The 56285-nt window shown below is 64.0% G+C and carries 55 protein-coding genes, 2 tRNA genes and 1 riboswitch (2 of these 58 only partly in view); of the genes, 26 read left to right on the top strand and 31 right to left on the bottom strand.

The window, feature by feature from the left end; translation table 11 throughout:
- The 5 genes from NKI35_RS21170 to sucD all read left to right on the top strand — a co-directional run.
- Window positions 1–106: the 3' portion of a LuxR C-terminal-related transcriptional regulator gene (locus NKI35_RS21170; RefSeq protein ID WP_352741392.1), read on the top strand. It extends 560 nt beyond the left edge of the window; 106 of the gene's 666 nt are visible here — the last part of the coding sequence; its start codon lies beyond the left edge, outside the window; it ends in the stop codon at window positions 104–106.
- 145 nt (window positions 107–251) lie between these two features.
- A complete protein-coding gene (locus NKI35_RS21165; protein WP_352741391.1) occupies window positions 252–1442 on the top strand; it encodes an aminotransferase class V-fold PLP-dependent enzyme in 1191 nt (396 codons plus the stop codon).
- A gap of 11 nt (window positions 1443–1453) precedes the next feature.
- Window positions 1454–2428 (top strand): HpcH/HpaI aldolase/citrate lyase family protein, encoded by a 975-nt coding sequence (locus tag NKI35_RS21160; protein WP_352741390.1) that lies wholly within the window; start codon window positions 1454–1456, stop codon window positions 2426–2428.
- Window positions 2429–2446: 18 nt separating this feature from the next.
- Entirely contained in the window at window positions 2447–3631 is a 1185-nt protein-coding gene (locus NKI35_RS21155; RefSeq protein WP_352741389.1) for a malate--CoA ligase subunit beta, read from the top strand.
- A 14-nt stretch (window positions 3632–3645) separates the two neighbouring features.
- Window positions 3646–4545 carry a succinate--CoA ligase subunit alpha gene (sucD, locus tag NKI35_RS21150; RefSeq protein WP_352741388.1) on the top strand — a complete coding sequence of 300 codons (900 nt, stop codon included), beginning with the start codon at window positions 3646–3648 and terminating at the stop codon, window positions 4543–4545.
- 27 nt (window positions 4546–4572) lie between these two features.
- Here sucD and NKI35_RS21145 read toward each other — a convergent pair whose 3' ends face one another.
- A complete protein-coding gene (locus NKI35_RS21145; RefSeq protein WP_023827343.1) occupies window positions 4573–5505 on the bottom strand; it encodes a TauD/TfdA dioxygenase family protein in 933 nt (310 codons plus the stop codon).
- 401 nt (window positions 5506–5906) lie between these two features.
- Here NKI35_RS21145 and NKI35_RS21140 point away from each other — a divergent pair, with 401 nt between their 5' ends.
- Window positions 5907–6986, top strand: a complete 1080-nt coding sequence (locus NKI35_RS21140; protein ID WP_352741387.1) for a sensor histidine kinase — start codon at window positions 5907–5909, stop codon at window positions 6984–6986.
- A 234-nt stretch (window positions 6987–7220) separates the two neighbouring features.
- Window positions 7221–7454 carry a GcrA family cell cycle regulator gene (locus NKI35_RS21135; RefSeq protein WP_081727347.1) on the top strand — a complete coding sequence of 78 codons (234 nt, stop codon included), beginning with the start codon at window positions 7221–7223 and terminating at the stop codon, window positions 7452–7454.
- A 200-nt stretch (window positions 7455–7654) separates the two neighbouring features.
- Here NKI35_RS21135 and NKI35_RS21130 read toward each other — a convergent pair.
- Window positions 7655–7739, bottom strand: a tRNA-Leu gene (locus tag NKI35_RS21130).
- A 333-nt stretch (window positions 7740–8072) separates the two neighbouring features.
- Here NKI35_RS21130 and lipB point away from each other — a divergent pair.
- Window positions 8073–8816 (top strand): lipoyl(octanoyl) transferase LipB, encoded by a 744-nt coding sequence (lipB, locus tag NKI35_RS21125; protein ID WP_352741386.1) that lies wholly within the window; start codon window positions 8073–8075, stop codon window positions 8814–8816.
- 19 nt (window positions 8817–8835) lie between these two features.
- On the opposite strand, the gene NKI35_RS21120 is transcribed toward lipB, so the two are convergent.
- The 26 genes from NKI35_RS21120 to NKI35_RS20995 form a co-directional block, all read right to left on the bottom strand.
- Entirely contained in the window at window positions 8836–10086 is a 1251-nt protein-coding gene (locus NKI35_RS21120) for a site-2 protease family protein (protein ID WP_352741385.1), read from the bottom strand.
- A gap of 449 nt (window positions 10087–10535) precedes the next feature.
- On the bottom strand, window positions 10536–11219 hold the full coding sequence (locus tag NKI35_RS21115) for an ABC transporter ATP-binding protein (protein ID WP_023685211.1): 684 nt from the start codon (window positions 11217–11219) through the stop codon (window positions 10536–10538).
- A complete protein-coding gene (locus NKI35_RS21110; RefSeq protein ID WP_031197678.1) occupies window positions 11216–12454 on the bottom strand; it encodes a lipoprotein-releasing ABC transporter permease subunit in 1239 nt (412 codons plus the stop codon). The genes NKI35_RS21115 and NKI35_RS21110 overlap by 4 nt, the downstream gene beginning before the upstream one ends.
- Before the next feature lie 104 nt (window positions 12455–12558).
- Window positions 12559–13887: a proline--tRNA ligase gene (proS, locus tag NKI35_RS21105; protein WP_023714314.1), complete on the bottom strand. Its 1329-nt coding sequence runs from the start codon at window positions 13885–13887 to the stop codon at window positions 12559–12561.
- Between the two features lie 730 nt (window positions 13888–14617).
- On the bottom strand, window positions 14618–14902 hold the full coding sequence (locus NKI35_RS21100; RefSeq protein WP_023823104.1) for a DUF1467 family protein: 285 nt from the start codon (window positions 14900–14902) through the stop codon (window positions 14618–14620).
- The gene (gene mce, locus NKI35_RS21095; protein ID WP_023685207.1) at window positions 14899–15303 is read right to left on the bottom strand and encodes a methylmalonyl-CoA epimerase; all 405 of its coding nucleotides are present in this window, start codon (window positions 15301–15303) and stop codon (window positions 14899–14901) included. Before mce ends, NKI35_RS21100 begins: the two co-directional genes overlap by 4 nt.
- A gap of 89 nt (window positions 15304–15392) precedes the next feature.
- Entirely contained in the window at window positions 15393–17066 is a 1674-nt protein-coding gene (locus NKI35_RS21090) for a ribonuclease J (protein WP_352741384.1), read from the bottom strand.
- 32 nt (window positions 17067–17098) lie between these two features.
- Window positions 17099–17920: a biotin--[acetyl-CoA-carboxylase] ligase gene (locus NKI35_RS21085; RefSeq protein WP_023709242.1), complete on the bottom strand. Its 822-nt coding sequence runs from the start codon at window positions 17918–17920 to the stop codon at window positions 17099–17101.
- A gap of 4 nt (window positions 17921–17924) precedes the next feature.
- Window positions 17925–19361 carry an NADH-quinone oxidoreductase subunit NuoN gene (gene nuoN / locus NKI35_RS21080; RefSeq protein ID WP_352741383.1) on the bottom strand — a complete coding sequence of 479 codons (1437 nt, stop codon included), beginning with the start codon at window positions 19359–19361 and terminating at the stop codon, window positions 17925–17927.
- Between the two features lie 18 nt (window positions 19362–19379).
- Window positions 19380–20885 (bottom strand): NADH-quinone oxidoreductase subunit M, encoded by a 1506-nt coding sequence (locus NKI35_RS21075; protein ID WP_023670808.1) that lies wholly within the window; start codon window positions 20883–20885, stop codon window positions 19380–19382.
- On the bottom strand, window positions 20885–22858 hold the full coding sequence (gene nuoL / locus NKI35_RS21070; protein WP_352741382.1) for an NADH-quinone oxidoreductase subunit L: 1974 nt from the start codon (window positions 22856–22858) through the stop codon (window positions 20885–20887). The genes NKI35_RS21075 and nuoL overlap by 1 nt, the downstream gene beginning before the upstream one ends.
- Before the next feature lie 10 nt (window positions 22859–22868).
- Entirely contained in the window at window positions 22869–23177 is a 309-nt protein-coding gene (nuoK, locus tag NKI35_RS21065) for an NADH-quinone oxidoreductase subunit NuoK (protein ID WP_023670810.1), read from the bottom strand.
- Between the two features lie 7 nt (window positions 23178–23184).
- Complete coding sequence (locus NKI35_RS21060) at window positions 23185–23445, bottom strand: hypothetical protein (protein WP_023670811.1); 261 nt, start codon at window positions 23443–23445, stop codon at window positions 23185–23187.
- A gap of 2 nt (window positions 23446–23447) precedes the next feature.
- Entirely contained in the window at window positions 23448–24068 is a 621-nt protein-coding gene (locus NKI35_RS21055) for an NADH-quinone oxidoreductase subunit J (RefSeq protein ID WP_023690957.1), read from the bottom strand.
- 123 nt (window positions 24069–24191) lie between these two features.
- Window positions 24192–24683: an NADH-quinone oxidoreductase subunit NuoI gene (nuoI, locus tag NKI35_RS21050; RefSeq protein WP_023685203.1), complete on the bottom strand. Its 492-nt coding sequence runs from the start codon at window positions 24681–24683 to the stop codon at window positions 24192–24194.
- Entirely contained in the window at window positions 24683–25726 is a 1044-nt protein-coding gene (gene nuoH, locus NKI35_RS21045) for an NADH-quinone oxidoreductase subunit NuoH (protein WP_023685202.1), read from the bottom strand. Before nuoH ends, nuoI begins: the two co-directional genes overlap by 1 nt.
- 2 nt (window positions 25727–25728) lie before the next feature.
- Entirely contained in the window at window positions 25729–27810 is a 2082-nt protein-coding gene (nuoG, locus tag NKI35_RS21040) for an NADH-quinone oxidoreductase subunit NuoG (RefSeq protein WP_352741381.1), read from the bottom strand.
- The gene (locus NKI35_RS21035) at window positions 27810–28091 is read right to left on the bottom strand and encodes a pentapeptide repeat-containing protein (RefSeq protein ID WP_352741380.1); all 282 of its coding nucleotides are present in this window, start codon (window positions 28089–28091) and stop codon (window positions 27810–27812) included. The genes nuoG and NKI35_RS21035 overlap by 1 nt, the downstream gene beginning before the upstream one ends.
- A gap of 11 nt (window positions 28092–28102) precedes the next feature.
- Window positions 28103–28795 (bottom strand): helix-hairpin-helix domain-containing protein, encoded by a 693-nt coding sequence (locus NKI35_RS21030; protein ID WP_023830502.1) that lies wholly within the window; start codon window positions 28793–28795, stop codon window positions 28103–28105.
- Between the two features lie 72 nt (window positions 28796–28867).
- The gene (gene nuoF, locus NKI35_RS21025; protein WP_023670819.1) at window positions 28868–30172 is read right to left on the bottom strand and encodes an NADH-quinone oxidoreductase subunit NuoF; all 1305 of its coding nucleotides are present in this window, start codon (window positions 30170–30172) and stop codon (window positions 28868–28870) included.
- A gap of 3 nt (window positions 30173–30175) precedes the next feature.
- Window positions 30176–30379: a hypothetical protein gene (locus NKI35_RS21020; RefSeq protein ID WP_023690953.1), complete on the bottom strand. Its 204-nt coding sequence runs from the start codon at window positions 30377–30379 to the stop codon at window positions 30176–30178.
- On the bottom strand, window positions 30379–31710 hold the full coding sequence (locus NKI35_RS21015; RefSeq protein WP_352741379.1) for an NADH-quinone oxidoreductase subunit E: 1332 nt from the start codon (window positions 31708–31710) through the stop codon (window positions 30379–30381). Before NKI35_RS21015 ends, NKI35_RS21020 begins: the two co-directional genes overlap by 1 nt.
- Window positions 31711–32901, bottom strand: coding sequence for an NADH-quinone oxidoreductase subunit D (locus NKI35_RS21010; protein ID WP_023670822.1), 1191 nt, complete (start codon window positions 32899–32901; stop codon window positions 31711–31713). It abuts the gene before it with no gap.
- Between the two features lie 9 nt (window positions 32902–32910).
- Window positions 32911–33516 carry an NADH-quinone oxidoreductase subunit C gene (locus tag NKI35_RS21005; RefSeq protein ID WP_352741378.1) on the bottom strand — a complete coding sequence of 202 codons (606 nt, stop codon included), beginning with the start codon at window positions 33514–33516 and terminating at the stop codon, window positions 32911–32913.
- Window positions 33517–33520: 4 nt separating this feature from the next.
- Entirely contained in the window at window positions 33521–34102 is a 582-nt protein-coding gene (locus NKI35_RS21000) for a NuoB/complex I 20 kDa subunit family protein (protein ID WP_023670824.1), read from the bottom strand.
- Window positions 34093–34458, bottom strand: a complete 366-nt coding sequence (locus tag NKI35_RS20995) for an NADH-quinone oxidoreductase subunit A (RefSeq protein WP_023670825.1) — start codon at window positions 34456–34458, stop codon at window positions 34093–34095. The genes NKI35_RS21000 and NKI35_RS20995 overlap by 10 nt, the downstream gene beginning before the upstream one ends.
- A gap of 327 nt (window positions 34459–34785) precedes the next feature.
- On the opposite strand from NKI35_RS20995, the gene NKI35_RS20990 reads away from it, so the two are divergent.
- The 9 genes from NKI35_RS20990 (at window position 34786) to NKI35_RS20950 (ending at window position 45936) form a co-directional block, all read left to right on the top strand.
- On the top strand, window positions 34786–36009 hold the full coding sequence (locus NKI35_RS20990) for a winged helix-turn-helix domain-containing protein (protein WP_352741377.1): 1224 nt from the start codon (window positions 34786–34788) through the stop codon (window positions 36007–36009).
- A gap of 29 nt (window positions 36010–36038) precedes the next feature.
- The gene (locus NKI35_RS20985) at window positions 36039–36731 is read left to right on the top strand and encodes a DUF6348 family protein (RefSeq protein WP_023690307.1); all 693 of its coding nucleotides are present in this window, start codon (window positions 36039–36041) and stop codon (window positions 36729–36731) included.
- Window positions 36732–36789: 58 nt separating this feature from the next.
- Window positions 36790–36996, top strand: a riboswitch (cobalamin riboswitch).
- Window positions 36997–37034: 38 nt separating this feature from the next.
- Entirely contained in the window at window positions 37035–37463 is a 429-nt protein-coding gene (locus tag NKI35_RS20980) for a DUF1636 family protein (protein ID WP_352741376.1), read from the top strand.
- A gap of 2 nt (window positions 37464–37465) precedes the next feature.
- Window positions 37466–38518 (top strand): cobalamin biosynthesis protein CobW, encoded by a 1053-nt coding sequence (cobW, locus tag NKI35_RS20975; RefSeq protein ID WP_352741375.1) that lies wholly within the window; start codon window positions 37466–37468, stop codon window positions 38516–38518.
- Between the two features lie 114 nt (window positions 38519–38632).
- A complete protein-coding gene (cobN, locus tag NKI35_RS20970; protein ID WP_352741374.1) occupies window positions 38633–42307 on the top strand; it encodes a cobaltochelatase subunit CobN in 3675 nt (1224 codons plus the stop codon).
- The gene (cobG, locus tag NKI35_RS20965) at window positions 42304–43770 is read left to right on the top strand and encodes a precorrin-3B synthase (RefSeq protein WP_352741373.1); all 1467 of its coding nucleotides are present in this window, start codon (window positions 42304–42306) and stop codon (window positions 43768–43770) included. Before cobN ends, cobG begins: the two co-directional genes overlap by 4 nt.
- Window positions 43771–43772: 2 nt before the next feature.
- Complete coding sequence (locus NKI35_RS20960) at window positions 43773–44405, top strand: precorrin-8X methylmutase (protein ID WP_352741372.1); 633 nt, start codon at window positions 43773–43775, stop codon at window positions 44403–44405.
- Entirely contained in the window at window positions 44402–45175 is a 774-nt protein-coding gene (locus tag NKI35_RS20955; protein WP_031196364.1) for a precorrin-2 C(20)-methyltransferase, read from the top strand. The genes NKI35_RS20960 and NKI35_RS20955 overlap by 4 nt, the downstream gene beginning before the upstream one ends.
- The gene (locus NKI35_RS20950; protein WP_023706141.1) at window positions 45172–45936 is read left to right on the top strand and encodes a precorrin-3B C(17)-methyltransferase; all 765 of its coding nucleotides are present in this window, start codon (window positions 45172–45174) and stop codon (window positions 45934–45936) included. The genes NKI35_RS20955 and NKI35_RS20950 overlap by 4 nt, the downstream gene beginning before the upstream one ends.
- Here the strand turns inward: NKI35_RS20950 and NKI35_RS20945 are convergent.
- Window positions 45900–46673 carry a cobalt-precorrin-6A reductase gene (locus NKI35_RS20945; RefSeq protein ID WP_032891406.1) on the bottom strand — a complete coding sequence of 258 codons (774 nt, stop codon included), beginning with the start codon at window positions 46671–46673 and terminating at the stop codon, window positions 45900–45902. The two genes, NKI35_RS20950 and NKI35_RS20945, sit on opposite strands and share 37 nt — an antisense overlap.
- 154 nt (window positions 46674–46827) lie before the next feature.
- Between NKI35_RS20945 and cbiE the strand changes: the two genes are divergently transcribed.
- The 8 genes from cbiE to NKI35_RS20905 all read left to right on the top strand — a co-directional run bounded on the left by cbiE (window position 46828) and on the right by NKI35_RS20905 (window position 53633).
- A complete protein-coding gene (gene cbiE / locus NKI35_RS20940) occupies window positions 46828–48054 on the top strand; it encodes a precorrin-6y C5,15-methyltransferase (decarboxylating) subunit CbiE (RefSeq protein ID WP_352595416.1) in 1227 nt (408 codons plus the stop codon).
- Window positions 48051–48437 (top strand): cobalamin biosynthesis protein, encoded by a 387-nt coding sequence (locus NKI35_RS20935; protein ID WP_023685183.1) that lies wholly within the window; start codon window positions 48051–48053, stop codon window positions 48435–48437. The genes cbiE and NKI35_RS20935 overlap by 4 nt, the downstream gene beginning before the upstream one ends.
- On the top strand, window positions 48434–49198 hold the full coding sequence (cobM, locus tag NKI35_RS20930; protein WP_023805498.1) for a precorrin-4 C(11)-methyltransferase: 765 nt from the start codon (window positions 48434–48436) through the stop codon (window positions 49196–49198). The genes NKI35_RS20935 and cobM overlap by 4 nt, the downstream gene beginning before the upstream one ends.
- Window positions 49195–50001, top strand: coding sequence for a uroporphyrinogen-III C-methyltransferase (gene cobA, locus NKI35_RS20925; RefSeq protein WP_023670838.1), 807 nt, complete (start codon window positions 49195–49197; stop codon window positions 49999–50001). The genes cobM and cobA overlap by 4 nt, the downstream gene beginning before the upstream one ends.
- The gene (locus NKI35_RS20920; protein WP_352741371.1) at window positions 49998–51311 is read left to right on the top strand and encodes a cobyrinic acid a,c-diamide synthase CobB; all 1314 of its coding nucleotides are present in this window, start codon (window positions 49998–50000) and stop codon (window positions 51309–51311) included. The genes cobA and NKI35_RS20920 overlap by 4 nt, the downstream gene beginning before the upstream one ends.
- Entirely contained in the window at window positions 51308–52075 is a 768-nt protein-coding gene (locus NKI35_RS20915) for an adenosylcobinamide-GDP ribazoletransferase (protein WP_352741370.1), read from the top strand. Before NKI35_RS20920 ends, NKI35_RS20915 begins: the two co-directional genes overlap by 4 nt.
- A gap of 24 nt (window positions 52076–52099) precedes the next feature.
- Window positions 52100–53110: a nicotinate-nucleotide--dimethylbenzimidazole phosphoribosyltransferase gene (gene cobT / locus NKI35_RS20910; RefSeq protein WP_023706148.1), complete on the top strand. Its 1011-nt coding sequence runs from the start codon at window positions 52100–52102 to the stop codon at window positions 53108–53110.
- A gap of 250 nt (window positions 53111–53360) precedes the next feature.
- Window positions 53361–53633: a hypothetical protein gene (locus NKI35_RS20905; protein WP_155923538.1), complete on the top strand. Its 273-nt coding sequence runs from the start codon at window positions 53361–53363 to the stop codon at window positions 53631–53633.
- 169 nt (window positions 53634–53802) lie between these two features.
- Here NKI35_RS20905 and NKI35_RS20900 read toward each other — a convergent pair.
- A tRNA-Lys gene (locus NKI35_RS20900) sits at window positions 53803–53878 on the bottom strand.
- Between the two features lie 106 nt (window positions 53879–53984).
- Window positions 53985–54893, bottom strand: a complete 909-nt coding sequence (locus NKI35_RS20895) for a PhzF family phenazine biosynthesis protein (protein ID WP_023685176.1) — start codon at window positions 54891–54893, stop codon at window positions 53985–53987.
- A 113-nt stretch (window positions 54894–55006) separates the two neighbouring features.
- On the opposite strand from NKI35_RS20895, the gene NKI35_RS20890 reads away from it, so the two are divergent.
- A protein-coding gene (locus NKI35_RS20890; protein ID WP_023744656.1) for an efflux RND transporter periplasmic adaptor subunit crosses the window boundary here: on the top strand, window positions 55007–56285 show its 5' portion. 8 nt of this gene lie beyond the right edge of the window; only the first 1279 of its 1287 coding nucleotides appear in the window; its start codon is at window positions 55007–55009; the stop codon falls past the right edge of the window.

Raw genomic sequence — 56285 nt, 5'->3', positions numbered from 1 at the left:
ATACCACCTAAAGAATCTCTACGACAAGCTCGACGTCCGCAACCGGGCGATGGCAGTCGCGCTCTACGCGCGGGAGAGGCGTACCCAGAAGCAGCCGTTGGGGTAGGCGAGCGACTGGCCGCGGGTAGGTCACCCGGGTAGGCAACCCCCACCCGCGCGCGGCAAGATGTTACCCCTTGAGGTGTTGTTGCCATTAGCCGTCGAGACGAAACTCCCCTCACCGCTTTGCTGGATCAGGAGGAGTTCGCGACATGGCCGGTTTCATCCATCTTTTCATTCCCGGACCGACCAACATTCCCGAACAGGTCCGGCAGGCGATGAACCTGCCTATGGAGGACATGCGCGCCGCGTCCTTCCCGGATCTCACGCTACCGCTGTTCGAAGACATCAAGACGGTGTTCAAGAACGAGACCGGCCGCGTCTTCATCTATCCCTCCTCCGGCACCGGCGCCTGGGAAGCGGCGATGACCAATGTGCTCAGCCCCGGTGACCGCGTGCTGATGTCGCGCTTCGGCCAGTTCTCGCATCTGTGGGTCGACATGGCCGAACGGCTCGGCTTCGAGGTCGATGTCATCGACTGCGAATGGGGAACCGGCGTGCCGCTCGAGCTCTATGCGGAGCGGCTCAGGGCCGACAAGGCGCACCGCATCAAGGCAATCTTCTGCACGCAAAACGAGACCGCGACCGGCGTTACCAGCCACGTCGCCGGCTGCCGCGCCGCGCTCGATGACGCCAACCACCCTGCTTTGCTCTTCGTCGACGGCGTCTCGTCGATCGGCTCGATCGACTTTCGCCAGGAGGAATGGGGCGTCGATTGCGCGGTCAGCGGCTCGCAGAAGGGTTTCATGCTGCCCGCCGGCCTCGGTTTCCTCTCCGTCAGCAAGAAGGCGCTGGTGGCCTCGCGGAGCGCCACCCACCGCCGCTGTTTCTTCTCCTTCGAAGATATGATCCGCGCCAACGACGCCGGCTATTTCCCCTATACGCCGGCTACGCAGCTGCTGCGCGGCCTGCGCGCCTCGCTCGACCTGATCGCCGAGGAAGGGCTGGAAAACATCTTCGCCCGCCACCATCGCCTCGCCGAAGGCGTGCGCAAGGCGGTCGACGCCTGGGGCCTGAAGCTCTGCGCCAAGGCGCCGAAATGGCACTCCGACACCGTCAGCGCCATCCTGGTGCCGGACGGCGTCGACAGCGGCGATGTGGTCAAGCGCGCCTACCAGAAATACCAGACCTCGCTCGGCGGCGGCCTCAACAAGGTGATCGGCAAGGTCTTCCGCATCGGCCATCTCGGTTGGCTGAACGAGGTGATGGTGCTGGCCTCGCTCTCGGCCGCCGAAATGGCGCTGCTCGACTGCGGCGTACGGCTGGCGCCCGGCTCCGGCGTCGGCGCCGCCATCCAGCATTTCCGCGCCTCGGCCGCCGTGCCGGTCGCCGAAGCCGCCTGAGGGAGCCAACGATGAGCCACACCATCAACCATCTGAAGAAACTCCGCCTGCAGCGCAGCGAACTGGCGGTTCCCGGCTCCAGTCCGGAAATGATCGACAAGGCGGCCAACAGCGCCGCCGACTTCATCTTCCTCGACATCGAGGACGCCGTCGCCCCGCCCGACAAGGAGCGCGCCCGCAAGAACATCATCCAGGCGCTCAACGACATCGACTGGCGCGCCAAGGGCAAGACCGTCTCGGTGCGCATCAACGGGCTCGACACCCATTACATGTACCGCGACGTGGTCGACGTCATGGAGCAGGCCGGCGACCGGCTGGACACCATTTTGGTGCCGAAGGTCGGCGTGCCCGCCGACCTCTACATGGTCGAGGCCATGGTCAACCAGATCGAGATGGCAAAGGGTTTCAGGACCCGCGTCGGCCTCGAAGCACTGATCGAGACCGCGCTCGGCATGGCCAATGTCGAGGCGATTGCCGCGACACCCGGCCGGCTCGAAGCCATGCATTTCGGCGTCGCCGACTATGCCGCAAGCTGCAAGGCGCGCACGGTCAACATTGGCGGCCTCAACCCCGACTATCCCGGTGATCAGTGGCATTTCGCTCTGTCGCGGATGACCGTCGCCTGCCGGGCCTATGGCCTGCGCGCGATTGACGGGCCTTTCGGCGACTTCTCCGATCCGGAGGGCTACGTCGCCGGCGCCAGACGCGCGGCGGCGCTGGGTATCGAAGGCAAATGGGCAATCCATCCCTCGCAGATCGCGCTAGCCAACGACGTCTTCTCGCCACCGGAAAAAGAGGTGACGCGCGCCAGGCGCATCCTCGAAGTGCTGAAGGAGGCGGAGGCGCAGGGCAAGGGAGCGGCCGCACTCGACGGCAAGATGATCGACGCAGCGTCGGAACGCATGGCGCGCAATGTTCTGGTGGTCAACGAGGCAATCGAACGGGCCAGCCAATTCTCTAGCGAGCCGCGTGTCGCCGCGCATTGACCGTTCAGGGAGGACAAAATGGACATCCACGAATATCAGGCCAAGGAACTGCTGGCACGCCACGGCGTGCATGTGCCGCGCGGCGGGCTGGCCTACAGCCCCGAGCAGGCGACCTACAGGGCGCGCGAGATCGGCGGCGCCAAATGGGTCTTGAAGGCGCAGGTGCATTCCGGCGCCCGCGGCAAGGCCGGCGGCATCAAGCTCTGCGCCAATGACGAGGAGATCTCCAACGCTGCCGAAGCCATGCTCGGCCGCAAGCTGGTGACCCAGCAGACCGGCCCGCGCGGCAAGCTGATTTCGCGCCTGTATCTCGAGGAAGCCGTCGATATCGCGCAGGAGCTCTATGTCGGCTTCGTTCTCGACCGCAAGGAAGAGCGCGTCATGATCGTGGCGTCCGCTGCCGGCGGCATGGAGATCGAGGACATCGTCGAGAAGGCGCCGAACTCCATCCTGCGCACATCGGTCGATCCCGGTGTCGGCATGCAGCGTTTCCAGGCCCGCGAGATCGCCTTCGGGCTCGGCCTCGACCACAATCTGATCGGCAAGGCGACCGAGACCATCTTCAGCTGCTACCAGGTGTTTCGCGACTACGACGCCTCGATGCTGGAGATCAATCCGCTGGTGGTGACCCGCGACGGCAATTTGATCGCGCTCGACGCCAAGATGTCGTTCGACGAGAACGCGTTGTTCCGACGGCCGGAAATCTCCGAGCTGCGCGACAAAAGCCAGGAAGATCCGCGCGAAACCTTCGCCAGCGATCGCGGCCTCTCCTATGTCGGCCTCGACGGCAACATCGGCTGCATCATCAATGGCGCAGGGCTCGCCATGGCGACCATGGACATGATCAAGATCGCCGGCGGCGAACCGGCCAACTTCCTCGACATCGGTGGCGGCGCCTCGCCCGAGCGGGTGGCGAAATCCTTCCGGGCCGTGCTCGGCGACAAGAATGTCGAGACCATCCTGGTCAACATCTTTGCCGGCATCAACCGCTGCGACTGGGTCGCCGAAGGCATCATCAAGGCAATACGCGAGGTCGGCGTGAACGTGCCGCTGGTGGTCCGTCTATCCGGCACCAAGGCCGAGGAAGGACGCCGCATCCTGGCCGATTCCGGCGAGGCGGTAATCGTTGCCGACACGCTTGCAGAAGCCGCCGAAAAAGCCGTCGCTGCCTGGCGCGCGGCCACCAAGAAAAAAGCAGCCTGAGGGAGGTCGAGAAAATGGCAATCCTGCTCAACCGCAGCACCCGCGTCATCGTCCAGGGTTTCACCGGCAAGATCGGCAGCTTCCATGCCGAAGACATGAAGCGCTACGGCACCAAGCTGGTCGGCGGCGTCACGCCCGGCAAGGGCGGCCAGAAGCATCTCGGCCTGCCCGTCTTCAACACGGTCAAGGGCGCGGTGCGCGAGACCCGCGCCGAGGCCAGCATCGTCTTCGTGCCGCCGCCCTTTGCCGCCGATTCGATCATGGAAGCGGCGGACGCCGGCATTAAACTCTGCGTCTGCATCACCGACGGCATCCCCTCGCAGGACATGATGCAGGTCAAGCGCTACATGCTGCGCTACCGCTACGAGGACCGCATGCGGCTGATCGGGCCGAACTGCGCCGGGATCATCACGCCTGGACAGGCGCTGATGGGCATCATGCCGGGCAGCATCTATCTGCCTGGCCGCGTCGGCATCGTCGGCCGCTCCGGAACGCTCGGCTACGAGGCGGCGTCGCAGATGAAGTCGCTCGGCATCGGCGTGTCGACCAGCGTCGGCATTGGCGGCGACCCGATCAACGGCTCGTCCTTCAAGGACATGCTGAAACTGTTCGAACAGGATGACGACACCGACGCCGTGGTGATGATCGGCGAGATCGGCGGACCGCAGGAAGCCGAAGCGGCCATCTGGGCGCGCGACAATATGAGAAAGCCGCTGATCGCCTACATCGCCGGCCTCTCCGCCCCCAAAGGCCGCCGCATGGGCCACGCCGGCGCCATCATCTCGGCCTTCGGCGAATCGGCGCAGGAAAAGGTCGAGATTCTAAAGGACGCCGGGGTGATCATCGTGCCGACGCCGTCGTCGTTTGGTGAGGTGGTTGCAGAGACGCTGTCACGTATGAAGAAGGCCGCCTGAACAGCGGCCTTCGCGTTCGACCGCGCCTCATGCCGCCTTGTCGGCTGCCGGCTTCGCGACCTTGGTGCGGGTGGCGCTGCGGCGGCCGTCGACGCTGACCGGAACGTCGCCGTCGACCGTGGCGCGACGCACCACCCGGTGCTGGTCGCCGTAATCGTTGACGGCGTAGTGCTGCGTCGCGCGGTTGTCCCAGATCGCCACATCGCCGGCCTTCCAGCGCCAGCGCACGGTGTTCTCCGGCGCGGTGACATAGGACTGGAAAACCTCGTAAAGCTTCGCCGAATCGCTTTTGGAAAGACCGATCAGCCGTTGCACGAAATTGCCGAGCAGCAGCGTGCGCTCGCCTGTTTCGGGATGGACGCGGACGACGGGATGCTCGGTCTCGTAGATCGTCGAGGTGAAGATTTCCTCGAAGTGCTTCTTTTCCGCGGCGCTCGCACGCGGCCGCACCGCGGCGTAATCGTAGGCGTTGCTGTGCACCGCCCAAAGATTGTCGGCGAGCAGCTTCAACGGCTCGGGCAGGTCCTGATAGGCGGCCGCGGTGTTCGACCAGATGGTGTCGCCGCCGGCCGGCGGTATGACGACGCCGCGAAGAACGGAGAATTTCGGATAGGCGTCGACGAAGGTGACATCGGTATGCCATTGGTCGGCGCGACCGCCGCCACGGCTGGAATCGAGTTCGAGAATGGACGCCGTTCCCTTGACGGGACCTTGGGTCGGATGCGGGACGAGGTCGCCGAGACGCTGGGCAAAGCGCTCCTGCCCGGCATCGTCGAGATGCGCCTGGTCGCGGAAGAACACCACCTTGTGCCGCAACAGGATCTGGTTGATCGCCGCTATTGTCTGCTGCGGCAGGTCGCCGGAGAGCCGAATGTTCCTGATCTCTGCGCCGACGCGTCCGGTAAGCGGGACAATATCGGCATCCGGGATGATCTGCTCTACGGGGGTAAGTCTGGTCATGGGAACCTCTGTTCTCTAAAGCCGCGGGGCCACTGGCAATGCTCCGCCGTCTGCCGGCCGCATAGCGATCGGCGGAGCAACTCCCTCATCGGGAGCCGACTTGCTTGGTAACGATAGCGCTGATCTCAACTCAGGAGGCGAAGGCCGCCAAGGCTTGCGAGCAGCACCGAGATCCCATTCAAAGCGTAATTCTACAAATTCCATAGACATTTCTTTTCAAAGTTCGGCGGCCCTGAGAAAAATGCCTTCTGTCCAGTTCGTTCGTGAGCAGCAGGCGGTGGAGCCCCGCGCGACGCGGCCCGCACCAGTAGTGACGCTGTCGTATCCCCTTCGATATTGGAGATAGCGGGTGAATTGCATGCCTGATATTGATGGCTTCCACGCATCACGCAGGCCCCGAGATGACAGACTCCGAAAAGGCTGACGCTGTCGAGCAATTGCTCGATACGCCTGACCTTGCCACCGCGCTGGAAAGCGACCAGTTCAAGAAATTTCTCGACCAGATGCCGATCGCGATCGCCGTCTCGGAATTGATCGCGAAGGAGCGTGTCGTCTACGCCAATCCCGAATTCGAGAAGCTCTCGGACCTCAAGGCGCCGAAGCTTGCGCGGGAAAACTGGGCGGCCCTTTCCGGCAGGGGGCTTCATCGGCAGAAGGACAGGCCGCTCGCCGAGGCTGTCGTTGAAGACACCGATTTCGTCGGCACATTTCGTCTTGAGCGCGGCGAGGACAAGCCGGCAATCGTCGACGTTTATTCCAACGTTATCGAGGACGACAACGGCAAGCTCTGCTTCCGGCTGGTGGCGCTTGTCGACGTCACGGCACACGGCGAGACCGAGGACGCGCGACCCGCGGAGGAGCTCATCCGGGAGAAGGACACCCTGTTGCGCGAACTGCAGCACCGGGTGAAAAACAATCTGCAGATGATCACCGCTTTGATCCGGATGGAAACCCGCAACGCCACCGAACCGGACCAGAAGCGTTTCGAAAGGCTTGCCGGCCGGGTAGACGCATTGGCAATCCTTTACCAGACCTTGTCGGCTGACCAGCAGAAGGATGAGGTGGATCTTGGCGTGTATCTTAGCCAGATCGCGTCCGCCGTCATGGCGTCGCACGCAGTCGAAGGTATCCGCCTCGACCTTAAGGTGGATACCTATCCGGTATCCATCAACGTTGCCATGCCGACAGGCCTGGTCGTCAATGAGTTGCTGACCAACGCTCTCAAACATGCATTCGTCGGGCGCGACGGCGGCACGATCACGCTGCACAGCGTCGTCAGCGGCGATGGTTGCCGGGTGACTGTCGCCGATGATGGAATCGGTCTGCCGACGGGTGAGACCTGGCCCAGGCCAGGCAAGCTCGGCTCCCTGATCGCGCGGTCGCTGACCGAAAATGCCAAGGCGCAATTCGACGTCAAGTCGAGTGCCGGCGAGGGAACCAAGGTCACCATCGTCTTCAAGCGATCGGCGGCGACGGACTGAGGCTATGTAACGACGCGCCGACAAATCCCGGCCGGACAGGTGCTTCTGGCGCTCGCGGGTGTGGCCTTAAGTCGCAAACGATTTGGCTGCAGAAGCGGGGCGCCGGGCTTCTTTGACGGTGCGATCAGCACCATATGTGGTCCACAGCCCTCCAAACGAGAGAAGCTAGCTCCGACGGGTCGCACCGCGGTCGTCAGCCGGCAATGGCTATGAACCAGGAAATTGAAAACCATCATGCGTGAAAATATCAGACCAGCGTCGAGAGACGTCCCCCTCATTCAGCTAGGCCTCAACCAGTGCCGCTTCCCGGTGAGCGAAGACCGGTTGGTACCCGGTGGTTACCGTTTTTGTGCCGGGCCGACGTCGCCGGATCGCGTCTACTGCGATCACCACCACACCGTCGTGACGGCCGTTGACCCTCGTCGAGCCCGTCCGGGTCTCCATTTCCCGCAACGACGCGCCGCTTAGGTCACCCACATCCCCTGCCCCGCCACCGGCAAAGCCGGGGACTCGGGTGCAGGAGGCTGGCCGGTGCGAGCCAAGCGGCGTTCGCGTGCGGCTCTGCGACCTCTTGTTGCAACTCTGCTGCGGCCGGTTCAAGCGCCAAAGGCGATGATTTGGCGTCGACGGCCTGAGAAGTCGCAATGATTTCAATGGCCGAAAAATTATGGTGCGGTCGAGAAGACTCGAACTTCCACGGGTTGCCCCACAGCGACCTCAACGCTGCGCGTCTACCAATTCCGCCACGACCGCCCGTGGTAGGAGCCGGAACGAACCGGCTCGCGGCGTGTAGCAAATCGTTTCCGGCGAAACAAGGGCGCGGCGCGCAATAATCGCCGCGAATTGGCATATCGGCCTCTACAGCGCCGCGCGTCCTGTGCGACGCGCAAAGGACGCTGCAGCACTTTGATGGCGCATGATCCTTTCCGAAGATCACCAATCTTCGGGATCATGCGCGAAGGCCCAAATGCGTGGCTCAACTGGACGTTTCAGCCGGATACCGCCATATGAAGGGCGAATGCATTCCGCCCCAGAGCGCAAGGCGGTTTTGCCAAGCGGCGTGCATTAAGCGAAAAACGAAAAGCCATGACCGAACGCAGCCAGATCGCCACGTCGTTCCTGCCCTTGCCCGGATCAGCGCCGGTCGAATGGCGCATCGAGCCTGGCCTGACCGGCTACACCGATGCGCTGGCCCTGATGGAAGCGCGCGCCGAGGCGATCCGCACGGGTGCGGCCGCCGAGATGGTCTGGCTGGTCGAGCATCCGTCGCTTTACACCGCCGGCACCAGCGCCCGCATCGAGGACTTGATCGACCCCGATCGTTTCCCGGTCTTTGCCGCCGGACGCGGCGGCGAATACACCTATCACGGGCCGGGGCAGCGGGTTGCCTATGTCATGCTTGACCTGAAGCGCCGGCGCGAGGATGTGCGCGCCTTCGTCGCCGCGCTCGAGCAGTGGATCATCGGCACGCTTGCCGCCTTCAATGTACGCGGCGAACGCCGCGAGGACCGCGTCGGCGTCTGGGTGGTGCGGCCCGAGCGCCCGTCCCTGCCCGACGGCTCGCCGGCTGAAGACAAGATCGCGGCCATCGGCATCCGGCTGCGGCGCTGGGTGAGCTTTCATGGCATTGCCGTCAATGTCGAGCCGGATCTCAGCCATTTCAGCGGCATCGTGCCATGCGGCGTGCCGGATCACGGCGTCACCAGCCTCGTCGACCTCGGCCTGCCCGTGACCATGGCCGATTTCGACCTGGCGCTGAAATCCGCCTTCGAGGATGTTTTCGGGGCAGCGGAGTCAACTTCTGCAGAACCGGCTCGCAAGGCCGGCTGAGTCTCGCCTCGACCAACGCTCAAAGCAACCGCGCCGAGGCCCACAACAGCCCGAAACCGTGAATGGCGAAGACGGCCAGCAGCGCGCCGGCCATGGCGAAACGGTCGAAGATGCGGATCGGCTTCAATTCGTGGCGCGGTTTTACCCCGCTACCCACTGTCATCAGGCTGAGGATGGCAAAGACGGCGCCCGCCACCAGCAGAAAGGTTTGGGAAAAGCCGGCCAGCCAGCCAAGCCACAGCAAGGCCGAGAGCAGGGAAAACGAGGCGAGCGCCAGGGCGACCGGCCCCGGGCAGATCTGGCGCAGTACCTGGCCGCCGTCGAATTTCCAAACCGGCACCAGATTGGCGATGTTGAACAATGCGGCAAAGCCGGCAAGCGTCGCCAGAAGGGCCGCGGCAAGCCGATGTCCCTCGCCGGACGCGAGCCCGCTGGCGACGATCAGCAGCGGAACCAGGAACGCGGAAAAGCCGGCGCCCATCAGCGCCACGAAGGCGACCTCGAAGCGGCTGTCATAAGGCCGGCCACCAATGGCGAGGCCGCCGAGCAGCGGGATAAAGATCATCCGCGCCTTGCGATGACCGGTCAGCCGAAAGGCCGCCATGTGGCCGAGCTCATGCAGGGCGACCACCGAGGTCAGGATCGCGGCCAGCGCCAGGCCGCCGAGATTGAGCCCGAAGAACGGCCACAGGATGAAAGCCGAAAGAACGGCGAAACCGACCTGGCTCAGCGGATGCTCGAACCAGCCGCCCTTGCGATATTGTCCGGTCCTCGCCCAGACCTCCAGCTTGCCGAGCTCGCGGCGCATGGCGAAGTAGCGGAACACCAGGAAGGCGACGCCGCGATAGCGATCGGTCTGGCTGAGCGTCACCCGCGTGCCGGCACCTTCCGAGGTGAGTTCAGTGGTCTCGTAAAAATCCTTCCAGAACGACGCGTCGAGCGCGGTATCCTCGATGACCCGCATCGAAAAACGACTGCCTTCGACGACGTCCTCGAAGCGCGACCTTCGCTCGATCGGCTGGCCGTCCCGGCCCTCCCAGGACAGCAGGATGCGGGCCGTGCCCTGCCCGTCCAGCGGCTGGGCCGAGAGTATCTCGCCGGACCAGCAGGCATCGCTGCCGAGCGGCCACAGCGCCTGCCAGAGGCGCCGCCGGTCCATGGCAACCACGCGGCTCAGCCGCACCGTGCGCAAACCGAGAGGCGCGGTCATCAGAAGGAAAATTAGTCCGAGATTACCGGCCACGAGAAGGGCCGTCACGATCGGCGACACCTGAGGTTTTTGCTCCCTGTCTTGGCGGGGCAGCATAGCGTCATGGCGGCAAGAAAGGCTTAACAGCACAGCGCCTTCCTGCCCGCCTAAAACAGTGCGGCGAACCGCAGTTGCATCACATGGCGCCGATCCAGACGGCCATGGAAACCAGAAACGCACTCATGCACACCAACGAAACGACGTCCTGAACAAGATCGCTCATAACTCTCTCCTGTTGTTGCTATGTTCGTATTTTGTTCTAATTTTGTTCGAATGTCAACGATCAGGAGACGGCATGCCGACGAATCCTGACAGCTGGTTTGAGCAGGGTTAAGGAAAGGTTGACGGGGTGACGACAGTGTTGACGGAGGGCGCATCGCATGGCCGACACGCCCCAATCACTTCGTCATCCTAGCGTCTTCGCGACGGAGCTCCGCTCCTGCTTCGCCCTAGGATGACGAAGTTGGGGCCTACAACGGAACGACCTTGCCGTCCGCCAGCGTCACCCGGCGGTCCATGCGCGAGGCGAGCTCGTGATTGTGGGTGGCGATCAGCGCGGCAAGGCCGGACTGCTTGACCAGCGCGCCAAGCGCCTCGAACACATAGGACGCGGTGACCGGGTCGAGATTGCCGGTCGGCTCGTCGGCCAAAAGCAGCAAGGGCGCGTTGGCGACGGCACGGGCGATGGCGACGCGCTGCTGTTCGCCGCCGGACAGCTCCGACGGCCGGTGCGACGCGCGCTTGCCGATCTGCATATAGTCGAGCAGCTGTGCTGCGCGCTCCGACGCCTCCTTGCGCGAAAGCCCTTTGATCAGCTGCGGCATCATGATGTTTTCCAGTGCCGAAAACTCCGGCAGCAGATGATGGAACTGATAGACGAAGCCGACATCGTTGCGGCGGATCGCCGTGCGTTCGTCGTCGGAGAGCCGTCCGCAGGCGCGGCCGGCCAGAATGACGTCACCGGCGTCGGGGCGCTCGAGCAGGCCCGCCGTATGGAGCAGCGTCGACTTGCCGGTGCCCGACGGCGCCACCAGCGCCACCATCTCGCCGCGCTTCAGCGAAAAGTCGGCGCCGTTCAAAATGGTGAGCTTGCGCGGCCCCTGGACATAGTGCCGCTCGACGCTCTTCAGCTCGATAATGATCTCGGACTTCATTCGTATCTCAAGGCCTCGACCGGATCGAGCCGTGCGGCGCGCCATGCCGGAAACACCGTTGCTAGGAAGGACAGGCCGAGCGCCATCAGGATGACATAGGTGGTCTCGCGCGGGTCCATCTTTGCCGGCAGCTGGCTGAGGAAATAGAGCTCCGGGTTGAACAGCACCTTGCCGGTCATCCAGGAGAAGAACTGGCGGATGGATTCGATGTTGGTGCAGATGAGCACCCCGAGCAGCACGCCGGCGAGCGTGCCGGTTACGCCGATCGCAGCGCCCGTCATCAGGAAGATGCGCAGGATGGCGCCGCGCGAGGCGCCCATTGTGCGCAGGATGGCGATATCGTGGCCCTTGTCCTTCACCAGCATGATCAGGCCGGAGATGATGTTGAGCGCCGCCACCAGCACGATCAGCGTCAGGATCATGAACATGACGTTGCGCTCGACCTGCAGTGCTGAAAAGAACGTCTCGTTGCGCTGGCGCCAGTCGACCATGTCGATCGGCCGTTGCGCCGCCGCATCGACCAGCGGTTTCAGCGCGTCGACATTATCGGGATTGTCGACATAGATCTCGATCGTCTGCGCCCTGCCGTCCATGTTGAAATAGAGCTGCGCTTCGGAAAACGGCATGTAGACGATGGAGCTGTCATACTCCGACATGCCGACCTCGAAGATCGCCGCCACCTTGTAGCCCTTCAGCCGCGGCGTCGTGCCCATGGGCGTCACATCGCCGTCCGGCGAGATCAGCGTGATGGTGTCGCCGAGCACAAGGCCGAGATTCTCCGCCATGCGCTTGCCGATAGCGACGCCCTCGCCGGAGTCGAAGCCGTCAAGCGTGCCTTGCTTGACGTTTTGGGCGACGATGGCGATCTTGCCGAGGTCTTCGGCCCTGATACCGCGCACCAGCGCGCCCATGCCGCCGCCGACATTGCCTTGCGCCAGCACCTGGCCGTCGATCAGCGGTATCGCGTATTTGACGCCGGCCACGCCGTTGATGCGGGCGGCGACCTGCGCATAGTCCTCAAGCGGCGAATCCAGCGGCTGCACGATCAGATGGCCGTTGACGCCGAGGATGCGGGTCAGAAGTTCGGCTCGAAACCCGTTCATGACAGCCATGACGACGATCAGCGTGGCGACGCCCAGCATGACGCCGAGGAAGGAGATCGAGGCGATGACCGAGATCACCGTCTCCTTGCGGCGCGACCGCAAATAACGCCAGGCGACCATGCGTTCGAACATGGAGAACGGGCCGGCGACCGGAGACTTGGTGACCGGAGACTTGGCGACCGGAGACTTGCCAACCGGAGACTGGGCTACCGAAGACTTCGCTGCCGCGGCTTCGCTCATACGGTTGCACCGAAGCGTTTCCTGGCCTCCGCGACCGGCAGCGTCTCGCGCTCGCCGGTCCGGCGGTTCTTGATCTCGATCTCGCCGGCGGCCACGCCGCGCGGCCCGACGATCACCTGCCAGGGCAGGCCGATCAGGTCTGCGGTGGCGAACTTGCCGCCCGGCCGCTGGTCGGTGTCATCGTAAAGCACATCCTTGCCGGCGCTGGTGAAGGCGGCGTAGAGCTCGCCGCAGACGCGGTCGCACTCGGCGTCGCCGGCCTTCATGTTGATCAGGCCGATGTCGAACGGCGTCACCGCTTCCGGCCAGATGATGCCGTTATCGTCATGGCTGGCCTCGATGATCGCTGCGACCAGCCGCGACGGACCGATACCGTAGGAGCCGCCGGAAACGAAATGATCCTTGCCGTCGGGCCCGGTCACCTTGGCGCCCATGGGCTTGGAATATTTGTCGCCGAAATGAAAGATGTGGCCGACCTCGATGCCGCGCGCCGAGACCCGGTCGGCCTCGCCAAGCTTGTCCCAGGCCGCCTCGTCATGCATCTCGTCGGTGGCGGCGTAAGGCATCGTCCACGTCTTGACGATGTCGGCGATCTCGCCGTCATTGCCGAAGTCGGTTTTCTCGCCGGGCACCTGCAGCGACAGATATTCGCGGTCGCAATAGACCTGGCTCTCGCCGGTGTCGGCCAGGATGATGAATTCATGGCTGAGATCGCCGCCGATCGGCCCGGTGTCGGCCCGCATCGGAATGGCCTGCAGCCCCATGCGCGTGAACGTTCGGAGATAGGATACGAACATGCGGTTATAGGCGGCCTTCGCGCCCTCGAAATCGAGGTCGAAGGAATAGGCATCCTTCATCAGGAATTCGCGCGAGCGCATGACGCCGAAGCGCGGCCGCACCTCGTCGCGGAACTTCCACTGGATGTGGTAGAGGTTTAGCGGCAAGTCCTTGTAGGACTTGACGTAGGCGCGCACGATCTCGGTGACCACTTCCTCATTGGTCGGACCGTAGAGCATGTCGCGGTCCTGCCGGTCCTTGATGCGCAACATCTCCTTGCCGTAATCGTCATAGCGGCCGCTTTCGCGCCACAGATCGGCCGACTGGATGGTCGGCATCAGGATTTCCAGAGCGCCGGCGCGGTTCTGCTCCTCGCGGATGATGCGGCAGACCTTGTCCAGCACCAGCTTGCCCAGCGGCAGCCAGGAAAAGCTGCCCTGCCCCTGCTGGCGGATCATGCCGGCACGCAGCATCAGCCGGTGCGAGACGATCTCGGCCTCGCGCGGATTTTCTTTCAGGATGGGCAGGAAAAACTGCGACAAACGCATGGACAGGTCCGTGAGAGAGGAGGCTGCGCCGGAATCGGCGCGGCTGGCTTGCTTGCCCCGGCTTCATAGCTATTTCGTGACGGAATGGAAACCCGACCGGCCGTATCGGCCCGAAATCGCAAAAATCGATTCTTCTTCCAAAGACCTTCGCACCGAAAACGATAATGCTTCTGACGCAAAGTGATCGCTTGACTGCAAAGTCCTCACACACGCTTTGCGCGCCCGGGCGACGCGGCACACCTGACCCAATTAATGCGGCAGCCCCGGTGTTGTTCGTTTCGCAAGCAAAGCCTGCCGCACTATTGTGCACTGCAGCACAGATTGCCCGATTGCGGGCAAAATTCTGCGTGACAATTTCATCAGGGTTAGGCTAGTGTGCCCCGATAACCGAGAGGGTGGAGAAAAATCTGCTCTCCTACGCGGTCAAAGTCTTGGGAGGATGCGATCTAGGCGCGGTTACCCGCTGCCGCCGGAAACCGGAAAACAGATCGGAACGCGTTTAAATTGCAAGGCCTTGTGCCTTGCATTTTTTTTGCCCGATCATCTGGTTAGATCAACCTGTTCCCAAATCACGTGAGCTTGCGTCAGCCTGACACCAAGGCGTGATTCTAATGCGGGTGGGCCATGCCTGGCCGCCGATTGCGCCTCGCAAGCTGGTGAGCCAAAACCTGAGTTTGGCGCTCCGAAAACAGGCACGAACACCCCACCCGATCTGCCGGCGGGAAAGTGGTTAGTTTGCAGGTGCCTGGCTGGCTTCGGGGATGATGTGCGGGACTTCGTCGAGGCTGTAGCCCAGCCCGTGCGTCAGGCTATAGAAAACCCCCATGACGACAGCCGTGACGATGGTGGTGCGGATCACGGCGCGCAGCATATGCGGTCCGCGCGGCGCGCTCGCAACCGTGCCAAGCGTCACGTCATGGTCGTCATCCTGCGTCTTGACGCTGAACGGCAGCACGATGAACAGCATCAGCCACCAGGTGATGAAGAACAGGGCGGCAAACGAAATCCAGCTCATGCCTGCTCCAGTTCGACCAGCGTGCCGAAGAAATCCTTGGGATGCAGGAACAGCACCGGCTTGCCGTGGGCGCCGGTTTTGGGATTGCCGTCGCCCAGCACGCGGGCGCCGCTCGCTTTGAGGTGATCGCGCGCGACAAGGATGTCGTCGACCTCGTAGCAGACATGATGCATGCCACCCGAGGGGTTCTTCGCCAGAAAGGCCGCGATCGGCGACCGTTCGCCCAGCGGCTCCAGGAGTTCGATCTTGGTGTTGCCGACATCGACGAACACCACGGTAACGCCATGCTCGGGCAGCGCTTGCGGCGCGGTGACCTTCGCGCCAAGCGTATCGCGATAGGCCGCAATCGCCGCGGCCAGGTCCGGCACGGCAAGCGCTACATGGTTCAGGCGTCCGAGCATCGATGCTCCGTGGCTAGTGGGTGAATGGTGAATACCAATCTCGATCAGCGCAGCACGTCGACCCTTCACTATTCACTATTCACCATCCACTACCTCGTCACAAACACCGTCACCAGCGGCTTCTTGCCCCAGGCTTCGTTGGCGGCGCCGCGCACGGCGCGGCGCACCGCTTCCTGCACCAGATCGAGGTCCTTGCGGCGCTGGCGAGGGATCGAGTCGACCGCGCCGACGGCCGCGTCGAGCATCAGATCTTCCATGTTTTCGCCACGGGCATCGGCCTCGGCGACGCCGATGGCGACCAAATCGGGATCGCCGGCGAGCTCATATTTGTCGTCGAGCACGACATTGACCGCGACATGGCCGGCAAAGGATAGCTTGCGCCGGTCGCGTATGCCCATCGCCTGGTCGGTGCCGATCAGCCTGCCGTCCTTGTAGATGCGGCCGAACGGCACCTGGTCGATGATCGTGGCCGGACCCGGCGCCAGCCGCAGCATGTCGCCGTCGCGCACTTGCGCCACCTGGCCGATGCCCGACGTCGACATCAGCGACCCCTGCGCCACCAGATGCGCGGCTTCGCCGTGCACGGGAACGCCGATCTGCGGCCGCACCCATTCATACATCCTGCGCAATTCGCTGCGGCGGGGATGGCCGGAGACATGCACAAGCGCGTCGCCATCCTCGATGATCTTGATGCCGAGGTCGATGAGGCGGTTCTTGATCTCGAGGATCGCCTTCTCGTTGCCGGGAATGGTGCGTGAGGAAAACACCACCGTGTCGCCGGCCGTCAGCGACACCGATTTCATCTCGTCGCGCGAAAGTTTTGCCAGTGCCGCCAGCGCCTCGCCCTGGCTGCCGGTGCAGATGATGACCAGGTTCTCGCGCGGGATGAAGCCGAAATCCTCCTCGGCGATGAACTCCGGCAGCCCGTCCATGTAGCCGAGCTCGCCGGCGACATCGATGACGCGTTTGAGCGAGCGGCCGAGTACCAGGCACTGGCGGCCGGCATCGCGCGCCGCCTTGGCGATCGAGACGATGCGTCCGACATTGGAAGAGAAGGTGGTGACGGCGACACGGCCGACAGCGCTCTGGATGACGCCCCTGAGGCCTTCGCCCACCGCCACTTCCGACGGCGATTCGCCTTCGCGCAGCGCATTGGTGGAATCGCAGACCAGCGCCAGAACGCCCTTGTCGCCATAGGCGCGAAACCGCGCCTCGTCGGTCTTGGGGCCGATCGTCGGTTCCGGATCGATCTTCCAGTCGCCGGTATGGATGACGGTGCCGGCCAGCGAGGTGATCGCCAGCGACATCGGCTCGGGGATGGAGTGCGCCACCGGAATGGCCTCGATCGAGAACGGGCCGACGGTGAATGTCTCGCCTGCCCGGTAGATCGTCACCGGAATTTTCTTCGGCGCGCCCTGCTCGCCCTGGCGCTTGGCGTCCAGCAGGCCGGCGCTGAACGGCGTCATCCACACCGGCGCCTTCAGCTTAGGCCAGATGTCGAGCAGCGCCCCGTAATGGTCTTCATGCGCGTGGGTGATGATGATGCCGCGCAGGCCGGCGAGGTTCTCCTCGATGAAGCGCGTATCGGGCAGGATCAGGTCGACGCCCGGATGCGCCGCATCGGGAAAGGTCACGCCGACATCGACGACGATCCACTCGCGCGCGCTAGGCGGCCCATAGCCGTAAAGGGCGAAGTTCATGCCGATCTCGCCGACGCCGCCGAGCGGCACGAAGACGAGTTCGGCGTTTTGCGCTTTCGCCATCAATTTTCCCTTCCCGGCCCTTGCGGCCAGCCCTAAATCTTTGCCGACGCGACGGCGCCGAAATGCACGTCGCCGGCGGCTACCGTCACGACCGACCCCTCATCATCGCGGATCACGAAACGGCAGTCCGCGTCAATGGTCTCGAAGGTACCGCGCACCACATTCCCGTCAATCCTGACAGCAACCTCGCCGCCAAGGCCCGCCGCGCGCGATAGCCAGCGACGCCGGATGGCGTCGAGCCCGCGTCCGTCATCCCACAGCCGGGCATTGTCGGTCCAGGCATCGGACAGCGCCAAGAACAGCGTTTCGGCGTCGCATGTCGCGCCCAGCGCCTGAAGCGATGTCGCCGGATACGGCAAATCCGGCGGATGCGCCACCACATTGACGCCGATGCCCACCGCCACCGCGAAACGGCCGCCATCGAGAATGGCCGATTCCAGCAGGATGCCGGCCAGCTTGGCGCCGGAGGCCAGCACATCGTTCGGCCATTTCAGCTCGAAGCGGTTCTGCCCCTGGCTGGCGCCGTCGAGGCCGATAGCGATCCTGCCCTTCGGCACCACGGCGTCGAGCGCATCGGCCAGCGACAGGCCGGCGACGAAGCCCAGCGTCGCCGCCAGACGCAACTCACCGCCGGTGATGACCAGCAATGTCGCCGCCAGATTGCCCTCGGGCGATACCCAGGCCCTGCCGCGGCGGCCACGGCCGCTTTCCTGCTTCTTGGAAACGACCCACAATTTGCCGGGGTCGCCTGCCCTTGCATGGTCCAGCGCAAGCGTGTTGGTGGAACCCACACTGTCATGGGCCTCGAGCCGGAACCCTTCCGTCTCAGAGGTCGGAGCCAGCCGAAATGCCATCCGTTCAGAAAAATGTCTTGGCGGCGGCTTCGGCGTAGGTCGCGATCGGACCGCCGATCAGCACATAGAACAGCACGAAAGCGCCGGAGATGCCAAGCACGAGGCGCAGCTCAACCGCCATCGGCACGAAGCCGCCGGCCGGTTCGTCGAACCACATGATCTTGATGATGCGCAGATAGTAGAACGCGCCCACGACGGAGGCCAGCACGCCGATGATCGCCAGCGCATAGAGGTTGGCGTTGATGGCGGCGAGGAACACGTACCATTTCCCCCAGAAGCCGGCGAGCGGCGGGATGCCGGCCAGCGAGAACATCAGGATGGTCAGGATCGTCGCCATGATCGGGTTGGTCGACGACAGACCGGCGAGATCGCTGATCTGCTCGACATTGCCTTCCTTGCGCCGCATGGCGAGGATGAAGGCGAAGGTGCCGAGCGTCATGACGAGATAGATCAGCATGTAGATGGCGACGCCGCGCACGCCGGCCTGGCTGTTGGAGGCAAGGCCGACCAGCGCATAGCCCATATGGCCGATCGAGGAGTACGCCATCAGCCGCTTGATGTTGGTCTGGCCGATGGCAGCAAAGGAGCCGAGCGCCATCGAGGCGATCGAGATGAAGACGATGATCTGCTGCCAGTCGGAAGCGATCGGCTTGAAGGCGCCCATGGTGACGCGCACGATCAGCGCCATTGCCGCCATTTTGGGAGCGGCCGCCAGGAAGGCGGTGACCGGCGTCGGTGCGCCCTCGTAGACATCCGGCGTCCACATATGGAACGGCACTGCGGAAATCTTGAAGGCAAGGCCGGCCAAAACGAAGACCAGGCCGACGACGAGACCCAACTGGCGCTCGCCGCTGCCAAGCGCGGAGGCAATTTCCTGGAAGCCTACATTGCCGGTGTAGCCGTAAATGAGGCTGATGCCGTAAAGCAGCATGCCCGACGACAGCGCGCCCAGCACGAAATACTTCAAACCGGCCTCGGTCGAACGCAGATTGTCGCGGTTGATCGCCGCCAGCACGTAAATCGCCAGCGACTGCAGTTCGAGGCCGAGATAGAGCCCGATCATGCCGTTGGCCGAGATCATCAGCATCATACCGAGCGTGCAGAGCAGGATCAGCACCGGGTATTCGAACTTATCGAAATGCTCCTGCCTGGCGAAGCGCATCGACATCACCAGCGTCACCGCCGAACCGATCAGCGACAGCACCTTCATGAAGCGGGAGAACGGATCCTGGATGAAGGCGTTGCCGTAGGCTGCGCCCTGTCCCGTGGGAAAGATCAGCCATAGGCCTGCGATCACCAGCACGGCGACGGCAAGGCCGGTCACCAGAATGGCAGTGTTGGCGCGCGAATAGGCGCCCACCATCAACAGCCCCAGCGCGCCGATGGCGAGGATCAGCTCCGGCGTCGAGAGCGAAAGGCTGGAATAAAGGTCCGGCGTCATGGTTCGCAAAACCTCTGGTCAGTTCGCCGCCGCGGTCTGCGCGGCGCCGATGGATGCGGTGACATTGGTGACGAGCGCCTTGACCGACTGAGCCGTGGCATCGAAGACGGGAGCGGGATAGACGCCGAAGAAGATGACCAGCACGACCAGCGGGTAGATGATTGCCTTCTCGCGCGTCGACAGATCGAGCAGGCCCTTCAGGCTTTCCTTGGTCAGCGCGCCGAAGATCACCCGGCGGTAGAGCCAGAGCGCGTAGGCCGCCGACAGGATGACGCCGGTGGCGGCGAAGAAAGCCACCCAGGTGTTGACCCGGAACACGCCGAGCATGGTCAGGAACTCGCCGACGAAACCTGACGTGCCCGGCAAGCCGACATTGGCCATGGTGAAGATCAGGAACACCGTGGCGTATTTCGGCATGTTGTTGACCAAGCCGCCATAGGCGTCGATCTCGCGCGTGTGCATGCGGTCGTAAATGACGCCGACGCACAGGAACAGCGCGCCCGAGACGAGGCCGTGGCTCAGCATCTGGAAGATCGCGCCCTGCACGCCTTCCTGGTTCATGGCGAAGATGCCCATGGTGACGAAGCCCATATGGGCGACGGAGGAATAGGCGATCAGCTTCTTCATGTCCTCCTGCATCAGCGCCACCAGCGAGGTGTAGATGATGGCGACGACCGACAGCGTAAACACCAGCGGCGCGAACATTTCCGACGCCAGCGGGAACATCGGCAGGGAGAAGCGCAGGAAGCCGTACCCGCCCATTTTCAGCAGTATGCCCGCCAGGATCACCGAGCCCGCCGTCGGCGCTTCGACGTGCGCATCGGGCAGCCAGGTGTGCACCGGCCACATCGGCATCTTCACCGCGAAGGAGGCGAAGAAGGCCAGAAATAGCCATGTCTGCATGTGGGCCGGGAAGTTGTGGGTCAGCAGCGTCGGGATGTCGGTGGTGCCCGCCTGGAAGAACATCGCCATGATGGCGAGCAGCATCAGCACCGAGCCGGCCAGCGTGTAGAGGAAGAACTTGAACGAGGCATAGACGCGGCGCTTGCCGCCCCAGACGCCGATGATGATGAACATCGGGATCAGGCCGGCCTCGAAGAAGACGTAGAACAGCACGATGTCGAGCGCGCAGAACACGCCGATCATCAGCGTTTCCAAGAGCAGGAAGGCAATCATGTAGGCCTTGACGCGCTTGTCGATCGCTTCCCACGACGCCAGGATGCAGAGCGGCATCAGGAACGTCGTCAGGATGACGAACAGCATCGAAATGCCGTCGACGCCCATATGGTAGGAGATGCCGGAATCCAGCCAGGCAAACTTCTCGACGAACTGGAAGCCGGCCTGCGAATTGTCGAAGCCGGTCCAGATGAACAGCGAGATGATGAAGGTGGCCGCCGTCGTCGTGAACGCGATGGCGCGGATGTTGCGACGCGCATTCGGGCTGTCATCCCTGATGAACAGGATCAGCAGCACACCTACGAGCGGCAGGAAGGTGACCAGCGAGAGGATTGGCCAGGCGGTCATCAGAGCATCATCCAGGTGACGAGTGCGGCCACGCCGATCAGCATGGCGAAGGCATAGTGATAGAGATAGCCGGTCTGCAGCTTGACGACGCGGTCGGTGACGTCGACGACGCGCGCCGAAATGCCGTCAGGACCGAGCCCGTCGATGATGGTGCCGTCGCCGGTCTTCCACAAGAACCTGCCCAGCGCCTTTGCCGGCCGCACGAACAGGACGTCGTAGAGCTCGTCAAAGTACCATTTGTTGAGCAGGAAGGCATACAGCAGCCGATGGTTGGCGGCGACACTCCGGGGCAGTTCCGGCGAGCGGATGTAGAACTTCCAGGCGACTGCAAAGCCGATGACCATGGCGACGAACGGTGCCAGCTCGACCCACAGCGGCAATTCATGGATGTCGTGCAGGATGTGGTTGTCCGGCAGCGTGAACAGCGACGCCTTCCAGAATTCGGCATAGGCTTCGCCGATGAAGGCACCATGGAAGATAACGCCGGCAAACAGCGCGCCCGCGGCCAGGATGAACAGCGGCACCAGCATCACCGGCGGCGATTCATGGACATGGTGCATGACGTCGTGGCTCGCCCGCGGCTCGCCGTGGAAGGTCATGAAGATCAGCCGCCAGGAGTAGAAGGAGGTGAAGCAGGCGGCGATGACCAGCAGCACGAAAGCGAGGCCGGCGACCGAATTGTGGCCGGCAAAGGCAGCCTCGATGATGGCATCCTTGGAGAAGAAGCCGGCGGTGCCGATGACGGTCACCGGAATGCCGACGCCGGTCAGTGCCAGCGTGCCGATCACCATCATCCAGTAGGTCTTCGGAATGAGCTTCCGCAGGCCACCCATCTTGCGCATGTCCTGCTCGTCGGACACGGCATGGATGACCGAGCCGGAGCCCAGGAACAGCAGCGCCTTGAAGAAGGCATGCGTGAACAGATGGAAGATCGCCGCGCCATAGGCGCCGACGCCGAGCGCGACGAACATGTAGCCGAGCTGCGAGCAGGTCGAATAGGCGATGACGCGCTTGATGTCGTTCTGGACCAGGCCGACGGTCGCCGCGAAGAAGGCGGTGAAGGCGCCGATGAAGGTCACCACGGTCAGCGCCGAATGCGACAGTTCGAACAGCGGCGACAGGCGGGCCAGCATGAACACGCCGGCGGTCACCATGGTGGCGGCATGGATCAGCGCGGAAACCGGCGTCGGGCCTTCCATGGCGTCCGGCAGCCAGGTGTGCAGCGGCACCTGCGCCGACTTGCCCATGGCGCCCATGAACAGCAGCAGGCAGACGATGGTCATGGCCGCCTGCTTGTCCAGCGCATAGCCGAGGAAGGTCAGCACGGCGGCGCCTTGTGGTGCGCCTTCGGCCGGAATGAACGTCGCGGCATTGGCGAAGATGGTGCCGAGATTGACCGAGCCGAACAAAACGAAGACGCCGAAAATGCCGAGCGCAAAGCCGAAATCGCCGACGCGGTTGACGACGAAGGCCTTGATCGCAGCGGCATTGGCCGACGGCTTCTTGTACCAGAAGCCGATCAGCAAATAGGAGGCGAGACCCACCCCTTCCCAGCCGAAGAACATCTGCACCAGATTGTCGGCCGTCACCAGCATCAGCATGGCGAAGGTGAACAGCGACAGATAGGCAAAGAAGCGGGGCCGGTTCGGATCGTGGTGCATGTAGCCGATCGAATAGATGTGGACCAGCGCCGACACCGTGTTGACCACCACCAGCATGACCACCGTCAGCGTGTCGATCCTGAGCGCCCAGGACGCGTCCAAGCCGCCGGATTGGATCCAGCGCAGTACCGGCACGGTGAACACCTCGCCTTCGCCGAAGCCGACGGAGAAGAAGGCGACCCAGGACAGCACGGCCGAGATCACCAGGAAGCCCGAGGTGATGTATTCCGATGCCTTGGCGCCCAGCGAATTGCCGAACAGACCGACGATCAGGAAGCCGAGCAGCGGAAGGAAGACGATCGCTTGATACATGTTAGCCCCGTCAACCCTTCATCTGGTTCACGTCTTCGACCGCGATCGAGCCGCGGTTGCGGAAGAAGACGACGAGAATGGCAAGACCGATGGCCGCTTCGGCGGCGGCGACCGTCAGCACGAACAGGGCAAACACCTGGCCGACGAGATCGCCCAATGCCGCCGAGAAGGCAACGAAATTGATGTTGACCGCCAAAAGAATCAGCTCGATCGACATCAGGATGACGATGATGTTCCTGCGGTTCAGGAAGATGCCGAACACGCCCAGCGTGAACAGGATCGCCGATACGGTCAGGTAATGTGCGATGCCGACGACCATGGCCAGATCAAACCTTTCCCGGCATTTGTTGAATCATTGAACGCGCGGATACGATGGCGTCCAAAAGGCTGTCTATGGCAGAAGGCTCGAAGATAACTGTTGCATCATTCCGGCCTGCCCCCTGAACGTATGTGAAATCTTCGCTCTTGATGTTCAGCGTAAGATTCCCGTCGCGATTCCAGACGAATACCCAGGCCTTCTCAGTCGAATCAACCCGCCAAGAGGCAACCTGCTCTCCCCAGTATTTTTTCTTCAAACGACCGAACATCGTCAGAGCCCCTCGCCTGACTTGACCTTGCGGATTTCCATGCCTGTCGCCGGCGTGCGGCCGACCTGGGCTGCGATCGACTGCCGCTTGACCCCTTCCTTGTGGCGCAGCGTCAGGACGATGGCGCCGATCATGGCGACCAGCAGGATGAGGCCCGAAATCTGGAAGTAGTAGAGGTAGTCCGTATAGAGGATGTCGCCGAGTGCTGCGGTGTTTGTCCGCGCGGCAAGATCCGGGATGGGTTTGGAGACCGTCGAGGCCAGTTGCGGCGCGAAGGTGTAGCCGCCGAGCACCACGATCAGCTCGGCCGCCAGGATCAGCCCGACCAGCGCGCCGATCGGCGCATATTGCAGGGCGCCTTCCTTCATCTCGGCGAAGTCGACATCGAGCATCATGACGACGAACAGGAACAGCACCATGACCGCGCCGACATAGACGACAAGCAGGATCATCGCCAGGAACTCGGCGCCGGTCAGCATGAACAGGCCGGCGGCGTTGAAGAAGGTCAGGATCAGGAACAGCACGGAATGCACGGGGTTGCGCGACGAAATGACCATGAAGGCCGACGCCACCGCGACAAAGGCGAAGAGGTAGAAAAAGGCCGCCTCTAGTCCACTCAGCATTGGGGATCCCCCGGGTTCCTGTCCAAACAGGACATCCGTCCTGTTTGACTTCTGCGACCGCCTCCGGCCGGCAAGTTGCGTTGTCCTTAGACGAGGCCCCTCGCCCCGTCCATGCGTCAAATGTCAGCGGTAGGGCGAGTCCAGCGAGATGTTGCGCGCCAGTTCGCGCTCCCAGCGGTCGCCATTCGCCAGCAGCCTGTCCTTGTCGTAGTAAAGCTCTTCGCGCGTCTCCGTCGCGAACTCGAAATTCGGCCCCTCGACGATGGCGTCGACCGGGCAGGCTTCCTGGCAGAAGCCGCAATAGATGCACTTCACCATATCGATGTCGTAGCGCACGGTGCGGCGCGTGCCGTCATTGCGGCGCGGGCCGGCCTCGATGGTGATCGCCTGCGCCGGACAGATCGCTTCGCACAATTTGCAGGCGATGCAGCGCTCTTCGCCATTGGGGTAACGGCGCAAAGCATGCTCGCCCCGGAAGCGCGGGCTGGTCGGCCCTTTCTCGTGCGGATAGTTGATCGTCTCCTTCGGCGCGAAGAACTGGCGCATCGACAGGAAGAAGGCGCTGACGAAATCCTGCAGCAGCAGCGATTTTGCGGCCTGGCCAAAAGCGGACATCACGCAAACCCCGTGATTTTGAGGAAGGCCGCGGTGGCAACGACCATGAACAGGGAGATCGGCAGAAAGACTTTCCAGCCCAGCCGCATCAGCTGGTCGTAGCGGTAGCGCGGCACGAAGGCCTTCACCATCGAGAACATGAAGAACATCAGGCAGATCTTGAGCACGAACCAGATCACGCCGGGCACCCAGGTGAAGGGGGCGAAGTCGAAGGGCGGCAGCCAGCCGCCGAGGAACAGGATGGTGGCCAGCGCGCACATCATCACCACGGCGACGTATTCGCCGAGGAAGAACAACAGGAACGGCGTCGAGGAGTATTCGACCATATGGCCGGCGACGAGTTCCGACTCGGCTTCCACCAGGTCGAAGGGCGGGCGGTTGGTCTCGGCCAGCGCCGAGATGAAGAAAATGACGAACATCGGGAACAGCGCCAGCCAGTGCCAGTCGAGGAAGCTGTTGGGCAGGCCAAGCTTGGTGCCCAGCCCATCCTGCTGCGACAGCACGATGTCCGACAGGTTGAGCGAGCCGACGCAGAGCAGCACGGTGACGATGACGAAGCCGATCGAGACTTCGTAGGACACCATCTGCGCCGCCGAGCGCAGCGCGCCGAGGAACGGGTATTTCGAGTTGGACGCCCAGCCGCCCATGATCACGCCGTAGACCTCGAGCGAGGAGATGGCGAAGACGTAGAGGATGCCGACATTGACGTTGGCGATCCCCCAGCCCGCATTGACGGGAATGACCGCCCAGGCTGAGATTGCCAGCACGGCCGACACCAGCGGCGCCAGCAGGAACACGCCCTTGTTGGCGCCGGACGGAATGACCGGTTCCTTGAAGACGAATTTCAGCAGATCGGCGAAAGCCTGCAGCGTGCCCCACGGGCCGACGACGTTCGGGCCGCGGCGCAATTGCACCGCCGCCCAGATCTTGCGGTCGGCGTAAAGCAGGTAGGCAACCCCGATCAGCAAAACGACGATCAGCACGACCGACTTTAAAAGGATGATCAGCGTCGGCAGCACGTAGAAGGAGAAGAAGGTGTCCATGTCTACTCTGCCGCCTGCCTGAAGCCGTTTTTCGCCAGCGCCGAGCATTCCGCCATGACGGCGGAGGCCCGCGCAATCGGGTTGGTCAGATAGAAATCCGTGACCGGCGAGGTGAAAGTGCCCTTGTTCAGCCGCCCGCCGAGCTTCGCCACCCTGGCGATGTCGTCGGGGTTGCCTGAGACAACATGGTCGATACGGGCGAGATGCGGATATTCGCCATAGAGTTTGGCGCGCAGTTGCTGCAGCGAATCGAATGGCAGTTTCTTGCCGAGCACATCGGACAATGCCCTCAGGATGGCCCAGTCTTCGCGCGCGTCGCCCGGCGCGAAGCCCGCGCGGTTGGTCTGCTGCACGCGTCCCTCGGTGTTGACATAGGTGCCGGACTTTTCGGTGTAGGCGGCTCCCGGCAGGATGACATTGGCGCGGTGCGCACCGGCGTCGCCATGCGTTCCGACATAGACGACGAAGGCGCCGCCGGTCTTGGACATGTCGATCTCGTCGGCGCCGAGCAGGAACAGAACCTCGCTCTCCCCCAGCATGCCGGCAACGTTCTTGCCGCCCTTGCCAGGCACGAAGCCGACATCGAGACCGCCGACGCGCGCGGCCGCAGTGTGCAGCACGGCAAAGCCGTTCCAGTCGGCGCGGGCAGCGTTCACGGCCGTGGCGAGTTTCGCCGCCTGGCCGAGCACCGCCGCGCCGTCGGCACGCGATAGTGCGCCCTGGCCGACGATGATCAGCGGATGCGTCGCCTTCTTCAGCACCTGGAAGAACTTGCCGTTGCCATCGGCCAGGTCTTTCAGCGACTCCGGACCGGCGCCGAGCTGTTCATAGTCGTAACGCGTGTCGCCGACCTCGCCGATGACGCCGACCGGCAGATTGCCGATCCGCCAGCGCTTGCGGATGCGGGCATTGAGCACCGAGGCCTCGAAGCGCGGATTGGCGCCGATGATCAGCACCGCGTCGGCCTGCTCGATGCCCTCGATGGTGGGGTTGAAGATGTAGCTGGCGCGGCCGAGCGCCGGATCGAGTGCGGCGCCGTCCTGGCGGCAATCGGTGTTCCTTGAGCCCAACGCAGCCATAAGCTGCTTCAGTGCGTAGATTTCCTCGACGGCGGCAAGATCGCCCGCAATCGCGCCGATTTTCTCGGGCGCAGCACTCGACACCGCATCCCTGATCGCAACGAACGCTTCGGCCCAGCTGGCCGGCGCCAACTTTCCGTCCTTGCGGACATAGGGGCGGTCGAGGCGCTGCGTGCGCAATCCGTCCCATATGAAGCGGGTCTTGTCGGAAATCCACTCCTCGTTCACCGCTTCATTGACGCGCGGCAGGATGCGCATCACCTCGCGGCCACGGCTGTCGACGCGGATTGCCGAGCCGACGGCGTCCATGACGTCGATGGATTCTGTCTTGGTCAGCTCCCACGGCCGTGCCTGAAAGGCGAAAGGCTTGGAGGTCAGCGCGCCGACCGGGCAGAGGTCGATGACATTGCCCTGCAGCTCGGAGGTCATGGCGCTTTCGAGATAGGTGGTGATCTCGGCATCCTCGCCGCGGCCGATCAGGCCAAGCTCGGAAATGCCCGCAACTTCCGTGGTGAAGCGAACGCAGCGCGTGCAGTGGATGCAGCGGTTCATCACCGTCTTGACCAGCGGGCCGATATATTTGTCTTCGACCGCGCGCTTGTTCTCGTGATAGCGCGAGGAATCGACGCCGAAGGCCATCGCCTGGTCCTGCAGGTCGCATTCGCCGCCCTGGTCGCAGATCGGGCAATCCAGCGGATGGTTGATCAAAAGGAATTCCATCACGCCTTCGCGGGCCTTCTTGACCATCGGCGTGTTGGTGAAGATTTCAGGCGCCTCGCCATTCGGACCCGGACGCAGGTCACGCACATTCATGGCGCAGGAGGCCTGCGGTTTGGGCGGCCCGCCCTTCACCTCGATCAGGCACATGCGGCAATTGCCGGCGATCGACAGCCGCTCATGGAAGCAGAAGCGCGGCACTTCCGCGCCGGCGTCCTCGGCTGCCTGCAGCAGCGTGTAGTGGTCGGGTACAGTGATCTCTTTCCCGTCGACCTTGAGCTTTGCCATCAATTGCCCCCGGCGGTCTGCGCCGTCTCATATGCCTGAAACAGATCGCTCAGCCTGATGCCATTGATCATCATGCCGGCGACTTCAGCGTTTTCTATCTTCAAATTGCTCATATTCACCTTGCTGAAAAACGCGTTCGAGAGGTTCGCGTCCTCCACAACGGCCGCCGACAGGTCGACGTTGTGAAACTGCGTGTTCGACAAGTTCACATCGTCAAATCTGGAGTTGCTGACGATGGCATTGCGCACATCGAGAACATCGCTCCTGTCGTGGATCTCCATGCCTGCCACCCCTACTTCTTCGCCTTGGCGGCCAGCGTCAGCGCCGCGGCCTGGCGGGTCCACTCGTCGCGGCCGATACGGCCGGTGAGCGACAGGTAGTCCTCGACCCAGGCGATCTCTTCTGGCGCCCAGGCGGCGATCTGGGCAAAGGTCCAGATGCCGAGGCCGTTCAGCACCTTTTCCAGCTTCGGCCCAACGCCGGTGATCGCCTTGAGATCCGACGGCTTGGCCGGACGAGCCACGGCCTTGGGCTGTCTGAAATCCTCCGGCATCAATCCGATCGTCGCGCCTTCGGCGACGGCCTCGGTCTTCTCCGGCTCGGCATCGACGGTGAGAGCGGCAATATCGGTCACATCCTGGGCAAAACTCTGCGCCTCGGCGATCAGGGTTCTGGTCGCCGCGCGCGCCTTGGTGGCGGGGGCGGTCTCGGCGAACCCTTGGCTGCGCTGTTCGAAATCGTCGATGATCGGCTGGAAAATCCGCTGCGATGCCTCGGCAGCACCCGACAAGGCGCCTAGCCACACGCCAAAGGCATGGTTGGCAAGGCCGAAGCCCAGCGCCGACATGGCGGCGGCACCAGCGACAGGATGCGCGAGAAGGTTGACGGCGCTGGCCATCTCCTTCGGCATCATCCTTGTCAAATCCTGGTTCATCTTCTCAAGCTGGTCCAAATTGGGCATCAAAGGGTTCGAATAGGGCGCCATAGACATCTCCTGGTCGTTTCTTCGTCAGCCCCGCCCCTATATTTCCGTCCGGGGCTTGCGCCCGATTTCAATCTACTCAGCAGCCACCATCACCGGTTCGGCCCGGTGCGCGTTGCGCGAAAACTCGTCGATGCGCCGCTCCACCTCGCCGCGGAAATGCCGCATCAGGCCCTGGATCGGCCATGCCGCGGCATCGCCCAGCGCGCAGATCGTATGACCCTCCACCTGTTTGGTGACGTCGAGCAGCATGTCGATCTCGCGCTTCTGCGCCTCGCCGCGCACCAGCCGCTCCATCACCCGCCACATCCAGCCGGTGCCTTCGCGGCACGGTGTGCACTGGCCGCAGCTCTCATGCTTGTAAAAATAGGACAGCCTGGCGATCGCCTTCACGATATCGGTCGACTTGTCCATGACGATGACAGCCGCCGTGCCGAGACCCGATTTCAGGTCGCGCAGCGCATCGAAATCCATCGGCGCATCGATGATCTGCTCGGCCGGCACCAGCGGCACCGAAGCGCCGCCCGGAATGACCGCCAGGAGATTGTCCCAGCCGCCGCGAATGCCGCCGCAATGGGTTTCGATCAGCTCGCGGAACGGGATCGACATCGCCTCTTCGACGGTGCACGGATTGTTGACGTGGCCCGAGATGCAAAACAGCTTGGTGCCGACATTGTTGGGCCGGCCGAAGGACGAGAACCAGGCCGCGCCGCGGCGCAAAATGGTCGGCGCGACCGCGATGGACTCGACATTGTTCACGGTTGTCGGACAACCGTACAAGCCGACATTGGCTGGGAATGGCGGCTTCAGCCGGGGCTGGCCCTTCTTGCCTTCGAGGCTTTCGAGCAGCGCTGTTTCCTCGCCGCAGATGTAGGCGCCGGCGCCGTGGTGCATGTAGATGTCGAAATCGTATCCGGACGTGTTGTTCTTGCCGATCAGCCTGGCCTCATAGGCCTCGTCGATGGCGCGCTGCAGCGCTTCGCGCTCGCGGATGAACTCGCCGCGCACATAGATGTAGGCGGCGACCGCGCCCATGGCGAAGCCGGCGATGAACGAGCCCTCGACCAGCGTGTGCGGATCGTTGCGCAGGATATCGCGGTCCTTGCACGTGCCGGGCTCGGATTCGTCGGCGTTGACAACGAGATAGCTCGGCCTTCCGTCGCTCTGCTTGGGCATGAACGACCATTTCAGCCCGGTCGGGAAACCGGCGCCGCCACGGCCGCGCAGGCCTGACGCCTTCATCTCGTTGACGATCCACTCGCGCCCCTTGGCGATGATGCCGGGCGTGTTGTCCCAGGCGCCGCGCGCCATGGCGCCGGCCAGCGACTTATCGAACAGGCCGTAGATGTTGTTGAAGATGCGGTCTTTGTCAGCCAGCATGACTTACCTCTTTCCCCGCAAGACGATCGAGAACCACACCAGCACGCCCATGCCGGTCGCGGCCATCGATTCCAGGGTATCCGAAAACGGCAATTCGACGAGGCGCCGAAGCCCCTCCAGAAGGATGTTGGCAGCAGCGATGCAGACAACGCCGATGACAATGCTGCGCAGCGTCAGCAAAGATCCGGTGCTTTGCGCTTCAGCCATCAACGTGGCTCCTTGCCGAAGACGCGGATGTATTCGGCGACGCCGCCCTTGGCGAGCGCCTTGGCCTGCTTGCCCCAGTCGTCGCGCTCGATGCGGCCCTGGAAAGCGAGATATCCATCCACCCAGTCGCGCTCGGCCTTATTCCAGGATGCGACCTGTGTGAAGGTGAAGATGCCAAGCGAATGAAGGATGCCCTCGATCTTCGGGCCGATGCCCGAGATCAGCTTGAGATCGTCGACCGCAGCCGGCCTGTCGATTCCGGCCGGACGGTTCTTGTCCTCGAGCGACGGCTTTGCGGGCCTGGCTGCCGGCGCCTTGACGGCCGGGGCCACCGCGGCCTTGACCGCTGGCGCCTTGAATTCCGGCGCAGTGAAGGCAGTTGCCGGCGTGGCGGTGGTCTTCGGGCCATTACGCTGCTTGGCGACCTTCTCGACTTCAGGCGCCGCGGCGTTGGCGTTGGCGGCCGAATGCAGGGGCGCCGGGACGCTCGCCGCTGTTTCCGCCGCCGGTGCAACCTTGGCCCTGGAGGGCGACGTCAACGCCGAGCTGGTTTCCGGCGCATCGGTTTTCGGTTTGCCGGCGTTGGATGGCGCGACCGGGGCGGGCGCTGCAGGAGCGGCAGGAGCCGGAACAGGCGCCGCAATGATTGCGTCGGGCGCCGCGTGGGCAGCCTTGCTCGCGGCCCTGGCTTCCTTGTCGCGCGTTGCTTTGAGGATCGCCTTTTCGCTCTTCAGCGTCGTCAGGCCAGGCGCCGGCTCCGAGCCGGTTCTGCCGTTTTGCGGTCCCGTGGGAACCGAGGCGCCCTTGCCCGCATCGTAAAGATCGATGATTTCGGCCAGCCGCTCGGGCGTCAGATCCTCGAACGTATCCTTGAAGACCATCACCATCGGCGCGTTGACGCAGGCGCCGAGGCATTCGACTTCCTCCCACGACAGCGTGCCCTTCTCGTTGGTGTGGAACTGGTCGTGATGGATTTTCGAGCGGCACACATCCATCAGCGCTTCCGAGCCGCGCAGCATGCAGGGCGTGGTGCCGCAGACCTGGATATGCGCGCGCGTGCCGACCGGATTGAGCTGGTACTGCGTGTAGAAGGTCGCGACTTCGAGGCCGCGAATGCGCGGCATGCCGAGCATGTCCGAAATCGTCTCGATCGCCGCCTTGGTGACCCAGCCTTCCTGCTCCTGCGCAATCATCAGCAAGGGAATGATCGCCGACTGCTCCCGGCCCTTCGGATATTTCTTGATCCATTGCTTCGCAACCGCCGCATTCGCCCGGTTGAAGGAGAAGGTGGCTGGCTGGACGCTTGCTTCTGCGAGACGGCGGACTGACATTTAGCGATCGACCTCACCAAACACGATGTCGAGGGAACCCAGGACGGCAGTGACGTCGGCCAGCATGTGGCCACGGCAGAGGAAATCCATGGCTTGCAGATGCGCGAAGCCGGGCGCGCGCAGCTTGCAGCGGTAGGGCTTGTTGGTGCCGTCGGAGACGAGATAGACGCCGAACTCGCCCTTCGGCGCCTCGACCGCGGCATAGACCTCGCCGGCCGGCACGCGGTAACCCTCAGTATAGAGCTTGAAATGATGGATCAGCGCTTCCATCGAGCGCTTCATCGCCTGGCGCTTGGGCGGCACCACCTTGCCGTCGAGGTTCGACACCGGCCCGGTGCTCTCCTTGCCGAGCAGAAGGTCGACGCACTGACGCATGATCTTGGCCGACTGGCGCATTTCTTCCATGCGCACGAGATAACGGTCGTAGCAGTCGCCGTTCTTGCCGATCGGGATGTCGAAATCCATCTCGGAATAGCATTCATAGGGCTGCGACTTGCGCAAATCCCAGGCAGCACCCGAGCCGCGCACCATGACGCCGGAAAAACCCCAGGCCCAGGCGTCGGCAAGCGACACGATACCGATATCGACATTGCGTTGCTTGAAGATGCGGTTGCCGGTAAGCAGCTTGTCGAGGTCGTCAAGCGACTTCAGGAACGGGTCGATCCACTTGCCGATGTCCTCGACCAGCTTCGCCGGCAGATCCTGGTGCACACCGCCCGGACGGAAATAGGCCGCGTGCATGCGCGAACCGGAAGCGCGCTCATAAAACACCATCAGCTTTTCGCGTTCGACAAAACCCCACAGCGGCGGCGTCAGCGCGCCGATATCCAGCGCCTGCGTCGTCACATTGAGGATGTGCGACATGATGCGGCTGAGCTCGGAATAGAGCACGCGGATCAACTGGCCGCGCTTCGGCACTTCGATGCCGAGCAACCGCTCGGTGGCGAGCGCGAAGGCATGCTCCTGGTTCATCGGAGCGCAATAATCGAGCCGGTCGAGATAGGGCACCGCCTGCAGATAGGTCTTGTGCTCGATCAGCTTTTCGGTGCCGCGATGGAGTAGGCCGATATGCGGATCGACGCGATCCACGACCTCGCCGTCCAGCTCCAGCACAAGACGCAAAACACCGTGCGCCGCAGGGTGCTGCGGTCCGAAGTTGATGTTAAAGTTGCGGACGGAGGTTTCAGCCATTCTGGCGCCTCAATTCGTCTTGGCTTTTTCGTCCCCAGGTAGGACGTAATCCGTCCCTTCCCATGGCGAAAGAAAATCGAAATTGCGGAATTCCTGCTTCAATTCCACCGGCTCGTAGATCACGCGCTTGGCTTCGTCGTCGTAGCGCACCTCGACGAAACCTGTCAGCGGGAAGTCCTTGCGCAGGGGATGGCCCTCGAAGCCGTAATCCGTGAGGATGCGGCGCAGGTCCGGATGGCCGGAGAACAGCACGCCATAGAGATCGTAGGCTTCGCGCTCATACCAGTCGGCGCCGGGATAGACAGCGGTGAGCGACGGCACCAGCGTCTCTTCGTCGGCCTGCACCTTGATGCGGATGCGCAAATTCTGCTTCGGCGACAGCAGATGATAGACGACATCGAAACGCTTGACGCGCGACGGGTAGTCGGCGCCGCAGATATCGATGATCGAAATGAACTGGCAGCCCGAATCGTCACGCAGGAAGCTTGTCACCTCGATCAGATTGTCTGTAGCAACCGAGATCGTCAGTTCGCCATAGGCAAGCACTGCATCGGTGACGCGGCCCGGCAGCTTTTCGCCGAGATAGGTCGACAGTTCGCTCAGGGGTGCGGCCATGGGTCTACCGTTCGATCGTGCCGGTGCGGCGGATCTTCTTCTGCAGGAGAAGAATGCCGTAGAGCAGCGCTTCGGCGCTTGGCGGGCAGCCGGGCACATAGATGTCGACCGGCACGATGCGGTCGCAGCCGCGCACCACCGAATAGGAATAGTGATAATAGCCGCCGCCATTGGCGCAGGAGCCCATCGAGATGACGTAGCGCGGCTCCGGCATCTGGTCGTAGACCTTGCGCAAAGCCGGGGCCATCTTGTTGGTCAGCGTTCCCGCCACGATCATGATGTCGGACTGGCGCGGCGACGCGCGAGGAGCCACGCCAAACCTTTCAGAATCATAGCGCGGCATCGAGGTGTGGATCATCTCGACGGCACAGCAGGCTAGACCGAAGGTCATGAACATCAGCGAGCCGCTGCGTGCCCAGGTGATCAGCGCCTCGGTCGAGGTGACCAGAAAACCCTTGTCGGCCAGTTCATTGTTGATCTCGAGGAAGAACGGATCGTCGGAACCGACCGGACGTCCGGTATTGGGGTCGATCAGGCCTTTGGGCTTCGGCGCGACGAGCGTTCCGGAACTGTCGTTCAATCCCATTCCAGCGCTCCTTTTTTCCATTCATAGGCAAAGCCGATGGTCAGCACCGCCAAAAACACCATCATCGACCAGAAACCGAGCATGCCGATCTTCGAGAACGACACCGCCCACGGAAACAGGAAGGCCACTTCCAGATCGAAGATGATGAACAGGATTGACACCAGGTAGAAGCGGATGTCGAATTTCATCCGGGCATCGTCGAACGAGTTGAACCCGCACTCGTAGGCGGAAAGCTTCTCCGGATCGGGATTGCGATAAGCCACCAGGAACGGCGCGATGATAAGCGCCAGGCCTACAACCGCGGCCACGGCGATGAAGAGGACGATGGGCAGGTATGAACTGAGGAGTACGTTCATGCTCGGCTTTCCGTTGGCGGCCAATCCACTTTGATTACAGCAACCAACCCTAATGCGGAAGCGCGACAGTTTAACCGCTGAACCGTTTTAGGTGCCTTTGCTGCAACGCGGCGAGGGTTAGCGCACGGCTTTCAGCGAAGCAAGTCAAACCTTGTTCAAAAGACAGTGCTGGACGGCAGGCCGGGAAAAACTGGTCCGATCTCCTCCTGTTTGATTTCCTTCATCTTTCACTCCACTTTTGTCTCCTGACACATCTCCCGCCATTTGCCTGCTAGCATCACCGGAATCGCCGGCTAAAGTCGGGAAAATGGTTCGAGGCAAGACACTTTGACGAAGGACAAAATCTCACTCCCGACGGCCAGGCGCATCGCGCTCGCCGCGCAAGGATTTCTCGATCCGCGCCCGGGCGGCACGCCCGATCGCCGCCACCTCGCCCGCGTGCTGTCGCGCACCGGCTTGCTGCAGATCGATTCCGTCAGCGCCGTGGTGCGCGCCCACTATATGCCGCTCTATTCGCGCCTCGGCCCCTACCCGCTGGCTTTGCTCGACAACGCCGCAGTCACCCGCAAGCGCACCGTATTCGAGTACTGGGCGCATGAGGCCTCTTTCCTGCCGGTCGAGACATACCCGTTGATGCGCTGGCGCATGCAGCGCGCTGAAAGCGGCGACGAAATGTATCTGGGCCTCGCCAAATGGGGCCGCGAGCACGCCGCCTATATCGAAGAGATCTACCGCGCGGTCGCCGAGCGCGGCCCGATTGCCGCTTCGGCACTGGAGGGCCAGAAAGGTTCGGGCGGCTGGTGGGGCTGGAGCCACGCCAAGCACGCCTTCGAATGGCTCTTCTGGGCCGGACGCATCACCACGGCGCACCGCCGTGGCTTCGAGCGCTTCTACGACCTGCCCGAGCGCGTGCTGCCGCAGGCGATCCTCGACCTGCCGGTGCCGGCGGCCGAGGACGCGCACCGCGAATTGCTGCGCATTTCCGCCCGCGCCCACGGCATCGCGACGTCGGGTGACCTGCGCGATTATTTCCGCTTGTCGCCGGCCGACATGAAGGGCCGGTTGGAGGAACTGGTCGAGATGGGCGAGTTGCTGCCGGTAAACGTCGAAGGTTGGGACAAGCCGGCTTACCTCTATAGGGACGCCCGCCTGCCGCGAAAGATCGAGGCCCGCGCCTTGCTGGCCCCCTTCGATCCGGTGGTCTTCGAGCGCGCGCGCACCGAGCGTCTCTTCGATTTCCGCTACCGCATCGAGATCTACACCCCGGCCGACAAGCGGCAATATGGCTATTACGTGCTGCCTTTCTTGCTCGGCGACAAGATCGTCGCCCGCGTCGACCTCAAGGCCGACCGGCCTGCGAGTGTCTTACGCGTCCACGCCGCCTATGCCGAAGCAGGCGCACCGCCTGAGACCACCGCACAGCTTTTCGAGGAACTAAAGGAGATGCAGGGCTGGCTTGGCCTTGAGCGCATCGAAGTGACGCCGGCCGGCAATCTGGGGCCGGCATTGGCTAGCGAGAGAGATGGCCAACCCTTGCAGCGTCTGTCATAGACGCCTCAATAAGCCTCGTAGGTTGTGCAATGGCATCGGACAAAGTGCTCGACATGATCCATGGCGCCCTCATTGCGCATGGAATAGATGCAGTCCGCAGAGATAGGGACGTCATGCTCCAATCGAAGCAGCTTCGGTTTGAGGCTGAGGTGTTCGAGACGAGTTCTGACCGGCTGGTCCTGGAAATCTACATTTTTTCTCCGCTGCTTGATGTTCAGCCGGTCATTGAATCCTTTGCTGGCTTCGGCGACACGCGCGAACAGGAACTGAACCAGGCGTTTGAAAAGTTTCTCCGTGGTGTTTTCCATGTGGCCATTGAGGGACTGGCCGATCACGTCTGCGAGAACATGCAGGCCGAAATAGAGCTTTGGCAGCGAAGCAGCGCCAGTTGGAAGATCTGGCGAAAAGATGCCCGCTGGAAAATCTATAGCGGCCCGGTCATTTCCCAGGCCACAACCGAGCTATGCTCGCTGACACCAGGCTATCCAGCATTCTATGCCAAGCTGGAAAAGCTGTTCACAGCTTCGGTACCCCCCGGAAGCCATTTTGTCCGGACCTTTCTGGCAGGCTTGAAGGGCACGCTGATTAGTGCCGAAGTCCTTCTGGACAACGCGGTTTGGCATGAGGGACAGAATCTGGCTGTCGGTCATGACTGGGACTATAGCGATGGCTATCAAGCTATCCGACAGGTCATCCTGGCACTGCCGGAAGCCGGGACATGACAGCCCCTGCCGACATCGCCATGTCGTAGCCGTGCGTTGACACCGCTGCCTGCAAAAGCCTAAATCCGCTCCAGACGGTCCCCTGCCCGCAACGGCAAGGGCCAAGAGGGAATGCGGTGCGGGACGAAAAAATCCCAAATCCGCGGCTGTCCCCGCAACTGTAAGCGAAGAGCCAAGGCCGAAAGCCACTGGGTAACACCGGGAAGGCGGCTAACCAAGGCGATGACCCGCGAGCCAGGAGACCTGCCGTCTGAGACAAAGTATCCGATCGCCTGGCGGGTTTCCGGGCAAGGAGCCCGGTTTTTGGACCAGAACAGCAGTTATTCGGCTGGCACAGCGGATGTTTCGTCCGCCGACGGCGACGCTTTGACCGGCGTCACGGTTGTCGTCTGCGCTTCATGCCGCGACGAGACCGGTTCCGACGCCCATCCTCGCGCCGGCGAATGGCTGGCCGACGACACACGCCGCGCCGCGGCCGATGACAATATCCGTGTCCGCACCGTCGAATGCCTCGGCAATTGCAGGCGCCGTCTCAGCGCCGCCATCCTGCGCGACGGCTGTTGGAGCTATGTCTTCGGCGATCTGGCCCCAACCAGCGGCGCCGACCTCGTCACCGGCGCAAAGCTCTTCGCGACTTCGACCGACGGCCTCATCCCGTGGCGCGGCCGGCCCGATAGCCTCAAGCGCGGCCTCGTTGCCCGCATCCCACCCCTCGACATGCTGAAGGACTGACCATGAACGCTCCAAATCCGGCCGGCAATCTCTCCCGTGTTCCCTGCACCGTCGTCACCGGCTTCCTCGGCGCCGGCAAGACGACGCTGGTCCGCCATCTCCTGGAAAACGCCGGTGGCAAGCGCATTGCCATCATCGTCAACGAGTTCGGTGACATCGGCATCGACGGGGAAATCCTGAAAGGCTGCGGCATCGACACCTGCCCCGAGGAAAACATCCTCGAACTGGCCAATGGCTGCATCTGCTGCACGGTCGCCGACGATTTCGTGCCCGCCCTCGACAAGATCCTCGCGCTGACACCTAAGGTTGACCACATCCTGATCGAGACCTCGGGCCTGGCTCTGCCCAAGCCGCTGGTCCAGGCGTTCCAGTGGCCAAGCGTGAAGAGCCGGGTGACCGTCGATGGCGTCATTGCCGTGGTAGACGGCCCGGCGCTGGCCGAGGGCCGCGTTGCCAACGATATGGACGCCCTGCAGGCACAGCGCGCTCAGGACGAGACGCTCGACCACGACGATCCGGTCGAAGAAGTCTTCGAGGACCAGATCGCCTGCGCCGATTTGATCATCCTGTCGAAGAGCGATCTAATGGACGCCCCCGGTTCGGCCCGCGCCAACGCCATCATCAATGAACATTCCGCCCGCGCCGTGAAGATCGTGCCGACCGCACATGGCAAGGTCGATCCCTCGGTGCTGCTCGGCCTCGGCCTCGCCGTCGAGGACGACATCGAGAACCGCAAATCGCACCATGACGGCGCCTTCGACCACGAGCATGACGATTTCGACACCTTCATCGTCGACATCCCCTCCATCACCAATCCGGACGAACTGGCCAGGCGCGTCGCCACGGTTGCCGAGGAAGAGAATGTGCTGCGTGTGAAAGGCTTCGTCGATGTCGGCGGCAAGCCGATGCGGCTTTTGCTGCAGGCCGTCGGCCCGCGCGTCAACCATTATTATGACCGCGCCTGGACGGCCGAGGACGATCGCCGCTCGCGTCTCGTTGTCATCGGCCTGAAGGGGCTGAACCGCCCGGCGATCGAGCGTATACTCGCCGGCTGATCTCAGGAGCAATTCCAGGAAAAGTGTGAAACGGTTTTCCCACAGGAATTGCGTAAAAACAAGGAGATAGAGCGGTTCGCCGTTCCGTGAAACGGTGAAACGCACTAAGCCGCGATGCACATACTCGCCACGACCTCCGCCTCGCTCGACGATCTCGCCGAGCCAGTTGATCTCCGGCAGACGCCGGCGGATATCGTGGCGCTGTCCTTCACCGACAGCGACCTCGCCGGCCTCGCGGCGGCCTGGACGGCCGATGCCGTCCGCCTGCCGTCGATGCGGCTGGCGGCGCTGCGCGACCTGCGCCATCCCATGTCCGTGGACCTCTGGATCGACAGCGTCGCCCGCCACGCCAAGGTGATTTTGGTGCGCATCCTCGGCGGCTACGACTGGTGGCGCTATGGCTGCGACCAGCTTGCCGCGACTGCCCGTGCGAACGGCATCAAGCTGGCGCTGCTGCCGGGCGAGAGCCACGACGAGGATCTCAGGCTGATCGAAGCCTCGACGCTGCCGCGCGAGGAGCTGGACGGCCTGCTGGGCTATTTCCGCGAGGGCGGGCCGGAGAATATGGCAGCGCTGATGCAAAGATTGGCGGGGCTGGCGGGACGGGATGCGGGGGCGGCTGACCCGGTTAGCGTGCCGAAAGCTGGCTACTACGAGCCAGGCCGCGGCGTCGTAGGCAAGTTGAATTTTGCCGATGTCGGCGTTCCTTCACACCCCCCTCTGTCCTGCCGGACATCTCCCCCGCAAGGGGGGAGATCAGCCGTTACCAAAGGCGGCTCCTCTCCTGCTCCTTTGGAGATCTCCGCAAGGTCTGCGATTGGCGAAAACATTTATGAGAGCACAATCTGCCCCCTTGCGGGGGAGATGTCCGGCAGGACAGAGGGGGGTGGGCGGGAACTCGGCGCAGACAACATCAACCTTCCCATCATCCCCATCCTATTCTACCGCTCGATGCTGCTGGCCGCCGATGTCGCGCCAATCGATGCCCTCTTTGATGCACTCCGCCAGCGCGGCATGAGACCGATCCCGATCTTCGTCTCCAGCCTCAAAGACCCGACCTCCCTGGCCTTCGTCGGAACCGCGCTGGCCACGCTCAAGCCCACCGCCATCATCACCGCAACCGCCTTCGCTTCCGGCGCCGAACCGGGCGTCGAAACGCTCTTCGACCGCGCCGGCGTGCCTGTCTTCCAGGTCATCGTCGCCACCACCCGCCGCTACGTCTGGGACAACAACCAGCGCGGCCTGGCGCCCGCCGACCTCGCCATGCATGTCGTGCTGCCCGAACTCGACGGCCGTATCCTCGCCGGCGCAATTTCCTTCAAGGGCGAGAGCGAGACCGACCCCGCGCTCGGCCACCGCGCCTTTGCAAACCGGCCGGAACCGGATCGCGTGGCGCAAGTGGCGGACAGGCTAGCGGCGTTCACACGGTTGCAGCAGACGCCCCGCGCGACGCGTAAGTTGGCGATCCTCATTCCGGACTATCCGAGCGCGCCCGGCCGCACTGGCTATGCAGTGGGCCTGGATGTGCCGTCCAGCGTGCTGGCCATGCTGCATGACCTGAAGGAGCAGGGCTATCGCGTTGACGGGATTCCAGAAACGCCGCGTGCGCTGCTGGATGCGTTGGGGCGGAGCGATGGTGGGCTGGGGCTGGATGAGTATCTGGACTTCTCAAAGGATTTGCCGGCTGAGGCACTGGCTGCAGTCGAGGCGGCATGGGGCGCTCCTTCACCCTCCCCCTTGTGGGGAGGGTCGGTTCGCGACATTCGCGAAGCGGATAGCGCGAAACGGGGTGGGGGTAGCGGTGCACCACCCCCACCCGGCGCTGCGGGCCACCCTCCCCACAAGGGGGAGGGTAAGAGCGGCTTCCCCTTCCGCGCCGCCACCTTCGGCAACATCACTGTCGCTCTCGCCCCCGACCGTGGCCGCTCGGCCGACCGCCGCGCCGATTACCACGACCCGACGCTCCCTCCCCGCCACAACCTCATCGCCTTCGGCCTGTGGCTGCGCAAATCGCTCCGCATCCATGCTCTCATCCATGTCGGCGCGCATGGCACGCTGGAATGGCTGCCCGGCAAGACGGTAGCGCTCTCACAAAACTGCTTCCCCGAGATCGTCACCGGCTCGTTGCCCGTCATTTACCCCTTCATCGTCTCCAATCCCGGCGAAGCGGCGCAGGCGAAGCGGCGTATCGCCGCCGTCACGCTTGGCCATCTGCCGCCGCCGTTGACCGGTGCCGGCCTCGACGAAGGGCAGCACAAGCTCGAACGCCTCGTCGACGAATACGCCCAGGCCGACGGCCTCGACCGCCGCCGCCGCGATCGTCTGGCCAAGCTGATCGTCGACACGGCGCAAAAGACCGGCTTCGCCTCCGAAGCCGGCGTCGCCAAAACCGACGCGCCCGACGAGGCGCTGCGCCGCATCGACGCCTGGCTCTGCGACCTCAAGGATTTCGCCATCAAGGACGGCCTGCACATCTATGGCCGCGCTCCCGACGACGAGCCCGACGCCATGCGCGTGCAAAGCGCGGAGGCCGAGAAAGCAGCACTTCTTGCCGCGCTCGACGGCCGTCACATCAAGGCGGGTCCGGCGGGCGCACCGGCGCGTGGCCGCTCCGACGTGCTGCCCACCGGCCGCAACCTGTTCACCTCCGACCCGCGCACCATGCCGACGCCGACCGCCTACGATCTGGGAAAGGCGGCGGCAGAAGAAGTCGTGCGCGGCTATATGCAGTCGCATGGCGACTGGCCGCGCTCGCTGGTCATCGACCTCTGGGGCTCGGCCTCGCTGCGCACTGGCGGCGAGGAGATCGCGCAAGGCCTGGCGCTGATGGGCTGCCGGCCGCAATGGGACAGTGCCACCGGCCGCATCACCGGCATCGAAGTGCTGCCGCCGGCCACGCTCGGTCGCCCGCGCGTCGATGTCACCTGGCGGATTTCGGGTCTGTTCCGCGACATGTTCCCGACCCAGATCGCGCTGATCGACGCCGCCGCCAACGCCGTAGCCGCGCGCGACGAGGACGATTCGGAAAACCCGCTCGCCGCCAGAACCCGCGCCGATGGCAAGATCGGCCCGCGCATCTTCGGCACCTCGCCCGGCACCTACGGCGCCGGCGTCGAGGACCTGCTGTCCAGCGGCGACTGGGTCGGGCGCGAAGAAATCGGCCGCGCCTATCTCGATGCGACATCGCATGCCTATGGCGGCGCCGAGGGCGAAGGCATTGCCTCCCCCGGCGCTTTCGAGACCCGCATCGCCGAGGCCGATCTGCTCGTCCACACCGGCGACGATCCCGGCCGCGACATTCTCGAGGGCTCCGCCGACGTCGCCTTCATCGGCGGCTTTTCGGCTGCACTTGCGACGCTCGGCCGAAATGCCGACGTCATCGTGCTCGACACCACGGATCCGCAGAAGCCGAAGCCGCGCTCGGTCGGCGAGGCTGTGTCGCGGGTTGTGCGGGCGCGAGCCGTCAATGCGCGTTTCATCGCCGGCCAGATGCGGCACGGCCCGCGCGGCGCCTCCGAATTCGCCGAAACGGTCGACCGCCTCATCGGCTTCGCTGAAACCACGCACGCCATTTCAGGCGCGCTGATCGAGGCCGTGCATGATGCCTATGTCGGTGATCCCGATGTCCGCGCCTTCATCCTGCGCGAAAACCCGGCCGCAGCCAAAGTCATCGCCGAACGCTTCCTGTCGGCGCGCCGGCGTGGTCTCTGGCATCCCTTGCGCAACGCGATCGACGACGATCTCGCGGCGTTGATCGCCGAGGCCGAGGCGCTCGGGGTCGCGGCATGAACGCCTTCTCGCGCCGCGGCGCCTGTCCGGCTCTCTCGGCGCCGATGCAGACCGGCGATGGCCTGCTGGTGCGGCTCAACCCGGTTGCTGGAGGGCTTTCCCCCAAGTCGCTGATCGGACTCTGCGAATCCGCCTTGAAGCGCGGCAACGGCATCATGGAAGTGACCGCACGAGGCAGCCTGCAGATACGCGGCCTGACGGCGGAAAGTGCGGTGCTGTTGGCGGCGGAGGTCGATGCACTGGGGATTGCAGTGCGTACCGGCGTGCCGGTCGAGACCGGGCCGCTGGCTGGCATCGATCCGCGGGAGATTGCCGATCCGCGATCTTTGGCTGAGCGGGTCAGGGCTGCGGTCGAGGAAGCTGGGCTGACGCCAAGGCTCGGGCCGAAGGTTTCGGTGGTTGTCGATGGCGGCGGGCAGTTGACGATGGATGGGGTGACGGCCGATGTCAGGCTGAAGGCGGTGCGGGTGGGCGGCAACGTTATGTGGGCTTTGTCTGTTGCCGGCGACGGTCAAAGCGCGAGGCCGCTTGCGACGGCCGATGAGAATGCAGCGCGCGATATTGCGGTTGCTGCCCTCAGGATGACCGCGGAGAAAGGCCGAGAGGCACATGCGAGGGATTTGTCGGAGAGGCAGCTAGCGTCTCTCGCAGGTTGGCATTCCTTCGCGCCCCCCTCTGTCCTGCCGGACATCTCCCCCACAAGGGGGGAGATCAGCAGCTTCGCTGTCAGCTCTTCGCCTTCGACGTTGAAAACTGGCGAAACCGGCGGCGACAGCACAATCTCCCCCCAAGTGGGGGAGATGTCCGGCAGGACAGAGGGGGGCGCCGTAGAGCGCTCTCGCTCGCCGATTGGCCTCTTCGACTTGAACACCGGCCACGCCCTCGGCATCGGCCTGCCCTTCGGCAGCATGCCAGCGCAAAACCTTATCGACCTTGCCAGCCGAGCGTCGAACCTCGGCGTCGCCGAAATCCGCCTCGCCCCCGGCCGCGCCTTGCTGTTCCTCGGCCAACCATCGTCCGCAAACGACCTCCTGCAAGCCACCGCCACCGCGCTCGGCTTCATCACCGCCGCCGCCGACCCGCGCACCCGCATCGCCGCCTGCCCCGGCACTCCTGCCTGCGCATCCGGCCAAATCGCCACGCGCGACATCGCCGAGACAATCGCCGCCGAAAACGCTGATATCCTCGACTTCACACTGCACATTTCCGGCTGCGCCAAGGGCTGCGCTCACCCCGGCTCTGCCGCGCTAACAATCGTCGGCGGCGAAAACGGAGCCGGACTTGTCGTGAACGCGACGGCAAAGGCCCTTCCTGCGGGCTACAGGCCGGGCTATGACGCCGCACGCGGCGTCAGTCGCGTCGCGGCGATGGTCCGCAGCGCACGATTTCAGGGCGAAACCGCCGCCGCTTGCCTGACAAGGCTCGGGCCGGCGGCAATCGCCGAAAGCTACCGACAGGAATAAGCATGGCCGCCTACGATTACATCCATGACGGCAACGCCATCTATGAGCGCTCTTTTGCCATCATCCGCGCCGAAGCCGATCTGTCCCGCTTTTCCGAGGCCGAGGCCGACGTTGCCATCCGCATGATCCATGCCTGCGGCCAGGTCGAAGCATCAAGTCATTTTGTTTTCTCCAGCGATTTCGTCGCCGCCGCCCGCAGCGCCTTGGCGGCCGGCGCGCCGATCTTCTGCGATGCCGAAATGGTCTCGCATGGCGTCACCCGCGCCAGGCTGCCGGCCGGCAATGAGGTGATCTGCACCTTGCGCGACCCGCGCACGCAGGACATTGCCAAGGAGATCGGCAACACCCGCTCGGCGGCGGCAATCGATCTGTGGGGCGAGCTTATGGCCGGTTCGGTGGTCGCCATAGGCAATGCGCCGACGGCACTGTTCTATCTCCTGGAAAAATTGCGCGACGGCGCGCCGAAGCCGGCGGCGATCATCGGCATGCCGGTCGGCTTCGTCGGGGCCGCCGAATCCAAGGATGCGCTGGTGCAGAATTCCTATGGCGTGCCCTACGCCATCGTGCGCGGCAGGCTTGGCGGCAGCGCCATGACTGCAGCCGCGCTCAATTCGCTGGCGAGGCCCGGCCTGTGAACGCAGCTGTCAAAGAAGATCTGGCAAAAGGCCGCCTCGTCGGCGTCGGCACCGGTCCCGGCGATCCCGAACTCTTGACGCTGAAAGCCGCGCGCGTCCTGGCCGAGGCCGATGTCGTTGCCTATTTCGCCAAGCGCGGCAACAACAGCAACGCGCGCGCCATCGTCGAGGCGCGCTTCCGGCCGGATATGCTGGAACTGCCGCTGCTCTACCCCGTCACCACCGAGATCGACAAGGATCACGACGACTACCGTTCGCAGATCACCGATTTCTACGAGGAGTCGGCCGAGAAGGTCGCCGAACACCTCGAAGCCGGCCGCATGGTCGCCGTGCTCTCCGAAGGCGACCCGCTGTTCTACGGCTCCTACATGCACCTGCATGTCCGCCTCGCCCATCGCTTCCCGACCGAAGTCATCCCCGGCGTCACCGCCATGTCGGGTTGCTGGTCGCAGACCGGCGTGCCGATCGTCCAGGGCGACGATGTGCTGACGGTTTTGCCCGGCACGATGAGCGAATTCGAACTGACACGCCGTCTCGCCGACACCGATGCCGCCGTCATCATGAAGGTCGGCCGCAACCTGCCCAAGATCAGGCGGGCGCTGGAGGCCACCGGCAAGCTCGCCCGCGCCGTCTATGTCGAGCGCGGCACCATGGCCGGCAGCATCACGATGAAGCTTGCCGACAAGCCGGACGACAAGGCGCCCTATTTCGCCATCGTGCTGGTTGCCGGCTGGTCCGGCCGGCCTGGCGTCATGGGAGCCAAGCCATGAGCGGCCGCCTAACCGTCATCGGCCTTGGGCCCGGCAATGCCGATCAAGTGACGCCGCAAGCCAGCCGCGCCGTCGCCGAGGCAAAGTTCTTCTATGGCTACAAGCCGTATCTCGACCGGCTTGATCTTCGCCCGGACCAGACCCGCGTCGCCTCGGATAATCGCGAGGAACTCGCCCGCTCCAAGGACGCGCTGGTCAAGGCCGCCGAGGGCCATGACGTCGCCGTCGTCTCCGGCGGCGATCCCGGCGTCTTTGCCATGGCCGCCGCAGTCTGTGAGGCGATCGAGGCCGGTCCGGCCGAGTGGCGCGCGGTCGATGTCGCCGTCGTGCCGGGCATCACTGCGATGCTGGCTGTCGCCGCCCGCATCGGCGCCCCGCTCGGCCATGATTTCTGCGCCATCTCGCTATCCGACAATCTCAAACCGTGGGAGCTGATCGAACTGCGCCTGCTCGCTGCCGCCGGCGCCGGCTTCGTCATCGCGCTCTACAATCCGATCAGCAAGGCGCGCCCTTGGCAGCTCGGCCGTGCCTTCGAATGCCTGCGCGCCATCCTGCCCGGCACCACGCCGGTCATCTTCGGCCGCGCCGCCGGCCGCCCGGACGAGCGCATCGAGGTCTTTTTGCTGGCCGATGTCGACGCGCAAAAGGCCGACATGGCGACCTGCATCATCATCGGTTCGCCGGAAACACGGATCATCAAGCGCGGCGACAAACCGGCGCTGGTCTACACGCCGCGCTCCGCGACGGGGTCGAGCAAATGATCGACCCAAAATTTATCAACAAGAGCGGCGAGTTCATCGACGGTCTCGGTCGAAGGCACCTCCGGCAGGAAGGGCCTGCGCACCATCACCACCTCGATACCGAGCGCCCGCGCCGCGGCGATCTTGCCGTAGGTGGCCTCGCCGCCGCTGTTCTTGGATACGACGACATCGATGCGGTGCTCCTCGAGCAGTGCGCGTTCATCCGCCTCGCGGAATGGCCCGCGCGCCAGAAGGTAGGCCGCATCCGGCACCGCCAGTTTCGGCTCGACCGGATCGACGCTGCGGATGAGGTAGTGATGCTGCGGCGCCGCCTCGAAAGCCGCGACCTCTTGGCGACCAAGCGCCAGGAAGATACGGCGCGGCGCCGGTCCAAGCGCGTGCACCGCATCGCCTGTCGTATCGGCCTGCGTCCAGCGGTCGCCATCGACAGGCTCCCAGCCAGGGCGGCGCAAAGCAAGGATCGGCACGCCGGTCATTTGCGCGGCTTGCGCCGCATTGGCGGAAATTCGCGCGGCATAGGGATGCGTGGCGTCGATCAGCAGGTCGATGCCCGCCTCCCTGAGATAGGCGGCCAGCCCGTCGGCGCCGCCAAATCCGCCGCTGCGCACCGGCACGCCTTGCGCGACCGGGCTTTCGGTGCGGCCGGCCAGCGACAAGGTGACACGGAAATCTTCCACCAGTTTTTCGGCCAATTGGCGCGCTTCTATCGTGCCGCCAAGGATCAGAATCTTCTTCATGAGCACCATGTTGAACAGCGTCGGCGCTGCCCCTCACCCCTACCCTCTCCCCGTGAAGAACGGGGAGAGGGAGGCGTCAGCGCCGGAGCGTCTCCCTTCTCCCCATTACTACACGGGGAGAAGGTGCCGGCAGGCGGATGAGGGGCGGCGCGACATGTCAAAAAAACAGCCCACGCCAAAATGGCTTGCATTCGTCGGCATCGGCGAGGACGGTTTAGCGGGTCTCGGCGACGAGGCCAAGCGGCAGATCGCTGACGCCGAGACCGTCTTCGGCGGCAAGCGGCATCTGGCGCTGGTGGCTTCGCTCATCAAGGGTGAGCAGCGCCCATGGCCGGTGCCATTCGATGCCGGCATGGCAGACGTGCTGGCGCTGGCCGGCCGGCGCGTCTGCGTGCTCGCCTCCGGTGATCCATTCTTCCACGGGGTCGGCGCCACCCTTGCCCGCAAGGTCAAGCCTGAAGAGATGCATGTCATCCCCGCGCCATCGGCGATTTCGCTGGCTGCCGCCCGGCTCGGCTGGGCGTTGCAGGACATCGAGACGATCTCGCTGCATGGAAGGCCGCTCGACCTGATCCGACCGCTGCTGCATCCCAAGGCGCGAATCCTGGCGCTGACATCGGATGGCGATGCACCCACAGCAATCGCGCGCCTGCTCGCCGAACTCGATTTCGGCGCTTCGCGGCTGACGGTGCTGGAGGCGCTGGGCGGGCCAAACGAGAAGCAGCGTTCGGCCCGTGCCGATGCCTTCGATCTCGAAAACATCAATCCGCTCAACGTGCTGGCGCTCGAACTTGAATCGACACAAGAGGCCCGCATCCTGCCGCTGACCGTTGGCCGCGCCGACCATCTGTTCGAGCACGACGGCCAGATCACCAAGCACGACATCCGCGCCATCACGCTTGCGGCGCTGGCGCCGAGGCGTGGCGAATTGCTGTGGGACATCGGCGCCGGTTCCGGCTCCATCGGCATCGAATGGATGCTCGCTCACCCCTCGATGCGCGCCATCGCCATCGAGGCCAACAGCGACCGCGCCGCCCGCATCGTCCGCAACGCCGCGCATTGCGGCGTGCCCGGTCTTGTCGTGGTGGAAGGGTCGGCGCCCAAGGCACTGGCCGGGCTGGACACGCCGGATGCGATCTTCATCGGCGGAGGTGGCAGCGACGCCGGCGTACTGAACGCCGCCATCAAGGCGCTGCCATCCCGTGGCCGTCTCGTTGCCAATGCGGTGACGCTGGAGATGGAGGCGCTGCTTCTCGCGGAGCACATCAAGCGCGGCGGCGACCTTACCCGCATCACCATTTCCCGCGCTTCTCCTGTCGGTTCGATGCAGGCCTGGCGCCCGGCCATGCCGGTCACCCAGTGGAGCTGGGTGAAGCCATGATGGTGGCGGGCATCGGCAGCCGGAAGGGCGTGAGCGTCGAAGACGTGCTCGCGGCGATCGAAACCGCCCTCGAAGCGCACGGGCTGGCGATAACGGCGCTGTCGGCCTTGGCGACCGCCGCGCTCAAGAAAGACGAAGAAGCGATCTCTGCCGCTGGCCGCACGCTCAACCTTCCCGTCATCATCGTTGATGACGCAGCACTTCAGGCCGTCTCGTCGGAGGCACTCAGCAAATCCGATCTCTCGCAGGATCTCGCCGGCACACCCTCCGTCTCAGAAGCCTCCGCCCTTACCGTTGCCGGCCCCGGTGCAAAGCTGCTTGGTCCACGCACCGTGCTCGGCCCGGTCACCTGCGCCATCGCCATCAGCGGAGACGCGCCATGACCGTGCATTTCATCGGCGCCGGTCCCGGCGCCGCCGACCTCATCACACTGCGCGGCGCCAAGCTGCTGGCAAGCTGCCCGGTCTGTCTGCATGCCGGCTCGATCGTCGCGCCGGAATTGCTGCAACACTGCGCACCGGGGACCAAACTGATCGATACGGCGCCGATGTCACTCGACGAAATCGAGGTCGAATATGTGACAGCCCACCAGGCCGGCCACGATGTCGCCCGCCTGCATTCCGGCGACCTCTCGGTGTGGAGCGCCGTGGCCGAGCAGATCCGCCGGCTGGAAAAACACGGCATTCCTTACACGCTGACGCCGGGCGTTCCCTCTTTCGCCGCCGCAGCCGCAGCCCTTCGCCGCGAACTGACCATTCCCGAGGTGGCGCAAAGCCTGGTGCTGACCCGCGTCTCCGGCCGCGCCTCGAAAATGCCGCCGGGCGAAACGCTGGCCGGCTTCGGCCGCACCGGCGCCACACTGGCCATTCATCTCGCCATCCACGCCATCGACCGAATCGTCGCCGAATTGTCGCCGCATTATGGCGGCGATTGCCCGGTGGCGATCGTCTTTCGCGCTTCATGGCCGGACGAGCGCGTGCTGACCGGCACGCTCGCCACGATCGAGGCACTGCTCGCCGCCGACCCGATGGAGCGCACGGCGATCATCTTCGTCGGCCGCTCGCTGGCAGCGGAAGGTTTTGGCGAGAGTTCATTGTACGACGCCCACTATCAGCGGCGTTTCCGGGGACGGGACGGATTGTGAGCGGTAAAAGCGAAAACACCACGCTCGAACAGGCCCTTGCCCGGCTGAACTTCAAGCCGCGCCGGCTTGAGCCGGGCCATGTCTGGCTGGCCGGCGCCGGCCCCGGCGATCCCGGCTGCCTGACGCTGGAAGTGCTGGCGGCTTTAGCCGAGGCAGATGCGCTGGTCTACGACGCGCTGGTCTCGCCCGATGTCGTCGCTGTCGCGGAAAAGGCCGAACTGTTCTTTGCGGGAAAGCGCGGCGGCAAGCCGTCGATGAAGCAGGACGACATCACCGCTCTGCTGGTGCGGCTGGCGCGCGATGGCCGCCGCGTCATCAGGCTGAAGGGTGGCGATCCCTATATTTTCGGCCGTGGCGGCGAAGAGGCGCTGGCGCTGGCGCGCGAAAAAATCCCGTTCCGCGTCCTGCCCGGCCTGACATCGGGGCTGAGCGCGCTGGCCGCCACCGGCATTCCCGCAACCATGCGCGGCATCAACAAGGCGATCATCCTGGCGACAGGTCATGCCGCCGGCACAGATGACGATCTCGACTGGGGCGCGATCGCCCGCACCGGCCAGCCGGTGGTCATCTATATGGGCATGGCCAATCTGCCTGTTATCGCCGCGTCGCTGCTCGAAGGCGGGCTGGCGCCGTCGACGCCGGCGGCTGTCATCGTTTCGGCGACGACACCGCAGGAGCGGACCGTCGTCGCGACACTCGCCACCATTTCCGAAGCGGCCGCCGCGGCGGAATTGGCCTCGCCGGCCCTCATTGTCGTCGGCGGCATCGTCGCCATGCGCGCAGCACTGGCGGGTAACGCATGACCCGCGCCATCATCATCGGCGCGCCGCGTTCCGGCTCCGGCAAGACCAGCGTCACCATCGGCATTTTGCGCGCGCTCGCCCGGCGCGGCATCAAGGTGCGCGGCGCCAAGTCCGGCCCCGACTATATCGATCCGGGTTTTCATACCGCCGCAACCGGTCTGTCCGGCGTCAACCTGGACAGCTGGGCGATGTCGCCTGACCTGCTCAACGCGTTGGCCGGCAATGCCACCGAGGATGCCGATTTTATCTTCCTCGAAAGCGCGATGGGCCTATTCGACGGCATCCCGGCCGGACAAGGCCGCACCGGCTCGGCCGCCGATCTGGCGCGGCTCTACCACCTGCCGGTGCTTTTGGTGCTCGACGTCTCGGGACAGTCGACGCCGGCGGCCGCCGTCGCCAAGGGTTTTGCCACCTACGACTCGGATGTGCGCATGGCCGGCATCGTGCTCAACCGTCTCGGCAGCGAGCGCCACCGCAAGCTGTGCAGCGAGGCGATCGAAGCGCTCGGCCTGCCGGTCGTCGGCGCCATCCTGCGCGATCCCACGCTCAATTTGCCGGAGCGCCATCTCGGCCTCGTCCAGGCCGGCGAGTATGCCGACCTGATGACGCATCTCGACCGCCTCGCCGACATGGTCGAGAAATCCCTCGACCTTGACGCCATCATGGCGCTGGCCGCGCCGTTTTCGCCGGCATCAGGCAGTTTCGAACATGCCTTGCAGCCGCCCGGCCAACGAATCGCGCTCGCCGAAGACGCCGCTTTCACCTTCCTCTATCCGCACGTCGCCGGCCACTGGCGTCAGGCCGGCGCCGAGATCGTGCCGTTCTCGCCGCTCGCCGACGAAGCACCGGCGCAGGATTGCGATGTCTGCTGGCTGCCCGGCGGTTATCCCGAGCTTCACGCCGGCAGCCTCGCGGCCGCAACCAATTTTCGAGCTGGCATGGCCAGGTTTGCCGAGACCAAGCCGATCCATGGTGAGTGCGGTGGCTTCATGGTGCTGGGCGAAGCGCTGGAGGACGCGGCCGGCGAGACGCACGCCATGCTTGGCCTGCTCGGCCATTCCACCAGCTTTGCCAAGCGCAAGATGAACCTCGGCTACCGCGAGGCACGCCTGCGCGTCGCCTGTCCGCTGGGGCCGCAAGGCGCGCTGATCCGTGGCCATGAATTCCACTATGCGCAGATGATTGCGACCGGCAATGACGAGCCATTGGCCGATCTCGCCGACGGCCAGGGCAATCCGCTCGGCGCCTCCGGCTATCGCCGCGGCCATGTCAGCGGCACCTTCTTCCACGCCATTGCGAGGGGTGCATGACCTCCGTGCCCTCGCCCCGGCAAGCGCTCGACGACGTCGCGCTTTGCCTCGTCTTCTTCACCCGGCTGCCGCTGCCGGTCTTCGACCTTCGTGGCCGCAGCCTGGCCGATGCGATCTGGGCGGCGCCTGTCGCCGGCCTCGCCGTCGCTGTGGCTGGTGCTGTCGTCTACGCCGCGGGCGTACAGCTCGGCCTTGCCCCCGGCCCGGCAGCAGCCCTTGCGCTTGCAGCAACCCTGCTCGCCACGGGCTGCCTGCATGAGGACGGGCTTTCCGATGTCGCAGATGGCTTTGGCGGCGGCAAGACACGCGATAAAAAACTGGAGATCATGCGCGACAGCCGCATCGGCGCCTATGGCGCTTCGGCGCTTGGCCTGTCGATGCTCATCCGCTGGAGCGCGCTGTCGCAACTGGCCAATCCGACAGGCGTGCTCTTGGCGCTGATCGCCGCCCACGCCGCATCGCGCGGCCTGCTCGGCGCGTTCATGCATCTGGCGCCGGCGGCGCGCAGTGACGGCCTGTCTGCCGGCGCCGGGACCGTCTCGGCCCAGACAGCTGTTCTCGGCGCCGTGCTCGGGGCCATCCCGCTTCTGACCCTGGGGCTCGGCGGCGCCTTTGCCGCACTGACCCTGCTCGCTCTCGTGTTCAGCGCCTTGCGCGCGCTCTGCCTCAACCAGATCGGCGGCCACACCGGCGACACGATCGGCGCCCTGCAGCAGCTGGGCGAGATCACTGTCCTGCTCGTCGCTTCCGTTTCCCTGTCCTGATTCTTCCCCGGAGATTCCTTCCCCATGCCATTCAAATCATTCGACGAACTGCGCGCCGCCTGTCTCGATCTGCCTGCCGGCAGCGATACCGCCGCCAACGCCGTCGCCCGCCGCCAGGACACGCTGACCAAGCCTCAAGGCAGCCTGGGCCGGCTGGAAACTCTCGCCGCCTGGCTGGCGCGCTGGCAGGGTCGCGACATGCCGAAACTCGACCGCGTCAAAGTCTTCGTGTTCGCCGGCAACCACGGTGTGACGGCGCAAGGCGTGTCGGCCTTCCCGTCGGAAGTGACGGTGCAGATGGTGGCGAATTTCGCCGGCGGCGGCGCCGCCATCAACCAGCTGGCCCGCATCGCCGGCGCGGAACTCGACGTCATCCCGCTCGATCTCGATCATCCGACCGGCGATTTCACTGCCGTGCCGGCGATGGATGAAAAGACATTTCTCGCCGCCGTCTCGGCTGGCTATGACGCGGTGACGAAAGACCTCGACCTCGTCTGTTTCGGCGAGATGGGCATCGGCAACACCACACCGGCGGCCGCCATCTCGACCGCCCTGTTCGGCGGCGGCGCTGAAAAATGGACCGGGCGCGGCACCGGCGTCGACGATGCCGGGCTGAAGCGCAAGGTCACCGCCATTGAATCCGGCCTCAAGCGCCATGCCGACGCGCTGTCCGACCCGCTGAAGATCGCCGCCGCCCTTGGCGGTCGCGAACTCGCCGCCATCTTCGGCGCCACGCTCGCCGCCCGCCACAACAATGTGCCGGTGCTGCTCGACGGTTTCGTCTGCACGGCCGCCGCAGCACCCCTGGCGCGACTGCACCCCTCAGGCCTCGCCCACACCATCGCCGCCCATGTCTCAGCCGAATCCGGCCACCGCCGCCTGCTCGAAGCGCTCGGCCTGCCACCGCTGCTCGACCTCGGCATGCGGCTCGGCGAAGGCTCCGGCGCCTGCCTCGCCGTCAACATCGTCCGCTCGGCGCTGGAATGCCATGTAAGGATGGCGAGCTTTGCCGAGGCTGGCGTTTCGGAGAAGTAGCTAGAGCGATTTGGCGGGAGGGCGCCGGCCCGAACCTTCACTGACCATCGTCGGGCCGGTCACTGGCATTCCGGGCTGGTGGCTCGAACAGCACGGCCGCTGAAAGATTCCCCACCTGGGGGTTGGCCCGCTGCTTCTGTGGTGGGCTCTTTTTACTGGCACTATTCGCCGCCGTTGCCGACAAAATGTGATTGACGTAACGGTGACCAGGCGCAATCATTACGGATTGTGCAGGGTGAGGGCGTTTTCAATGAAACTCGTTGTCTTTGGCGTAGCAATAGTATTGGCCGCTACCGGAGCAGCTGCTGCGAAAGAGAAGAAAAAGGTGGCCACCGCTCAGGCTACAACCTCGTGTTCTACAGCTCATAAGAAGGCTGGCAGCAAGCCGACCGCGAAACCGGATTGCAAATCGACAGGCACCGTGGTTGCGCGACCGTCAAATAGGGCCGAAAACTTCCTGGATCATTATAATCCGCGCTTAGGGTATGACACCAGTCCGTGGTTTCAAACTGGCTTTAATTGATGGCGGCTTCGGCTTCCGGGCTTTTCTTAATCCAGCGCGGCCTTCACTCCTTCGCCAAATAGCGCACCGGCTTACCGGCCGCCGAGTTTAAGGCAAACCTGCCCCAGCATGTCGAGGCGCGTCAACGCGTCCGGCATTCCAAGGTCTTCCACCAACTCTTCTAGAAATTTGGTGGGTGCGCACAGGATTGAACTGTGGACCCGCTGATTAAGAGTCAGCTGCTCTACCAACTGAGCTACGCACCCACTCGACCGGTAAAACCGGCGTTGGCGGGCATATAGCCGCCGATACCGGTCCTGTCCAGCCCTGCCGGAATCATTTCCCGACAAATCGCTGAACTGCCGCAGGCGGTCACACGAACAGCCTGCCTTCCGCCACCTTGATGGCATGGCCGCCGATGCGCGCGGAGGCCAGTTTTCCGCCTTCGACAGTGAGTTCCAAGCGGATACGTGACGGGCGGCCCATCTCCAGCCCCTGCTCGATCCACAGCTGCGAAATGCCGTCGGTGGGCGCATCGAAATGCATGATGGCGCCGGCAAAGGCCGCCGCCGCCGACCCGGTCGCCGGGTCTTCATAGGACGGCGTGCCCGGCACGATCATGCGGACATGGAAGGCGCTGTCATGGTTCACCGTCTGGCGGCAATAGACATACGGGCTGGCGAAGGCCCATTCGCTCTTGCGCGGCGCCAGTTCCGACCAGGCCTGGTTGTCGAGCTTGATCCGGCCGGCAGCCTCCAGATTGGCAACCGGAATGGTGACGTAAGGCACGCCTGCCGACCAGAACGACACCAGGTGATTCTCGAAGCCGATCTCGTGCGGCGCCAGCCCGAGGGCGGCGCCGATCGCCTCCGGGTCGGCATCGAGCTTCAGCGGCTCCGGCAGCTTCGCCAGGTCGAACTCGGCAAAGGTGGCGCCATCGTGCCGGCTGACGGCGCAGCGCACCGGGCCGATATTCTCCTCCAGCACGAAGATGCCGGCTTCGCCCTCGCCTGTCAGTTCGGCCAGCGCGATCGCAGCGCCAACTGTCGGATGTCCGGCGAACGGCATCTCATAGTCGGGCGTGAAAATGCGGATGCGGTTGCGATGTTTTGGATTGTCCGGCGGCAGTACGAAGACCGATTCGGACAGGTTGAACTCGCGCGCAATGGCCTGCATGGCGGCTGTATCCAGCCCTTGGCTGTCGAGCACGACAGCCAGCGGATTGCCGGCCAGCCGCTCCGTCGTAAACACATCGTAGAGCAAGTAATTGCGGGTCTGCATCTTGAAAAACCTTCCGCCTCAATCCGAACATGGCCGAAATTTAATTTGATATTCGAACCACCAAGCCTGATCTGTGCACAACTAGGGACATTACGCTTTCATAGGGGTCCGGCGTGGACCAGCTTGTCAATCTGCCAAAGACGGAATCGGATTCCGCCATCGAGGCGGCGCTTGGGCTTGACCAGAGTGGTGTGCGCAAGACGCGCCGTCGTGGCTGGCTTTACGCGCTGCTGGCGCTGATCGCACTTGCCGCCGGGTTGGCTGGCTACCAGTGGTTTGCCGGCTCCCCGGCCAAGATCGACTACACCACCACGCCGGCTACCATTGCCGACCTCACCGTCGCGGTTTCGGCGACCGGCACGCTGCAGCCCCTCACCCAGGTCGACATTTCAAGCGAGCTGTCCGGTATCATCCGCTCGGTCTCGGCCGAAGAGAACCAGCAGGTCAAGAAGGGCGACGTGCTGGCGACGCTCGACACGGTGAAACTCGAGGTCCAGATCGAACGCGCCGAAGCCTCGGCCAAGGCCGCTGCCGCCAATGTCGAGGACGCCACGGTAACCCTGAAGGAGAACGAAAGCGCCCTCACCCGCGCGGCCGAACTGACCAGGCGTGGCATGGCGACCGATCAGTCGCTCGAGGCGGCGACTGCCACGCGCGACCGCTCCAAGGCGGCGCTCGATAGTGCGCAGGCCAATCTCGCCATCGCCCAGGCCGATCTCAAGGCGCAGCAGACCGACCTTGCCAAGAGCACCATCTATGCGCCGATCGACGGCATCGTCTTGACGCGTTCCGTCGACCCCGGCCAGACGGTCGCCTCCTCGCTGCAGGCGCCGGTTCTGTTCATCATCGCCGCCGATTTGAGGAACATGGAATTGGTGGCGGCGGTCGACGAGGCCGATATCGGCGCGGTCAAACCAGGCCAGCATGCACGCTTCACCGTCGATGCCTTTCCCGAGCGGCCGTTCGACGCCGAGATCCGCGACATCTCCTACGCCTCGGTCACCACCGACGGCGTCGTCACCTACAATGCACGGTTGGAAGTCAACAATAACGAGCTTTTGCTGCGGCCCGGCATGACCGCCACGGTTTCGGTCGTCACCAGGCAGGCCAAGAGCGTGCTCACCGTGCCTTCAACAGCGTTTCGCTATCGGCCATCGGCACCTGCTGCCCGCGCGTGGAGCCTCAGCGATCTGTTCACCGGCCGCATGGGCCGTGGCGGCAACCGCCGCCAGCCGGTGAAGGCGCCCACCGACGGCTCACGCACGCTCTATGTGCTGGAGAACGGCCGGCCGCACCCGGTCAACGTGAAGATCGGCTCCACCGACGGCGAACTGACCGAGATCACCTCCGGGCTGGATGAAGGTGCAGAGGTTATCACGACCTCGCAGCTGC

Origin of the sequence: Mesorhizobium sp. M0676, from assembly GCF_040320535.1 — a bacterium.
Taxonomy (GTDB): domain Bacteria; phylum Pseudomonadota; class Alphaproteobacteria; order Rhizobiales; family Rhizobiaceae; genus Mesorhizobium.
This window is presented reverse-complemented; position numbering and strand designations above follow the sequence as displayed.

Excerpts from the sequence above, each read along its gene's own strand:
- NKI35_RS21015 (WP_352741379.1), bottom strand. The coding sequence starts at position 31,710 with ATGTCAGTCCGCCGTCTCGCAGAAGCAAGCGTCCAGCCAGCCACCTTC.
- NKI35_RS20920 (WP_352741371.1), top strand. The coding sequence starts at position 49,998 with ATGACCCGCGCCATCATCATCGGCGCGCCGCGTTCCGGCTCCGGCAAG.
- NKI35_RS21030 (WP_023830502.1), bottom strand. The coding sequence starts at position 28,795 with ATGGCGCCCTATTCGAACCCTTTGATGCCCAATTTGGACCAGCTTGAG.
- NKI35_RS21010 (WP_023670822.1), bottom strand. The coding sequence starts at position 32,901 with ATGGCTGAAACCTCCGTCCGCAACTTTAACATCAACTTCGGACCGCAG.
- NKI35_RS21110 (WP_031197678.1), bottom strand. The coding sequence starts at position 12,454 with ATGTTCGAACGCATGGTCGCCTGGCGTTATTTGCGGTCGCGCCGCAAG.
- NKI35_RS21140 (WP_352741387.1), top strand. The coding sequence starts at position 5,907 with ATGACAGACTCCGAAAAGGCTGACGCTGTCGAGCAATTGCTCGATACG.
- nuoH (WP_023685202.1), bottom strand. The coding sequence starts at position 25,726 with ATGGACACCTTCTTCTCCTTCTACGTGCTGCCGACGCTGATCATCCTT.
- NKI35_RS21135 (WP_081727347.1), top strand. The coding sequence starts at position 7,221 with ATGCGTGAAAATATCAGACCAGCGTCGAGAGACGTCCCCCTCATTCAG.
- nuoN (WP_352741383.1), bottom strand. The coding sequence starts at position 19,361 with ATGACGCCGGACCTTTATTCCAGCCTTTCGCTCTCGACGCCGGAGCTG.
- lipB (WP_352741386.1), top strand. The coding sequence starts at position 8,073 with ATGACCGAACGCAGCCAGATCGCCACGTCGTTCCTGCCCTTGCCCGGA.
- NKI35_RS21075 (WP_023670808.1), bottom strand. The coding sequence starts at position 20,885 with ATGACCGCCTGGCCAATCCTCTCGCTGGTCACCTTCCTGCCGCTCGTA.
- nuoF (WP_023670819.1), bottom strand. The coding sequence starts at position 30,172 with ATGCTGGCTGACAAAGACCGCATCTTCAACAACATCTACGGCCTGTTC.
- NKI35_RS21115 (WP_023685211.1), bottom strand. The coding sequence starts at position 11,219 with ATGAAGTCCGAGATCATTATCGAGCTGAAGAGCGTCGAGCGGCACTAT.
- NKI35_RS20935 (WP_023685183.1), top strand. The coding sequence starts at position 48,051 with ATGATGGTGGCGGGCATCGGCAGCCGGAAGGGCGTGAGCGTCGAAGAC.
- NKI35_RS20985 (WP_023690307.1), top strand. The coding sequence starts at position 36,039 with ATGGCATCGGACAAAGTGCTCGACATGATCCATGGCGCCCTCATTGCG.
- NKI35_RS20895 (WP_023685176.1), bottom strand. The coding sequence starts at position 54,893 with ATGCAGACCCGCAATTACTTGCTCTACGATGTGTTTACGACGGAGCGG.
- mce (WP_023685207.1), bottom strand. The coding sequence starts at position 15,303 with ATGCTCGGACGCCTGAACCATGTAGCGCTTGCCGTGCCGGACCTGGCC.
- cobG (WP_352741373.1), top strand. The coding sequence starts at position 42,304 with ATGAACGCCTTCTCGCGCCGCGGCGCCTGTCCGGCTCTCTCGGCGCCG.
- sucD (WP_352741388.1), top strand. The coding sequence starts at position 3,646 with ATGGCAATCCTGCTCAACCGCAGCACCCGCGTCATCGTCCAGGGTTTC.
- NKI35_RS21100 (WP_023823104.1), bottom strand. The coding sequence starts at position 14,902 with ATGAGCTGGATTTCGTTTGCCGCCCTGTTCTTCATCACCTGGTGGCTG.
- cbiE (WP_352595416.1), top strand. The coding sequence starts at position 46,828 with ATGTCAAAAAAACAGCCCACGCCAAAATGGCTTGCATTCGTCGGCATC.
- NKI35_RS21155 (WP_352741389.1), top strand. The coding sequence starts at position 2,447 with ATGGACATCCACGAATATCAGGCCAAGGAACTGCTGGCACGCCACGGC.
- NKI35_RS21035 (WP_352741380.1), bottom strand. The coding sequence starts at position 28,091 with ATGGAGATCCACGACAGGAGCGATGTTCTCGATGTGCGCAATGCCATC.
- NKI35_RS20905 (WP_155923538.1), top strand. The coding sequence starts at position 53,361 with ATGAAACTCGTTGTCTTTGGCGTAGCAATAGTATTGGCCGCTACCGGA.
- NKI35_RS20950 (WP_023706141.1), top strand. The coding sequence starts at position 45,172 with ATGAGCGGCCGCCTAACCGTCATCGGCCTTGGGCCCGGCAATGCCGAT.
- cobN (WP_352741374.1), top strand. The coding sequence starts at position 38,633 with ATGCACATACTCGCCACGACCTCCGCCTCGCTCGACGATCTCGCCGAG.
- NKI35_RS21085 (WP_023709242.1), bottom strand. The coding sequence starts at position 17,920 with ATGGCATTTCGGCTGGCTCCGACCTCTGAGACGGAAGGGTTCCGGCTC.
- NKI35_RS21060 (WP_023670811.1), bottom strand. The coding sequence starts at position 23,445 with ATGTTCGGTCGTTTGAAGAAAAAATACTGGGGAGAGCAGGTTGCCTCT.
- NKI35_RS21090 (WP_352741384.1), bottom strand. The coding sequence starts at position 17,066 with ATGGCGAAAGCGCAAAACGCCGAACTCGTCTTCGTGCCGCTCGGCGGC.
- NKI35_RS21145 (WP_023827343.1), bottom strand. The coding sequence starts at position 5,505 with ATGACCAGACTTACCCCCGTAGAGCAGATCATCCCGGATGCCGATATT.
- NKI35_RS20960 (WP_352741372.1), top strand. The coding sequence starts at position 43,773 with ATGGCCGCCTACGATTACATCCATGACGGCAACGCCATCTATGAGCGC.
- nuoG (WP_352741381.1), bottom strand. The coding sequence starts at position 27,810 with ATGGCAAAGCTCAAGGTCGACGGGAAAGAGATCACTGTACCCGACCAC.
- NKI35_RS20995 (WP_023670825.1), bottom strand. The coding sequence starts at position 34,458 with ATGAACGTACTCCTCAGTTCATACCTGCCCATCGTCCTCTTCATCGCC.
- nuoK (WP_023670810.1), bottom strand. The coding sequence starts at position 23,177 with ATGGTCGTCGGCATCGCACATTACCTGACCGTATCGGCGATCCTGTTC.
- nuoL (WP_352741382.1), bottom strand. The coding sequence starts at position 22,858 with ATGTATCAAGCGATCGTCTTCCTTCCGCTGCTCGGCTTCCTGATCGTC.
- cobM (WP_023805498.1), top strand. The coding sequence starts at position 48,434 with ATGACCGTGCATTTCATCGGCGCCGGTCCCGGCGCCGCCGACCTCATC.
- NKI35_RS20915 (WP_352741370.1), top strand. The coding sequence starts at position 51,308 with ATGACCTCCGTGCCCTCGCCCCGGCAAGCGCTCGACGACGTCGCGCTT.
- nuoI (WP_023685203.1), bottom strand. The coding sequence starts at position 24,683 with ATGTCCGCTTTTGGCCAGGCCGCAAAATCGCTGCTGCTGCAGGATTTC.
- NKI35_RS21160 (WP_352741390.1), top strand. The coding sequence starts at position 1,454 with ATGAGCCACACCATCAACCATCTGAAGAAACTCCGCCTGCAGCGCAGC.
- NKI35_RS21020 (WP_023690953.1), bottom strand. The coding sequence starts at position 30,379 with ATGGCTGAAGCGCAAAGCACCGGATCTTTGCTGACGCTGCGCAGCATT.
- NKI35_RS21055 (WP_023690957.1), bottom strand. The coding sequence starts at position 24,068 with ATGCTGAGTGGACTAGAGGCGGCCTTTTTCTACCTCTTCGCCTTTGTC.
- NKI35_RS21000 (WP_023670824.1), bottom strand. The coding sequence starts at position 34,102 with ATGGGATTGAACGACAGTTCCGGAACGCTCGTCGCGCCGAAGCCCAAA.
- NKI35_RS21005 (WP_352741378.1), bottom strand. The coding sequence starts at position 33,516 with ATGGCCGCACCCCTGAGCGAACTGTCGACCTATCTCGGCGAAAAGCTG.
- cobT (WP_023706148.1), top strand. The coding sequence starts at position 52,100 with ATGCCATTCAAATCATTCGACGAACTGCGCGCCGCCTGTCTCGATCTG.
- cobW (WP_352741375.1), top strand. The coding sequence starts at position 37,466 with ATGAACGCTCCAAATCCGGCCGGCAATCTCTCCCGTGTTCCCTGCACC.
- NKI35_RS21165 (WP_352741391.1), top strand. The coding sequence starts at position 252 with ATGGCCGGTTTCATCCATCTTTTCATTCCCGGACCGACCAACATTCCC.
- NKI35_RS20945 (WP_032891406.1), bottom strand. The coding sequence starts at position 46,673 with ATGAAGAAGATTCTGATCCTTGGCGGCACGATAGAAGCGCGCCAATTG.
- proS (WP_023714314.1), bottom strand. The coding sequence starts at position 13,887 with ATGCGTTTGTCGCAGTTTTTCCTGCCCATCCTGAAAGAAAATCCGCGC.